We start from the raw sequence: 56,361 nt of genomic DNA, 5'->3' as shown, positions 1-56,361 counted from the left end.
TGTAGAGCGCTGGCCTGCGCCGTCGTGCCTCGACGAGCAGCCCACCCGGGCATCGACAGCACCTCGATGAACCAGCGCTCGCCCCGACACGGTGACAGCTCCCGTCACCGCATCGCACCCTCCGGCCCCCGAGGTCCGGGCACAGACCCTTGCGCGGCCCACCGCGCTCGACCCAAAGAGGAACACATGGCACGCATCTACGACGACGTCACAGCTCTCGTCGGCAACACCCCGCTCGTCAAGCTCAACCGACTCGCCGAGGGCGTCGGTGCGACCGTCGTCGCCAAGCTTGAGTTCTACAACCCCGCGAACTCCGTCAAGGACCGCATCGGCGTCGCGATCATCGACGCGGCAGAGGCGTCCGGAGACCTCACCGCCGGCGGCACGGTCGTCGAGGCAACGTCGGGCAACACCGGGATCGCGCTCGCGATGGTCGGTGCCGCGCGCGGCTACAACGTCGTCCTGACGATGCCCGAGACGATGTCGAAGGAGCGCCGCGCGCTCCTGCGCGCCTTCGGCGCCGAGCTCGTCCTCACACCCGGCTCCGAGGGCATGAAGGGCGCCGTCGAGAAGGCCAACGAGATCGCGGCAGCCCGGCCCGGTGCCGTGCTCGCGCGCCAGTTCGCCAACGCGGCAAACCCCGAGGTCCACCGTCGTACGACTGCCGAGGAGATCTGGGCCGACACCGACGGCGCGGTCGACATCGTCGTCGCGGGCATCGGGACCGGCGGCACGATCACGGGCGTCGGACAGGTGCTCAAGGAGCGCAAGCCCGACGTGCAGATCGTCGCGGTCGAGCCCGAGGAGTCCGCGATCCTCAACGGCGGCCAGCCGGGTCCGCACAAGATCCAGGGTCTCGGCGCGAACTTCGTCCCCGAGATTCTCGACACCGACGTCTACGACGAGGTGTTCGACGTCAACGCAGACCAGGCGATCGTGACGGCGCGGCGCGCCGCGACCGACGACGGTCTCCTCGTCGGCATCTCCTCGGGAGCCGCGATCTACGCCGCGCTCGAGATCGGCAAGCGCCCCGAGAATGCCGGCAAGCTCATCGTCGTCATCGTGCCCTCGTTCGGCGAGCGCTACCTGTCGACGGTGCTCTACGCCGACCTGCAGGACTGACACCTTCCCCGGCGGCGCGCACGCGCGCCGCCGGGGTCCGCACCACCACTCCGGAAGGAGCGCCGTGGCCCTGCCACGCCGCGCCTGGTCGATCCTCCGTGAGGATCTCCAGGTCGCCCGCGACCGAGACCCCGCTGCCCGCACGCGGCTCGAGGTTGCACTCGCCTACCCTGGCCTCCACGCACTGTGGGTGCACCGGGTGAGCCACCGCATGTGGCGCAACCCCCTGCTCCGCCTGCCCGCCAGGCTCATCTCGCAGATGAGCCGATCCGTGACGGGCGTCGAGATCCATCCGGGTGCGCAGCTGGGGCGACGCCTCTTCATCGACCACGGCATGGGCATCGTCATCGGCCAGACAGCCGTCGTGGGCGACGACGTCCTGCTGTTCCACAACGTCACGCTCGGCGGCCGGACCATGACGCACGGCAAGCGTCACCCGACGGTCGGCAATCGCGTCGTCGTCGGCGCGGGCGCGAAGATCCTCGGCCCAGTGTGGATCGGTGACGATGCGCAGATCGGCGCGAACGCGGTCGTCGTCAAGGACGTCCCCGCGGGGGCCGTCGCCGTCGGCGTCCCCGCCCAGATCCGGCTCGCGACGCCGAGCGAGGCCGCCGAGCGCAACCGTCGCGTGCTCGAGGACCCGTCGCAGGCTATCGAGTACATGATCTGAGCGGGCCGTAGCGCGCACCACCAATACCTGAGACCCTGGGTCCTGGACAACTTCGGGCGACGGCGCCCGAACCACGCCCCGGGGAGACCCCATGCGTCTCGGCATGCACCTTGGCTACTGGCCCGCACGACCGCCCGCAGGAGCCGCCGACGCCGTGCGCGCGGCCGACGCAGCCGGCCTCGACTCCGTCTGGACCGCAGAAGCCTACGGCTCCGACGCCCTCACCCCCCTCGCATGGTGGGGCTCGGCGACGCACAACGTCCGCCTCGGAACCGCGATCGCCCAGATGTACGCCCGCACCCCCGCGGCCACGGCGATGGCCGCCCTCACACTCGACCACCTCTCAGGCGGACGCTTCGTCCTCGGCCTCGGCGCCTCAGGACCCCAGGTCGTCGAGGGCTGGTACGGCCAGCCCTACCGCAGGCCTCTCGCCCACACCCGCGAGTACATCCAGGTCGTCCGCGACGTCCTGCGCCGCGAGGCCCCCGTCACCGCCGACGGCGACTTCATCCGCCTGCCGCTGCCCGCACCCGCCGAACCTCTTGGCCGTGACGCTCCCCGGCGCGCGCGCGACGCCGAACCCACCGGCCTTGGCAAGGCCCTGCGCTCGACGGTGCGCCCCCTGCGCGCCGACCTGCCGATCCACCTCGCAGCCGAGGGGCCGCGCAACGTCGCGCTCGCAGGCGAGATCGCCGACGGGTGGCTGCCCGCGTTCTACGCGCCCCGGCTCGACGCCGAGCTGCGCGCCCCGCTCGAGGAGGGACTCGCGCGACGCTCCGGATCGCTGCGGCCGCGTGAGAAGTTCGAGGTCTGCGCGTCCGTTCCCGCCGTCGTCCGCGACTCGATCGACGAGGCCGCCGACGTCGTGCGTCCCCACCTCGCCCTCTACGTCGGCGGCATGGGGGCCCAAGGCGCGAACTTCCACCTCGACGCTGTCGCACGCCTCGGGTACCGCGAGGTGTGCGAGGAGATCCAGAGCCTCTACCTCGCGGGCCGCACCGACGAGGCGGCGGCAGCCGTTCCTCTTGAGCTCGTGCAGGACGTCGCTCTGGTCGGCACGGTCGACGATGTCGCCGCGCGCCTGCGCGACTGGGAGGCGACCGCGGTCACGACCATGCTCCTCCAGAGCGACCCGACGACGTGGCAGGCCCTCCTCTCCCCGACCTCCCCCCTCCTGCCCGCGCGGCCCGCCGAGTGACCGCGAGGTGCCCGGAGGCGGATGGAGCACTGGGGCGCAGGGGCCCGGGACAGATGACGCGCGATGAGGATGGGGCGGGGTGAGGCTGCGGGGAAACACCTCGGGCGCCCGGCCCCTGGGGGTCGGGCGCCCGAGCGCTCTTGCGTCGCGTCACGGTGCCCGGACCGGCGGTTGTCATCATCCCGGTCGTTGAACCGTCCCGAGCTGTTCGGGACCGTCACCATGCTGCACTCGGACCGTGGGCTGGTCCGGGCCATCCGACCCGGGCAACCACACGCCGATGCGTCCCGAACCTCCCGTGCGACGCTGACGGAGGAACTGACGCCCAGCGCGGCAAGCGCACCGCGGCCTTCCCGTGAGGGCGGCACACGTGCGACTCGTCGCTGTCACCCTGTCCAACAGGGCGACCCACGAAACTATTCCCCAACCCGCCCGGTGACGTCCATCTCTTTTCTGAGAGGCGTGCCAGCCCCGGCCGCATGGCTCGCGCCACCAGCCAGTTCGCGCCCCGACTCGGCAGCAGCGACGAGCGCCCTGAGGTCCGCGCGCGCCCGAGCAAGATCGACGCGCCCGCCCCCACGGATGGGGCAGCCCTCCTCACGCAGGAGGGCGAGCGCCTCCGCACGCTTGTGCGCGGGCGGGTCACCGTCGGCCCTCACGACGCGCCACCACGCAACCGCGCCCCCGCCCTCCCGCAGCGCCGTCCCGACGAGCCGCGGCCCGCCACGGCCCAGCATCGAGACGACGACCGCCGCGACGTCGCCGTACGTCGTCGCACACCCGGGCGGGACAAGGTCGACGACGTCGAGCACCGCGTCAACGTACTCCGTGTCCACGGGGCGAGGGTACCGCGCACAGCGTTATTCCCTCGCGGGCGCTGCATGCCGGTGACAAGGTGAACCCATGAGCCTCCCCGACGGTTACCGCTTCCAGCCGCTCGACGATTCCTTCCGCGCGGCCGCGTTCGAGCTCGACCTCTGGTCCTTCCCGTCGGGAACAACTCCCGAGCAGTGGGCGCAGACGGAGTTCCCCATGGACTGGACACGGTTCACGGGAATCGTGCCCGACGCCCCCGACCCCGCCGCCGTCCCGATCGACGGGGCCGCACCCGCAAGCAACGAGCTCGTCGCGCTCCACGGCTCCTACGCGTTCGACCGCTTCCCCGTTCCCGGCGCCGAGACGCCCGTCGGAGGCCTCACGTGGGTCGGCGTGCACCCGCAGCACCGCCGCCGCGGGCTCCTGCGCGCCATGATCCTTGCGCACCTCAACGACTGCGCCGAGCGCGGCGAGACCATCTCCGCGCTCTTCGCCGCCGAGGCCGGGATCTACGGCCGGTTCGGATACGGGCTCGCGGCCTACGACGTGCGACTGACGATCCCCCGCGGCTCGCGGTTGCACCCCGTCGCCGGCGCAGGCACGCACTCCGTCCGGATCGAGATCGCCGACCCCGATCGCCACGGAACCCTCGTCGAGTCGGTTCACCGTGAGGCCGGACGGCACCCGCTCGGCGTCACCGGGCCCCACGGCGCCCTGCTCAACCGTCCAGGCTGGGTGGGTCGCGACGACCCGCACCTCGCGCGCAGGCTCCTGCTCGACGACCCGCTGGGACGCAACGGCAAGGAAGCCCGCCGCATCGTCGTCGTCGAACGTGACGGTGAGCCGCGCGGCTACGCGACCCTGCGCCGCGACGTCACGTGGGCCGACGAGGGACCCCGCGGGAACGTCCAGCTCGGTGAGGTCGTGGCGCTCGACGCCGCCGCAGCGCACGACCTGTGGACCGTTCTGCTCGACCTTGACCTCATGGCCACGACGACAAGCTTCCTCCTGCCGCCTGACGACGCGATCCTCGGGCTCCTCGTCGACCCCCGCGTAGCCGCCACGAAGCGAGCGGACAACGTGTGGGTGCGGCTCGTCGACGTCGCCGGCGCGCTCGCAGCGCGCCGCTACCAGGCGGACGTCGACGTCGTGCTCGCGGTGAGCGACACCGTACGGCCGCAGAACACGGGGTCCTACCGGGTGCGGGCCACGGCGTTTGCCGAGCCCGAGGTGACACGGACAGACGACGTGGCCGACCTGCGGCTCGATGTCGGGACGCTGGGCGCTGCCTACCTCGGCGGCCAGACCCTCGCGGCCCTCGGCCTCGCGGGGCTCGTCACCGAGGTGCGCGCGGGCGCCCTCGCGTCGGCGTCAGCTGCGTTCGGCTGGCCCGTCGCACCCTCGGCGTCGCACGTGTTCTGAGGCTGCGTCGGCAACGGACGCGGGGGTCGCGCCGCACGTCACAGGCGACGGGAGACGGGTGACGAGCGCTCAGCGCTGGAGCTGGGGTGCCTCAGGCCTGGCAGGACGGGCACCAGAAGAGCGTGCGCCCCGCCGCGTCGCGCACGAGGACGACCGCCCCGCAGACCCGGCACGCCAACCCTTCGCGGTGGTAGACGTAGAACGACTCCTCACGCGGGACGACGCCTGGATCGTCGTCGGTGTTCTGCCGGACTCGACGCGGGTCCATACGCCCGAGCTCATGGCCCAGGCCGCGGTGCTCGGGGCGCGTCGTGACGATGCGGCCCGTGGCCACACCGTCGTTCATGAGGACGACGAGGTCGTCCCAGATCGCGCGCAGCATCTCGCGCGGGACCGCGCTGCCCCGCGTCGCCGGGTTGAGCCCGGCCCGGAAGAGCACCTCGGCCCGGTAGATGTTGCCGACACCGGCGACGACGGACTGGTCCATGAGGAGGAGGCCCACCTCGGAGCGAGACCGCACGACCCGGTCGACCCATCGTTCGGGGTCCGCGTCAGGCCGCAACGGGTCAGGCCCGAGGCGGCGCAGGACCGCGGCGACGCCGTCAGCGTCGAGAACCTCGCACGCCGAAGGGCCCGTGAGGTCCGCGACGGCGTGGTCGCCGAGGACTCGCACCCGCACCTGACCGCGCGGCGCAGGCGGGACGAAGCCGTCGCCGTCGGGCGCGTCTGCGCGCGCAACCGTCGAGATCGGGACGGGCGTAGCCAGCGCGGGCAGCGCGTGCTCACGCTCCCCGACCCGGCGCCGCGGTGCGCCGATCGCATGCACGACCGACGTCGAGGAGTCGCCCGCAAACGTCCACGACCCGTACAGGCCCAGGTGGACGCGGAGCCACGTGAGCTCGTCCATCGGCACGCGTGCGCGTGCGTCGGCCGTGGCCGGAGCCACACGAGCGAAGCCCGCGAACATGTGCTTGCCCCACGCCTCGGACCGGACGAGCGTGAGGCCGTCGAGCCGCTCCGCGCCTGCGGCAAACCGCCCCTGCGGGCTGCTCACACGCAACGCCTGCCCGGAGAAGAGCGCGTCGAACGTCCGCGCGAGGCGGTGGACGGTGTGCCCCTCAGGCATGACTCAGCGCGCGGACTCGTACGCCGCGAGCTGGTCGATACGACGCTGGTGACGCTCCGCACCTGAGAACGGCTCCGCGAGGAAGGCCTCGACGAACGTCGTCGCCTCCTCGATCGTGTGCTGACGCTCGCCGATCGCGATGACATTCGCGTCATTGTGCTGGCGGCCGAGCCTCGCGGTCTCGACACTCCACGCGAGCGCGGCGCGCACGCCGTCGACCTTGTTCGCGGCGATCTGCTCGCCGTTGCCCGAGCCGCCAATGACGACGCCGAGCGAGCCGGGCTCCGCGACGACTGCCTCGCCCGCGGCGATGCAGAAGGCCGGGTAGTCGTCCTCGGCGTCGTACTCGAACGCTCCGTGGTCGACGACGTCGTGACCCTGGGCAGCGAGGTACGTGAGGAGGTGGGACTTCAGGCCGAAGCCCGCATGGTCGGAGGCGAGGTGGACGCGCATGGGTCCATCTTGCCGTATCGGCGCTTGCGACGGGGCCACACCGCGCAGCCGTGCGAACCTCTCGGGACGCACAAAGTTGCCTCATCGTGACGCTGTAGTCATGGACCGCCCGTCGCAGGTCTGCTTCGCTGGTCACAGCCCTATCGGGGGCATCTTCTCTCGTCACCTGAACCGCCGGAGCCCACGATGGAACCACTCAAGGTCGCAGCGCTCGCCCTCGCCGTCCTCGCGGCGATCGCCGCAGCCGCGCTCGCCCCCCGGGCCTTCCGGCAGCGGACGTCGCTCGGGATGGCCACGGTCGTGGCCGCCGTCGCGCTCCTCGGCGGCGTCGGCTACGTCGTCGGCTCAGGCCTCGGCCTCTGGGAGAAGCACACGTCCGTCTTCGTCACGGCGCTCGACGACACGGCCGCCGACTTCTCCTTCGACGTCACGCACCGCCGCGTGTACGCCGGCGGCGACACGTACACGTTCCAGCCGGACGCGAGCGCAACCGAGCTGCTCGCGATCCTCAAGACCGCCTACCCGAGCGGCTCGACCGTCGACGGCGGCTCGCGGTTCACCGTCATCCACGCGGGCACGCGGTTCGACGTCAACGCCACGGACGACCGCACGTGGGCCGCGACCCGGGAGACGGTCCTGCTTGTCGACGGGAACACCACCTCGTTGCTCGCCTTCCCCCGCGACGCCGTCACGGGAGACACGTTGCAGGTCGGCGTCGCGACGTCTCTGCTCCTGCCCGCCGAGGCCGTCCGCACCGAGCTTGAGGCGCTCGGCGCCGAACGCGGTTCTGACGGCACGTTCACGGTCAGTGACACGTCCGGGAGTCGCATCAGGCTCACACTCACCGAGAGCAGCGTGACCGCTGCGTTCGCCAGCCGCGTCACCTCGGAGGCCGGGGCCGAGGAGGACACCGGGCACTGACGACAACGGCGTGGTTGTCCGTGGCCCGGCATAGGGTGAGCGTATGACGACCGACAACACCGCTGCGTTGCGCTCCGGGATCGACGCGTCGACGTTCGACGCCGACGTCCGCCCGCAGGACGACCTCTTCCGCCACGTCAATGGCCGCTGGCTCACGACGTACGAGATCCCCGCCGACCGTGCTCGCGACGGCGCATTCCGCGAGCTCGCCGACCGCGCGGAGGAGCAGGTCCGCGACATCATCCTCGAGGCTGGCGAGCGCGCCGGCGCCGAGGGCGTCGACGAGACCACGACAAAGATCGGTGCGCTCTTCGCGTCGTTCATGGACACCGAGCGCATCGCGACGCTCGGCACCGCGCCCCTCGCCGCCGACCTCGCACTCCTCGACGACGCCACGGACAAGCCCTCGCTCGCCCGTGCCCTCGGCGAGCTCCAGCGCACCGGCGCCGCCGGCGCGCTCGGCCTCTACGTCGACAACGACGCGCTCGACCCCGAGAAGTACGTCGTCTACCTCCTCCAGGCTGGCCTCGGCCTGCCCGACGAGGCCTACTACCGCGAGGAGCAGCATGCCGAGGCCCTCGCCGCCTACACCCCGCACGTCGCACGCATGCTCACGCTCGGCGGCATCGTCCCGGCCACCGACGCCGACGCGGCTGCCGCGCGCGTCGTCGCGCTCGAGACCGCCCTCGCCGGCCACCACTGGGACGTCGTCCGCGACCGCGACGCCGAGCTCACCTACAACCCCATGACGTTCGCCGAGCTCGCCGCGTCCGCACCCGGCCTTGACTGGAACGCCTGGGCCCAGGGGCTCGGCGCACCTGCCGGCGCCCTCGACGACGTCGTCATGCGCGAACCCTCGTTCGCGACCGGCCTCGCCGCCCTCTGGGAGCAGACCGACATCACCGACCTGCGCCTGTGGCTCGCCGCCCAGGTCGTCTCGTCGCGTGCCGCTTACCTCACCGACGAGCTCGTCGAGGCGAACTTCGACTTCTACGGCCGCACCCTCACCGGCGCCGAGCAGATCCGCGAGCGGTGGAAGCGTGGCGTCTCGCTCGTCGAGGGCGCCCTCGGCGAAGCCGTCGGCCAGGTGTACGTCGAGCGCCACTTCCCCGCGGGCAACAAGGCCCACATGGACCGGCTCGTCGCCAACCTCGTCGAGGCGTACCGCGAGTCCATCACCGGCCTCGACTGGATGGGTGAAGAGACGAAGGTCAAGGCCCTCGCCAAGCTCGACGCATTCACCCCGAAGATCGGCTACCCCGACCGCTGGCTCGACTACTCATCCCTCGAGATCGACGCGACCGACCTCGTCGGCAACGTCCGGCGCGCGAACGCATTCGAGACCGACCGCGAGCTCGGCAAGATCGGCAAGCCCCTCGACCGCGACGAGTGGTTCATGACCCCGCAGACGGTCAACGCCTACTACAACTCCGGCATGAACGAGATCGTCTTCCCCGCGGCGATCCTCCAGCCGCCGTTCTTCGACCCCGAGGCCGAGGACGCCGTCAACTACGGCGGGATCGGTGGAGTCATCGGCCACGAGATCGGCCACGGCTTCGACGACCAGGGGTCAAAGTACGACGGGGCCGGCCGCCTCGAGGACTGGTGGACCGAAGCCGACAGGACGAAGTTCGAGGAACGCACCAAGGCGCTCATCGAGCAGTACGACGCGTTCTCGCCTGCGCAGCTCGGCGACGAGCACCGCGTCAACGGGGCACTCACCATCGGCGAGAACATCGGCGACCTCGGCGGCCTCTCGATCGCGCTCACCGCCTACCGCATCGCGCTCGGCGGCGACCTCGCCTCGGCGCCCGTCATCGACGGGCTCACCGGCCTCCAGCGCGTGTTCCTCGGCTGGGGCCAAGTGTGGCGCACCAAGGCGCGTGACGCCGAGGCGATCCGCCTGCTGGCGATCGACCCGCACTCGCCCGCCGAGTTCCGCTGCAACGGCATCGTGAGCAACGTCGACGAGTTCTACGAGGCATTCGACGTCGCTGAGAACGACGCTCTCTACCTCGCACCCAGCGCGCGCGTCCGCATCTGGTGACGACACGACGGAGGGCTCGGCACCATCCGGTGCCGAGCCCTCCGTCGTCCGTCATCGTCGGTCAGACCGAGCGGCCGCCTGCCCGCGCGAGGGCGAAGCCGCGGCCCGTCGCGTCGTCCACGCACGTCATACCGGACTCCTCAGACGTGCACGTGAATCCGTACGCGGTCGAGGACTGTCCGTAACCGAGCACGTTGACGTTCGAGCCGGCCTTCTTCGGCTTGTCCTTCTTGGGGACGCACGGGACGTCGACCTTGCCGGTGACGTCGACGGTATAGACGAAGCCGACCGTGCCGTCGCAGCCGTCGACGGGCGCAGGCTTCTGCGCGAGGGACGCGATGCCGCAGCGCGCGCCCTCCGCCGTGATGTCGCACATGATGTTGCCCGACGGTGCGGCGAAGCGCTGGTCCGTCCCAGCGGGCCGTGCGGCGGTCGTCGCCGGGGCTCCCGGCTGCGAGCTCGTCGCCGACGCCCCGGATGGACCGGCCGCGGGCGACGCCCCGGGACGCTCGGGGCCCCCTCCGCCACCGAGAACGATGATCGCGGCGATCACGACGCCCAGGACCAGCACGACGTCGATGATGATGAACGCGATGAGGCCGGGGCCGAGCGGACGCTTGACGGGCTGGCCTGTCGGGATCGGGATGGTCATGCGGTCGCCCCCTCGCCCTCCTCCGGCCTGAGGATGGGACCGGACGTCCGCGTCCGCTTGAGCTCGTAGAACCCCGGGACCTGCGTCATGAGGACGAGGCCGTCCCACAGGCGCAGCGCATCCTCGCCGCGCGGCGCGGGCGTGACAACGGGCCCGAAGTAGCCGACGCCGCCGATCGCGACGACGGGCGTCCCAACCTCGTCGCCGACAAGGTCGATCGCGCTCTGGTGCGAGGCGCGCAGTGCCTCATCGACGTCGGTCGTGTCCCACACGTCGAGCAGGTCGGGCTCGAGCCCAGCCTCAGCAACCGCGAGAGCGACGACCTCGCGGCGATCGGTGCGCTCCTCGACGTGGAACCGCGTGCCGATCGCGGTGTAGAGGCCGGGGAGAACCGCGTCACCGTGCCGCTGCGCGGCCGCGATGAGCACGCGGACGGGCCCCCACGACGCGTCGAGCATCTCGCGATAGTCAGGCGGCAGGTCCCGGCCCTCATTGAGGACCGAGAGGCTCATGACGTGCCATCGAATCTCGATGCCACGGAGCTCCTCAACCTCGGTGAGCCAGCGCGAAGTCATCCACGCCCACGGGCAGGCGGGATCGAACCACATGTCAGCGACGGTCGTCGCGGTGTCGTCGTGCATGGGCCCATCGTAGGTGCGAGGCCGTGAGAACACACCGTGGACGCCCATCTCATACCGCACGGACGGCGCTGTGCCACCCCATATGCCCTGCGTGGATGTCGGTCGCGCGTGAAAGGATCGGAGCGGGCGCGACGAGCGTCCGGCATCGACGCCCCGATCGGGCGCCACCGCACTACCGAGGAGCATCAGTGCCCGGAGAGAACCTGACCCGCGCCGAGGCGATCGAGCGCGCGAGCATCGTCACGACGCACGCGTACGAGATCACGCTCGACCTCACGACCGGCCCGACGACGTTCGCGTCGACGTCGACAGTTCGGTTCGACGCCACCGCCGGTGCGTCGACGTTCATCGACCTCGTCGCACCCACGGTCCGCTCGATCACGCTCAACGGGCGCTCGCTCGACCCTGCCTCGGTGTTCGCCGACTCACGGATCGCGCTCGACGACCTTGACGCGACGAACGAGCTGACGGTCGTCGCCGACTGCGCGTACACGAACACGGGCGAGGGCATGCACCGGTTCGTCGACCCGGTCGACGGTGAGGTCTACCTCTACACGCAGTTCGAGGTCCCCGACTCCCGCCGCGTCTTCGCGGTCTTCGAGCAGCCCGACCTCAAGGCGACGTTCGCGTTCACCGTGACAGCACCCGAGGCCTGGCAGGTCGTCTCCAACGAGCCGACCCCGGAGCCCGTGCGCGAGGGCGGCACCGCGACGTACGCGTTCGACCCCACGCCCCGCATCTCGTCGTACATCACCGCCCTCGTCGCCGGTCCGTACTCCGTCATGCGTTCCGAGCTCACGAGCAGCGACGGCCGCACGATCCCGCTCGGCGTCTTCTGCCGCGCCTCGCTCGCCGAGCACATGGACGCCGACTACGTCTTCGACACGACCCGCCGCGGCTTCGAGTTCTTCGAGAAGTCCTTCGAGCAGCCCTACCCGTTCACCAAGTACGACCAGCTCTTCGTGCCCGAGTACAACATGGGCGCCATGGAGAACGCGGGCTGCGTGACGTTCACCGAGTCCTACGTCTTCCGGTCCAAGGTCACCGACGCCATCAAGGAGCGTCGCGTCGTGACGATCCTCCACGAGCTCGCGCACATGTGGTTCGGCGATCTCGTCACCATGCGGTGGTGGAACGACCTGTGGCTCAACGAGTCGTTCGCCGAGTGGGCCTCGACCCTCGCCACAGCCGAGGCAACCGAGTGGAAGGGCGCCTGGACGACGTTCGCCGCGATGGAGAAGTCGTGGGCCTACCGTCAGGACCAGCTGCCCTCGACCCACCCGATCGTCGCGGAGATCCGCGACCTCGAGGACGTTCAGGTGAACTTCGACGGCATCACCTACGCCAAGGGCGGCTCGGTTCTCAAGCAGCTCGCCGCGTGGGTCGGGCTCGAGGCGTTCCTCAAGGGCGTCGCCGCGTACTTCCGCAAGCACGCGTGGGGCAACACCGAGCTCAGCGACCTGCTCGTCGAGCTCGAGGCCGCGTCGGGCCGCGACCTCACCACCTGGTCGACGCTGTGGCTCGAGACCGCGGGCGTCAACACGCTCCGCCCCGAGATCGAGGTCGACGCCGACGGTGTCGTCACGAGCTTTGCAATCCTCCAGTCGGCACCCGCCGACTACCCGACGATCCGCCCGCACCGCCTCGCGGTCGGCTACTACACGCTCACCGACGACGGCGTCGTGCGCACGCACCGCGTCGAGCTCGACGTCGACGGCGAGCGCACCGAGGTCCCCGAGCTCGTCGGCACAACGCGCCCCGACCTCGTCCTCCTCAACGACGACGACCTCGCCTACGCGAAGATCCGCCTCGACGAGACCTCGCGGGCAGCCGCCCTCGAGCACCTCGCGCTCATCTCCGACCCGCTCGCACGCTCGCTCGTGTGGGGTTCATTCTGGGACGCGACGCGCGACGGCGAAGTTCCGGCAAGCGAGTTCGTCCGGCTCGTCCTCAACAACATTGCCGCCGAGACCGAGTCGACCACGATTCGCACGACCCTCGGCCAGCTCGTGCTCGCAGCATCGTCGTACGTCGCCCCCGAGCGACGCGAGCAGACCCTGGTCGCCGTCGGCGACGGACTGCTCGCCATGGCGCGCACGGCCGAGGCCGGCTCGGACTCCCAGTTCCAGTTCGTGAAGTTCCTCGCGCAGGTCGCGCGGACCGACGCCCAGCTCGACGCGATCGCCGCGCTGCGTGACGGGAGCGAGACGCTCGAGGGCCTCACGGTCGACACCGACCTGCGCTGGGAGCTGCTCATCGCGCTCGTCGCCGGCGGGCGGGCCACGGCAGCGCAGATCGACCACGCGCTCGCGTCGGACGACACCGCCTCGGGACGCCAGCAGGCCGCGCACGCACGAGCGGCGCTCCCCACGGTCGACGGCAAGGCCGCGGCCTGGGCGTCGATCGTCGACGAGGCCGACAAGCCCAACGCGATCATCCGCGCGACGGCGCTCGGCTTCAACCACGTCCTCGACACCTCGCTCCTCGAGTCGTTCATCGCGACCTACCACGACGCGCTGTTCCCGATCTGGGAGTCGCGGACGTACCACATGGCAGAAGAGCTCATCGAGGGGCTCTACCCGGCACCGCTCGCGAGCGACTCGCTGCGTGACGCGACGCAGGTATGGCTCGACGCGCACGCCGAGGGCACGGAGAAGGTTGCCGCGCCCGCGCTGCGACGCTTCCTCGTCGAGAGCCTCGCCGGAGTCGAGCGGGCGCTCGACGCCCAGAAGGTCGACGCACAGGCCCACGAGGCGCGCGTCTGACTGGCGCGCACGTCGGACTGACGTGCACGTCAGACGGGCGCGCACGTCGGACTGATGTGCACGTCGGACTGGCACGCACGTCAGATTGAGTCGCTGACAGGAGCGGCCTCGCACCCCATGGGTGCGGGGCCGCTCCTGTCTCTACTTCTGTCCCGCCCACACCCTGGGGTCGGATAGCCGATCGAGCCACTTCAGGTGTCTGGATCCTCTATCGACCACCGTGCCACTGCGCTCGATAGCCGATCCGCTCACCTTGCGTGACTCGATCGGCTATCGAGCTACCTCACACGGCTACAGGAGCGGCCTCGCACCCCATGGGTGCGAGGCCGCTCCTGTCTCGCCTTCTGCCCCTCCCACACCCTGGGGTCGGATAGCCGATCGAGCCACTTCAGGTGTCTGGATCCTCTATCGACAACCGTGCCACTGCGCTCGATAGCCGATCCGCTCACCTTGCGTGACTCGATCGGCTATCGAGCTACCTAACACGGCGTGAGGCGTGAGGCGTGGGACGTGGGACGTGGGGCGTGGGGCGTGGAGCGCGAGGCGTGGGAGGATCGTGCGCGTGGACGACGGCGCAGCCAGAGAGCAGAGCGACCCGCTGAGCACCCCCGTGCCCCGACGCATCCGCATCCACGGGACGTCCGGTTCGGGCAAGACGACACTCGCCCGGCAGGTCGCCGCCCGCACCGGGCTCGTGCGGATCGAGCTCGACGAGGTCTTCTGGGACACCGGCTGGCAACAGAAGGACCCAGTCGACGGGCGGTCGCTGCTACGCACACGACTCGCCGCCGCCGAGAACGGGCCCGGATGGGTCGCAGACGGCAACTGGCGGTCACGGGTGCTCGACCTGCTCAACGCCGCCGACACGATCGTCTGCCTCGACCTGCCGCGCCGGACGATCATGCGGCGCATCGTCGGGCGGACGCTCGCGCGTGGAATCACGCGTCGACCGCTATGGCACGGCAACCGCGAGCACTTGACCAACCTCGTGCGTCGGGACCCCGAGCACAACATCGTCCTCTGGTCATGGCGGACGTGGGCCGAGAACCGGGCGCGCTGGGACGAGCTCGAGGTGTCGGGCGCCCCCGTCGTCCGTCTCTGCACGCCGCGCGAGGTCCGCACATGGCTCAACTCGCTCCCCCACGACCCCCATCGAGCGACCCGCTCCCCTTGACAGGGCGGACAGCGTGCATCCGCCAGGTCGTGAGAGTCACGGCTAGTGGTCCGATAGCCGATCGAGCCGCTCCACGTGCGTGAATCGGCTATCGAGCGCTGGGAGCCTTTGCTCGATAGCCGATCCGTGCGTCTCATGGGTTCCGATCGGCTATCGAGCTCCGTGGTGGGGGGTGTCCGGGTGTCTAGGTGTCCGGGTGTCCCGGTGTCCCGGTGTCCGGGTGTTCTGGGGTGCGGGTGTTCTGGGGTGCGGGTGTTCTGGGGTGCGGGTGTTCTGGGGTGCGGGTGTCCCGGTGTCCCGGTGTCCCGGTGTTCTGGGGTGCGGGTGTTCTGGGTGCGGGTGTTCTGGGGTGCGGGTGTTCTGGGTGCGGGTGTTCCGGGGTGCGGGTGTTCTGGGGTGTCTAGGTGTCCGGGTGTCTAGGTGTCCCGGTGTCTAGGGGTGCGGAACGGCCCGCCTCCCCCGGAGGGGAAGCGGGCCGGACGCCAACGCTGCGATGGGGTCAGCGCTGGTTCATCGCCGCCGCCAAAGACTGCAGCCGCGGGTTGGTCATGAGGTCGTCGAGCAGGACCGTGACGCCATTGGGGTCGCCCAACGGAATCTTCCAGTTCGGGTACTCCTGGTCCGTGCCCGGCTGGTTCTGCGCCCGACGCTCACCGACCGCGTCCGCGAGCGAGACACCCAACAGCTTCGACGGAGTGAGCTTGATGAGGCGGTGCAGAGCCTCGACGAGCTCACGCTCCGAAGGATCGTCGCCGATGAGGCCACGCGCGGCAAGCAGTCGCACCATGTCCTCGCGCTCAGCCCGGGCCTCAGCACGCACCTCGTGCACCGGAGCCTGCAAGAGACCGAGGCTCTCACGCAGCTCGACGTGCTCACCCGCAAGGTAGCCAGCGGTCGGCGGCAGGTCGTGCGTCGTCACCGACGTCAGACCCATCGCCCGGTAGTGCTCAGGAGCGAGCGGACGACCCTCGTGATCCTTCTCGAACCAGAGGATCGACGTGCCGAGGATGCCACGATCCGTGAGGTAATCGCGCACCCAGCCCTCGAACGTCCCGAGGTCCTCGCCGATGACGACCGCACCCGCACGCTGCGCCTCGAGGCACAGGATGCCGATGATCGCGTCATGGTCGTAACGGACGTAAGCGCCCTCCTTGGCACCCGACCCCGCCGGGATCCACCAGAGACGGAACAGGCCGATGACATGGTCGATCCGGATCGCGCCAGCGTGCCGGAGCACAGTGCGGAGCATCTCGCGGTACGGCTGGTAACCCACGCGGGCGAGGCCCTTGGGGTGCCACGGGGGCTGCGACCAGTCCTGACCCTGCTGGTTGTACATGTCCGGAGGCGCACCGACCGAGGCACCCGTCGCAAGCGCATGCCGGAGCGACCACGCGTCCGAACCCTCGGGGTGAACACCGACGGCGAGGTCATGCATGATGCCGAGCGACATGCCGCCCGCCTTGGCCGCCGCCTGGGCGCCCGCAAGCTGTTCGTCCGCGATCCACTGCAGCCAGACGAAGAAGTCGACACGGTCGACAAGCTCGACGCGCAGCTCTGCGACCTCGGGGCTCGTGTGGTCCTTGAGCTCAACCGGCCACTCACCCGTCGGGTGCAGCTCCTTGATCGCGCACCACAGCGCGAAGTCCTCGAGGCCAGCGCCCTCGCGCTCACGGAACGCCGCGAGCTGCGCCTCACGCACCGCGGATCGTTCGACCGCGAAGACGACCTCGAGCGCTGAACGCTTGTGCGTCCAGGCCATGTCACGGTCGATCGGCCCCGCCGACGCATTGAGGGTCTGAGCCTCTTCGGCAGCCCACTCGACGAGCGAGCGGTCCGCAGCCGTGAGGTACGCAGCCTCCTCGACGGCCTCGGGCCGCACGTAGATCGGGTTGACGAAGCGTCGCGTCACCGGCAGGTACGGCGACGGCGTCATCGGAGCGGCGGGCTCGCCCGCGTGCACCGGGTTGATGAGCATGAAGTCGGCACCGAGCTCGTGGCCCGCGAACCAGGAGGTCTCCGCGAGGTCAGCGAAATCCCCCACTCCCCAAGAACGCGCCGAACGCACCGAGTACATCTGCGACATGAGTCCCCAGACGCGACCGTGCTCGAGGTTCTCAGGCAGGTGCAGCCGCTGCGGGGTGACGATGAACGTCGCGACGTGCTCACCGTCGGTCGACCGTGAGCGCAGCGTGTGCCAGCCGAGCGGCAGGTCGCCGGGGAGCTCGAACGCCGCGCGGCCGATCATGCGACCGTCGACCCGTCGGGGCGCGTCCCAGTTGTCGACCTGTCGCGCCTCGCGACGGCCGCCGCCGGCCTCCGGGTCAAGGTCGATCCACACGTCGACGGAGGCGCCGTCCGGCACGTGGACGGGAATCGTCACGGCCTGGCCCGCACGTGCGACGACCGTCGGCGGAAGGGGCTCTCGCCACGCGTCGTCGTCGACGTGCAGGAGCGCGAGCTCGACCCGCGTCGGGGTCGACGCGTCGACACCGAGCGCTCCGAGGACCTTGATGAGGGTCCCGGCGGCAACATGCCGCTCGGTGCCGTCGAAGGCCCAGTACTCGGTCCCGACCCCGCACGCACGCGCGAGGCGGAGGAGGGACTCTGATCGTTCAGCGTTGTCCACGGGTCAATCCTTGCAGATGAGTACGCGCTCTTGGCGGCCAGACGGCCCATCCCGGCTGGAAGTTTCTGTAATCTTACGTCGAGTCCGCGCCCAGGCCTACCACCACCTGCGACGACGAGCCGCAACTAGGCTGGGCGGCATGCACGACATCCTGCTCCGCTTCGCGACCGCGCCCGCCCCCTCGCCCACGAAGCCGTCGGTCGGTGACGAGCTCAGCGATGCCCTCACGACTCCCCCTGATCAGCGCAGCGGCTGGGTCGACTGGCTCGTCGGCACGCCACTACGCATCATCGTCATCGTCGCCATCGGCGTCATCACACTCGTGGTCCTTCGCCGCGTCATCACGACGTTCACCGAGCGCATCGCCCGCGAGCCCCGGACCGACCTCGGCGGCGCGCTGCGACGCGCCACGAGCGCGGTCGAGTCCGCGCGCCGCATCGGGCGCGCACGGACCCTCGGGTCTGTCCTGCGGTCAACGAGCTCGATCGTCGTCGGGTCGATCGTCGCCATGATGGTCCTCAACGAGCTCGGCGTGAACCTCGCACCCCTCCTCGCCTCGGCCGGCGTCGCGGGCGTCGCTCTCGGCTTCGGCGCCCAGAGCCTCGTCAAGGACTTCCTCTCGGGCATCTTCATGCTCTTCGAGGACCAGTACGGCGTCGGCGACACCGTCGACTTCGGCACGGTCGTCGGAACGGTCGAAGAGGTAGCCCTGCGCGTCACCAAGGTGCGCGACGCCGACGGAACCCTCTGGTACCTCCGCAACGGGGAGATCCTGCGCACCGGCAACCTCTCCCAGGGGTGGACGCGCGCCATGGCGGACTTCCGCGTCCCCTACGACGTCGACACCGACCTCGTGCGGACGCTGCTTACGCAGGCCGCAGAGGAGGCCGCGGCCGACGCCGACGTCAACTCCCTGCTCCTCGCACCACCCGAGGTCCTCGTCGTCGAGCTCACCGACGACTACCTGCTCTTCCGCGTGCAGACACGCACGTCCCTGGGCGACCGAGCGGTCGTCGTGCGCGCGCTGCAGTCGCGGGGGCTGGCCGCCCTCACCGGCGGCGGCATTCGCCTCATCACCGCGAACAGGCTCGTCGTCCAGCCTCCGGCCGCCTCCTGAACCGCACGAGCACCTGAACCGCGCGGGCCCAGACGGTGGTCGCGGACGCGTGCGGCGCCCGTCCCGGACGGGCGCGCGCCGCACGCGGGACGGCGCCGCGTCAGCGCCGCACGCCAGACGGCGCCACGTCAGCGCCGCACGCGGGACGGCGCCGCGTCAGCGCAGAGTCTCGAGCTCCTCGGCCAGGTCATCGGCCTCAGGGCCCACGATGACCTGGATGATGCGACCCGACCGGACGACACCGAACGCGCCCGTCTCCTTGAGGCCCGCCTCGTCGACGAGCGACGGGTCCGTCACCTCGACGCGCAGACGCGTGATGCACGGTTCAAGGTCGACGACGTTCGACCCGCCGCCGAGCGCGCTGAGGATCTGCTCCGCCTTGCTCATGGTGTTGTGCTCCTGATCGCTGGGTGGGGTGCGGACGCCCTCGTCCGGTCCCCTCAGCCTAACCCGCGCACCCCTCGTGCGACCGCGTAGCGAGCACACGGGACGTGCGCTTCACCACGCTCCTCGGCCACCCTCCCCCGCCGTCCTTCATGGCAAGATCGGACGGTGACCGAGCAGAGCTTCTACGACGCAGTGGGCGGGCACGACACCTTCCAGGGGATCGTCGACCGCTTCTATGCCGGCGTCATCGCCGACGACGTCCTGGCCCCCATGTACCCGCCCGAGGACCTGCCCGGCGCCAACCGCCGCATGGTGACGTTCCTCGAGCAGTACTGGGGCGGACCGGCAACGTACTCCGAGGAGCGCGGCCACCCGCGCCTGCGCATGCGCCACCAGCCTTACAAGGTCAACCCGCTCGCCCGCGACAGGTGGATCACCCACATGACGAGCGCCGTCAAGGACGCCCGCCTCTCACCGATGCACGAGTCCCAACTGCTCGACTACCTCGAGCGCGCTGCTCACTCGATGCTCAACACCTTCGAGGACTGACTCATGGCCGACGCCGCCCCTTTCACCGCGCTGCGCGCCGTCCTCGCCCTCGAGCAGCAGGACGAGAACACGTTCGTCGGGCGCAGCCTGCCCCAGCTCAACGGACGCGTCTACGGCGGCCAGGTGCTCGCACAAGCGCTCCTTGCGGCCGGCGCCACGATCCCCAGCGGACGGCTGCCGCACTCCCTCCACGGCTACTTCTTGCGGCCGGGAGCGCTCGACGAGCCGATCCGCTTCGAGGTCGAACGACTGCGTGACGGCCGCTCCTTCTCGGCCCGCCGCGTCCACGCGCTGCAGGGCGGTAAGCCCATCCTGTCGATGACGACGTCGGCGCAGGAGGATCAGCCCGGGATCGACCAGCAGCAGCGCATGCCCGACGCACCCGACCCCGAGTCGCTCTCCTCCGCCGTGACGACGCTCGCCTCGATCGAGCACCCCGTCGCGAAGTTCTGGACGAGCACCGCCGCGTTCGACGTCCGCCACGTCGGCGCTTCCCTCTACCTCAGCCCCGACCGCGACGGTGACGACCGCCAGATGGTGTGGCTGCGCGCCCGTGGGACGCTCGGCGACGACCAGCTCATGCACCGCGCGATGATGATCTACGCGTGCGACCAGCTCATGCTCGAGCCCGTCATGCGACGCGCCGACCTCGACTGGGGCACGCGCGGACTCTCGATCGCGAGCCTCGACCACGCGATGTGGTGGCACCGCGACGCGCGTGCGGACGAGTGGCTGCTCTACGTGCAGTCCTCACCGTCTGCGCAGGGCGGCCGCGGGCTCGGCTCGGCACGGGTCTTCGCGCAGGACGGGACGCTCGTCGCCTCGATCGCCCAGGAGGGCATGGTGCGCGTCCCGGACGTGGACTGACCCGCGCACGACCATGCCCGACGGGCCCCGGGCGCCCGACGAGACCCGACGACGCCCGACCGCTACGTGAGCGACGCAAGCTCCCCCGCGAGGTTCGCACGCGCCGGAGCCTCCCACCGCCTCGTGCCGAACGGCGTCGAGAACAGCCGCTCGAGCGCGAGCAGACTGCGCAGCACGTCGGCTCGGCCCACGCGCCACGCCTCATCGGTGACGTGCGCGTACTCGCGCCGTACCTGGCGCACGTAGCGCGCGTACTTCTCGGGTGAGCCCGCAAGGACCGCCAGGTCGGCATCGGAGACGAGCGCGCCCGGAAGGTCCCCCGGCTCAGGATCATGGTGGGCGGTCACGAGCACGAGCCGCACGACCTCCTCGACGTCGACCGACGTGAGCGCCGCGCGATCCTGCGCCACGAGCGGGCCGAGCAGCGTCCGCGCGAGGTCCGCCGAGCGGCGCTCGTCCTCGAGCGCCTCGCCGTCGTGCACGGCGTCGTGGAACCACAGCGCGAGAAGGACGGTGCGCGGCACCTCTCCGTGAGCCTCACCTGCCACCTCGACCGAACGCAGGCACGCAGCCAGGTGCTCGAGCCCGTGATACGCCCGGTGCGGCTGCGACCAACGACCGAGAAGGTCACCGCCGATCGCCTCCGCGCCCGGCACGAGCACCCGCCAGCGCTGCGCCAGGTCGTCACGCCGTGCCCGCGCGCGCTCGCGCGCCGTGACCCGCAGACCCGACGCCGTCAGCCGCTCAACCATCACCCGCGCGGACACCGAGCGAGCGCCGAGCGCCACGAGCTCGTCATGGCGCTCGGCGGGAACGTCGTAATGATCAAGGTCGAACGCTCGACGTGGCACGTGCGCGCGCTCCGCGAACGCGTGCAGCTCTGCGAGCGAGACGTCTGAGACGAGATGCGCCCACGTCGTGCCGTGCGCGGCCCAGCGCGGTGCGTCGAGGAGGATCGCCACGCGCTCAGCGCACCCGGCGTCGCATCGCTACCGGTTCGTCGACGAACGGCTCCCACGCCGCACGCTCGGACGCGTCGATCCGGCGAGGAACGCCCGAGGCCGCCTCGACGAGCACCATTGTCGTGATGGCCCGCGCGTACACGGTCCCGCTCGCGTCGGTCACCTCGTAGTGGATCTCGAGGCTCGCACCTCCGAGGCGTCCGAGCCACAGTCGCACGATGACGGGCTGACGCTGGTAGCGCAGCGGCGCAAGGTACTCGATCTCTTGGTGGGCGACGAGCGTCGCCGTCGCGGCCCCCGGGCTCGCGTCAAGGATCGCGGTCGGTCGGCTCACGACGCCGTCGGCCTCCGGGTGGCGCCAGAACGCCTCGATGCGGGCCTCTTCTAGAAGGCGCAGCATCTCGACGTTGTTGACGTGCGCGTAAGCGTCCATGTCGGACCAGCGCAGCTGGACCGGAATCTCGATCGTCGTCACAGGCCGAGGCTACGCGGTCAGCGCGACGAACGCTGCGGCACGCCTCGGACGGCCCGTCCTCACCATGACGGAGCGCACGACGAGCCCCATCGCTAGCGGCGGCCGGCCGCTCTCGACGCGTGCTCGCGCACGCGCTCGAGCGCATCGAGCCGCTCCCGCACGGGACCAAGAACCGTGCCGTGCGCAACGACCGAGACCGCGGCCTCGAGTCGGAGCCGCGCACGCCGGGCGCGGCGCGCCGCCGTCACGCGCCCGCACACGCTTGCGACGAACGCGACGAGCAGCCCGACGACGACCCCGCCGGCCACCGCTGCCGCGGGCCACGCGACCCGCACCTGCCCCGCCGAGCTCTCCAGCACCAGCTCGGGAAGCGGAAGCGTCACGCCCAGCAGCCCGAGCCCGCCCACCCCGAGCACCCACGCAAGACCCGCAACGACGACGACGAGCGCGACCGTCTGCACGATGCCGAGCGCACGCGCCCACGCGGGGGCACGCTCAACGCCCAACCGCACGCCGACGACGGCCATGTCGAGCTCGTCGGCGAGGCGCGCACCGTCGACACGACCCGCCGCGGGCGGCCGCCACACGTCAGGCAGCGCGTCGAGACTCGCCGCGACGTGCTCCCGCACAGCCTGCGCCGCCCGCGCACGCACCGCCCCCGTCGGCTGGGGCACCGAGGACCGCTCGACCTCAGGACGGTTCGCCGCGCCCCGCCCCGCTCCCCCGCGCCCGAGCCCGAGCCGCCCGAGCGGATCCGCGCGGAAGCCCGCGACCCAGCGCGTCACAGGCCACCCCGCGGCCCGGTGCACCTGACGCCGCGTCGACGCCGCCACGGCGTCGACAACCTGCGCCGTGCCGGCCGCCTCGCTCAGCGCGCGGACGAGCGCGCCCTCGACGGGAGCCGCACCGCCCTCGCGCCGGGATGCCCCGCCCGACGCGTCGAGGAGACGCTCGGCCGCGCTGCGCACGTCGACGAGCAACCGTTGCGCCGCCTCGGCACGCCTGTCCGCAGCCGCCTCGAGCACGTCACGCAGCTCATCAAGGCCAAGCCCCGTCGTCGCCGACGCCGCAAGCACCACCGCACCCTCGAGCCCGTCGCGCGCGACGAGCTGACGCAGGTCGCCGAGCACCCGCTCACGATCGGCAGGCTCGAGCTTGTCCGCATGGTTGAGCACGACGACCGCCACGCCACCGTAGGCGGCGAGCGGCCGCAGGTAGCCGTCGTGCAGGGCGGCATCGGCGTACTTCTGGGGGTCCGTGAGCCACACCATGACGTCCGCGCGCTCCAGGAGCCGGTCGGCACGCAGCCGGTGCGCAACCTCGACCGAATCATGGTCAGGAAGGTCGAGCAGCACGACGCCGTCGGGCACCCGCGAACCCTCCGGGACGAGCGTGCGCTCACGGACGTCGAGCCAGTCGAGCAGCGCCGTCGGGTCCGAGCCCGGCGCGCACACGGCGACAGGCTGCGACGTCGTCGGACGCAGGATGCCCGGCCGGGCCACCTCAGCCTCGGCAAGCGCGTTGAGCATGCTCGACTTGCCCGAGCCCGTCGACCCCGCAAGGGCGACGACAGTCCGGTCCGCGCCAACCCCCAGGCGTTGACGCACTCGCGCGATCACGTCGGGAACGTCCCCGAGACCCGTGGCTTCACCGACCGCGTCGTCGGGCAGCCAGCTCGATGCCACCTGCCACGCCGCGCCGAGCGCGTCGAGACGCTCCGTCAGACCCGCCTTGCGCGCCTTCACGCACGCCCCCGCCGCCACCATGGCCGACGGCCAGGCTCACCCTCGGCCGAGGACGCCTCACGTGCGGGCGCGGCGGCGCCCACCGCGCGCCCACCCTCAGGCCCGGGCGGCGGCGGCACCGCGAGGGCCGGTCGCGCCCGGCGCTCCGCGGCCGCCGCCTCACGCACGCGCACCGCCGCAGCGTCGAGCCGACCCGGCGCATCGTGCGCGGGCGCGACCGCATGCACGCGCTCGCGGAAGCGCGCCGCGTCGGCAGCGCAGACCGCCGCGACCCGTGCGGTCAGACGCTCACGCGCCGTGACCGCGAGACGCCGCACCGCGTCATCGCCGAAGACCGCCTCGAGAAGACGCTGCGCGACGAGGGCGGTGCCCCCGGCGATGCCGAGCTCGGCACCCGTGAGCCCACCCGTCGAGGCAAAGACGACGACCATGAGCGCAAGCCCCATGCCGTTGACCCCGAACGACAAGGCGCGCGCCGCACCACGCTTCGAGGCACCGGTCGTGCGCACGAGGTCAAGGACGTCGTCCTGCCAGCCGCGCACGGCCGCGGCAGCGTCCTCGCGCAGACCCGGTCCACCGCGCACCAAGCCCTCGGCAAGGACCCGACCCGCGGGATCCGCGCGCCACGCGTCCGAGGCCCGCTCCGCCGCAGCGTGCACCGCGTCGACGACGACGGCCTCGAGATCATGCCCGACGGCCCGCACGGCAGCGGGCGCATCAGCCGCACGACCACGCACGAACGCGCCGATGCGATCACGCACCCGCCCGACCCCGCGCTCGACGCGCCGCACCAGATCGCCCGTCCCCACGAGGTCCTGCCAGCGCGCGAGCACCTCACCGCGCAGCATCGTGCCGTCCGCAGTCGCCGCGTCGACGTCGCCCAGCGCGCGCCCGTACGCGTGCGCAACCGCGTCCTCGAGTCGCACAGCGGCCCCCGCCTGCGCGGCCGCAGCCGTCGCAAGCTCGCCCAGCACCGTGACGAGGTCGTCGAGGCCGCCGTCGAACGTCTCGCGGACCACGCGCGCACGCCCCGCGGGCGTCGCGACGTCCGTAAGCCACGCACGCACCGCACCGAGCGCCTCCTCGCCGAGCAGGCCGTCCACGAGCCGAGCCTCAGGAACCTCCAGAACCGGCGTGCCACCCAGCCCGCGCTCCGCGAGCATCGAGCTCACGTGCTCGGCAACCGCGCCCGCACCCGCGCCCTCGACCCGGTCAAGGACGAGCGCGAGTCGCGTCCGGCGGCGCGCCGCCGCACCGAGCAGCTCCCACGGAACAGCGTCGGCATAGCGCGCGGACGTCGTGACGAACAGCCAGAGGTCCGCAGCGCCCAAGAGCTCTGCGGCGAGCTCCCGGTTCGCGGCGACGACCGAGTCGACGTCGGGCGCGTCGAGCAAGGCGAGACCGGGGCCGACCGCCTCGGTCGCAACGAGCCGGACCGTCCGGTGCACCGCACCGGCCGCAACGGGCTCGCCCGCGCCCGCCCGGACGAGTCGCGGCAAGATCCGGTCGGACGCGAACCACTCCGCGTCGTCCGGGTGGTGCACGAGCACGGGCGCGAGCGTCGTCGGACGCAAAACCCCGGCCGCGCTCACCGGAGCCCCCACGATCGAGCTCACGAGCGTCGACTTGCCGGCCCCCGTCGATCCCCCGACCACGACGAGCACGGGCGCATCCTGGGCCCGCGCCCGCGGCAGCAGATGATCCTCAAGACGCGCAAGCGTCGACCCGCGCAGGGCCTCGGCCACCGCACGCTCCGGCGCCGCCAGCGGGAGCGCAAGCTCCCGGACCGTGTCACGGGCCGCCTCGAGCGCGCTCGCGAGCGCAGCCCTCTCGGGCCGCGGGGCCTCGCTGCCACCCGACGGCTCCCGCACCTCGACGGAGTCCATGGCTCCATCATGACCGAACCTGGCCCCCGCACACGTCGAGAGCCGCCCCCGCACGTGCGGGAACGGCTCTCGACGGACGCGAGGTCAGTCGCGCGTGAGCTTGCGGTACGTCACGCGGTGCGGACGCGCCGCGTCGGCGCCCAGACGCTCGACCTTGTTCTTCTCGTAGGAGTCGAAGTTGCCCTCGAACCAGTACCAGCGCGCGGGGTCCTCGGCCGTGCCCTCGTACGCGAGGATGTGCGTCGCGACCCGGTCGAGGAACCAGCGGTCGTGCGAGACGACGACGGCACAGCCGGGGAACTCGAGAAGTGCGTTCTCGAGCGACCCGAGAGTCTCGACGTCGAGGTCGTTCGTCGGCTCGTCAAGGAGCAGCAGGTTGCCGCCCTGCTTGAGCGTGAGCGCGAGGTTGAGACGGTTGCGCTCACCACCCGAGAGCACACCGGCAGGCTTCTGCTGGTCCGGACCCTTGAACCCGAACGAGGCGACGTACGCGCGCGACGGGATCTCGACGTGACCGACCTTGATGAAGTCCAGGCCGTCAGAGACCACCTCGAACAGCGTCTTCTTGGGGTCGATCCCGCCACGGGACTGGTCGACGTAGGAGACCGAGACGGTCTCGCCGATCTTCAGCTCGCCCGCGTCAAGCGGCTCAAGGCCGACGATCGTCTTGAACAGGGTCGTCTTACCGACACCGTTCGGACCGATGACACCGACGATGCCGTTCCGCGGGAGCGTGAACGACAGACCATCGATGAGCGTGCGTCCGTCGAAGCCCTTGTTGAGGTCGGTGGCCTCGAGGACGAGCGAACCGAGGCGCGGGCCCGGCGGGATCTGGATCTCTTCGAAGTCAAGCTTGCGGGTCCGGTCGGCCTCCGCCGCCATCTCTTCGTAGCGCGCAAGACGCGCCTTCGACTTGGCCTGGCGCCCCTTGGCGTTCGACCGCACCCACTCGAGCTCTTCCTTGAGGCGCTTGGCAAGCTTGAGGTCCTTCTTGCCCTGGACCGCGAGGCGCTCCTGCTTCTTCTCGAGGTAGGTCGAGTAGTTGCCCTCGTACGGGTAGAGGCGACCACGGTCGACCTCACAGATCCACTCGGCAACGTGGTCGAGGAAGTAGCGGTCGTGGGTCACCGCGAGCACAGCGCCCGGGTAGGACGCGAGGTGCTGCTCAAGCCAGAGGACGGACTCGGCGTCGAGGTGGTTGGTGGGCTCGTCGAGGAGGAGCAGGTCAGGCTTCTCCAGGAGGAGCTTGCACAGCGCGACGCGTCGGCGCTCACCACCCGACAAGACCGTGACGTCGGCGTCCGGCGGCGGGCACCTCAGGGCGTCCATCGCCTGCTCGAGCTGGGAATCGAGGTCCCACGCGTCCGCGGCGTCGATGGCCTCCTGGAGCTTGCCCATCTCTTCCATGAGCTCGTCGGAGTAGTCCGTCGCCATGAGCTCGGCGATCTCGTTGAAGCGGTCGATCTTGCCCTTGATCTCAGCAACCGCCTCCTCGACGTTGCCGAGGACCGTCTTGTCCTCGTTGAGAGGCGGCTCCTGCAAGAGGATCCCGACCGTGTAGCCCGGCGCGAGGCGCGCCTCACCGTTGGAGGGCTGGTCGATGCCCGCCATAATCTTGAGGATCGTCGACTTTCCGGCGCCGTTGGGGCCCACGACACCGATCTTCGCTCCGGGGAGGAAGTTCAGAGAGACGTCGTCGAGGATCACCTTGTCGCCGTGCGCCTTACGCGCCTTGTACATGGAGTAGATGAACTCAGCCACGGGTAGTTGGACCGCCTTGTTCTGGGAGCCGGGGATCTCTGGAGTGCTGGGGTGCTCTCGCGGCGGATGCAGCGCGGCCAGCCCTCACGGCACGGCCGCGCAGCGACGACGCGACGCACGATCCCACCCAGCCTACGCGGTTCCCGCCGCCGACGTTCCCCGGCGCGGCCTTGCCGACACCCCGGACGCATGACAGCATGCCGGGCGTGACGGACGTGACGACGACTGGGCCTGACGCGGCCGCCCTCACTGCGGCGGTCCCCCGCACGTTCGAGGGCTACACGGTCGTGTCATTGTTCGCGCCCACGCTGATCGCCGGCCTGCTCGTCGCCTTCGACAACCCGGTCGCCTCGATCGTCACGTTCGGGGTCTGGCTCACGGTCGCAGCCCTCTGGCTCCAACAGCTCGCGCTCCTCGTTCGCGCGGGCCTCCTGCCACGACGGTGGTGGGCTGCTGGCTGGCTGCCCCGCTGGACCACGCACCCCGCGGCCATCGTCGCCGGAGGGGGCCTCGGCCTCGGGCTCCTGTGGCACGGGATCGACACCGCCCGTCCCGCGTGGCTGTGGTCGCTCCCCGTCGCCGTGACGATCGCCAACGCCACCGTCACCGCGATCGTGCGCTCGCCCGACGGTTCTCCGCCCCGGCTCGCGCGCCGTCACACAGCGGTTCTCGTCGCCGCGGTCGCGGCGCCGTCCGTGCTCGCAACCGCGCTCACCCGGTCCGGTGAGGGGCTCGCGCCGCTCGCGGTCACTCTCGCCGCGCTCGTCGTCCAGGTCGGGCAGGTGTGGTGGCTCGACGTCGTCGTGACGCTCGAACGCTCGCGCACCACGTCGATGGCTCTCGTGCGGACCGAGGAACGCCTGCGGTTCGCAGCCGAGCTGCACGATGTGCAGGGCTCTGAGCTGCAGAACGTCCTCACGCGCGCCGACCTGGCCCGCACCCTTCTGCGGCGCGGTTCCGAGGGCGACGCGGCGCGAGCAGCCGAGATCGTCGACGACATCTACGCGGCGACCGCCGACGCGCTGCGCCAGACGCGTGAGATCGCGCACGGGTACCGCGCCGTCGAGCTCCCCGCCGAGGTCACAGGTGCCGCGGACGTGCTCGCTGCTGCGGGCATCACCCTGCGCGTGGCCGGCCCGCTCGACGCCGTGCCGCCCGCGGCCCGCCGGCTCGTCGCACTCCTCGTCCGCGAGGGGACGACGAACGTGCTGCGGCACTCGGGGACCTCCGTCGTCGACCTCGTCGTCACGCAAGTCGGTTCCGAGGTACGAGTGACCTTCGAAGACCCTGGCCCGCCACGGACGAGCGAGCTCGGCCTCACCCCCGGAGGTGGCCTTGCGAGCCTTGCGGAACGTGCGCACGCCGCAGGGATGCGGCTCGAGCACGGCCCCGTCGACGACGGATGGCGCCTCACGCTCACCCTCACCGGATCGGACACCCCATGACGACGACGCCAGCCCCCCGCACCGCCGAGCCGCAGGTCACCGTCCTCGTGGCGGACGACGAACAGCTGCTGCGCTCGGCGCTCGCCCAGGTGCTCGACCTCCAGCCCGGCATCCGGGTCGTCGCCCAGGCCGCTGACGGCCTCGAAGCCGTCACGCGGGCACGGGAGGTGCGCCCCCACGTCGCGCTCCTCGACCTCGACATGCCCGTGCTCGACGGCCTCGCTGCGACCGCCCAGCTGCGCGCCGAGGGCATCGCCGTCGTCGTCATGACGCGCCACGCGCGCCCGACCTTCCTGCGGCGGGCTCTCGAGGCCGGCGCGGCGGGGTTCGTCCTCAAGACGACCCCGGCCGACCGCCTCGGCACCATCGTGCTCGATGTCCATGCCGGGCACCGCTATGTCGACCCCGAGGTTGCGGCGCTCGCGCTCACCGCCCGGACGAGCCCGCTGAGCGAACGCGAGCTCGAGGTCCTCGCGCTCGTGCGCGATGGACGCAGCGCTCGGGACATCGCCGCGACGCTCTCGCTCGCGCAGGGGACGGTCCGCAACTATGTCTCGGGTGCCATCAGCCGCCTCGGGGTGACGACGGGCCGGGAGGCCGCGGACATCGCGTGGGACGAAGGGTGGATCTGACTCCTCACGCGGGGTCACGGCGCTGCACGACGACGAGCGTCACCGCGACGAGCACGAGCGTGTAGCCGAGCGAGATGGCGAGCGCCTGACCCGTCGGGACCTGGTCGACGTGGTCGCGCACCGCGCTGAGCGCGTGCCCGGGCAGCCACATCCGGACGTCTCGTGGGAGCAGGGTCGCGACGAGCGGCTCGAGGACGAGGATCCAGCCGAGGACGCCCCCGATCGCGCCCGCGGCGTTCCGGACGAGGAACGCCGCACACGTCGCGACGATCGCAAGGGTCACCGCCGCGAGCAGCGCACCCGCGAGCGCCCACGTGCCGTGGTCGGAATGCCACCACGCCGGCTCGACAGCGGCGGGAAGGGTCCCGTGCAGGGTGAGGATCTTCGCGCCCGCGGTGAGGATCGCGGCGCATGCACCGACGAGCGACGCGACGAGGACGGCCGAGGCGGCCACGCGCCAGCGGCGAGTGTCAGCGAGGTAGTGCCAGAGGATCTCCCCGTCGCGGTGCGCCGCACCCCACAACGCCGCGAGCACGACGGCGAGGAGCAGCCCCGTAATCGGGTCGACGAGCGTCTCGGCCTGTCCCCAGGGCATCCGTACGTCGACCGCCGCGTTGCCGGTGCCCGAGGTCGTGACGAGCCCTGCGGTGACGAGCGCTGCGAGCAGGGTGAGCGCGGGAAGGGCGATGCGGAGGGTGCGGGTCGTCGCAGCGGATCTCACGTCGGCGCGCACGTGGCGGGTGAGGCTCATGGGCGGACCTCCAGGGGGTCGGTGAGGCGGAAGAAGAAGTCCTCGAGCCGCTGGCCGTCCGGCAGGAGGTGGTTCCGCGGGCCTTGTGCGGCCACGCGCCCACGGTCGAGGACGACAATGTCGTCAACGATGTGCTCCGCCTCGTTGAGCAGGTGGGAGCTGACGAGGACTGCGGTGCCGCGGTCGGCCTCGGCCCGCATGACGCCACGCAGCCACCTGATGCCCTGGGGGTCGAGCCCGTTGAGCGGTTCGTCGAGGACGAGCAGCTCGGGCTGGCCGAGCAGGGCCATCGCGACGCGCAGCCGCTGCGTCATACCGAGGGACAGTGTGGAGACGCGCTGGCGCGGGTCTGGCAGGCCCACTCGCTCAAGGAGGCCGGTGACATCGACAGTGAGCCCGCGACGGGTGGCCGCGGCCGCAAGCACCGCCCCGAGGCGCGACTCGCGACGGAAGCCCGCGACCTCGAGCGCCGATCCCACCGCGGCTGGCTCGACGGGTCTTCTCACCTGCCCCGAGTCGGGGGTCGTGAGCCCGAGGACAATCTTGAGGAGCGTCGTCTTGCCCGCGCCGTTGGGGCCGAGCAGACCCGTCACGGCACCCGGGCGGGCCTCGAGGCTTGCGGCGTCGAGGACGCGACGGCCACGGTAGGTCTTCGTCAGCTCATGACAAGACAGCATGGGGGCCTCCGGGGTGGGAAGGGAGCGAACCCGTTGCGGGAGCGAGGGCGGCCTCAGGAACGGCCCGCTCGCGGGCGACGGACCGTCGCAGTGCGGCGAGCCGGGCGAGCCCGCGGCGCCACTCGGCGTCCGTGAAGAGCAGGACGTCGGCGGCGATCATGAAGGCCGAGAACACGGGGAGTCCCATGAGTAGCCCGATCCCGGCATGCATGCCGAGGAGACCCACGAAGACGAGGTGGCGTGCGCGACGGCTGGTGAGGCAGAAGACGAACGCCACCTGCAGCAGGACCGAGCCGTAGGTGAGCACGGTGATGGTCAACGGGGAGCGGACGAGGAGGGCCGTGAGCTCGGGCCACGCGTTGTACTCGGCGACACGCGTGATGTAGTACACGGCGGTCCCCTCCTGCCACATGCGCCCCTGCGCCTTGAAGAGGCCCGAGCTGAGGTAGAGGACGCACACCTGCGCGACGCACGCGACGAGCGCGAGGTTGTGCACGAGCGTGCGTGGGCCCGCAGCGCGCTGGAGCTGCTCGTGCCCGAGGTCACGCGTGCGCCGCCGGCGGCGCGCACTCAGCGACCAGTGCGCGTCAAGCTGCGCAAAGATCATGTAGACGAGCAGGATCCGGACGAGGTTGTCACCGCCGTTGGTGACGTACGGATTGCGCTCGTGCAGACCCCACAGCAGCACCCAGAGCGCCGGGGTGACGAAGGCGGTACGCCAGCCCACGACGAGCAGCGCGGCCGCGGCCGCGAGCGCGAGCAGCCCGAGGTCAACGGCGAGGTAGGAGTTGCCGAGCCCAAGGAGCGAGAGGCCGAGGCGCTCGTCGCGCTCCATCTTCTCGACGGTGTACCAGGAGTCGGGGCCCCACAGGGCGTAGCGGACTGGGACGTGGATCGCGAGATCGACGAGGATGATCGACCCGACGAGGATCCGCAGCGCGGACATCCCGTAGAGGCCGTGACGCGTGCTCGTCAACACCTCGACGAGGTGGTCGACCGGGCGCCGCACTGCGGTCGCAAGCGCGTTCATGAGATCGCTCCGTGCGCGTCGAGCCACTCGGAGGTCGAGTGCGAGATCTCTCCCATGCCCGTGTCGGCGCGGTCGGAGTATCTCGGGAAGACATGCTGGACCAGGCGCAGCTGCACCTGTGCGGCCTCGCGTGCACCCGCGTGGTGGCGCGCCGTGTCCCGAAGGTCGCGCAGCGCCTCGCGGTAGGTGGCCGTGTCCTCCGGGCTCGCGCCCGCCAGATCCTCGGGTGTGAGGAAGACACCGACTTCCGACGCGTCTGCGTCGGTTGCGTCGAGGAGTGTCTGACGTGCGTCGATGAAGCGCGTGATGACCCCGGAGACCTGATACCCCGCACGCGTGGGCAGAAGGTTGTGGTGCTTGTCCTCGAGGAAGGGCGTCGTCACATCGACGAACGAGCCTTCCACGCCCGCCACGTCACGGGTACGCACGAGGAGGCCCTGGTCGATCGCGATCGGGTCCGGCGCGAAGAGCTTCCAGTTCTGCTCGAACACGGGGCCGATCCACGCCGTCACGAGTCGTTCATGTTCGACCTTGAGCGGGTTGACCGGGGTGACGTGGAGCGCGGTCATGGCGAAGTGGGTGGCGAGGAGGGTCAGTCCTGCACCAGTGGCGAGCGTCGCCTTGAGAGTGGGCATCGTCGTCGTCCTTGTCTGAGAGTGCCACGGGGCAGGGCGTGCCCTGCCCCGTGGCGGCGGTCAGTCGAGCATTCCTGCGGACAGCGCGGGGGCCGTGTCCCAGATGCCGATGACCTTCTTCGCCGCCCAACCGGCGACGACCTTGCCCGCACCGGCGGCGGCCCCGGCGATGAATGCGGTGGCGACGACCGCGGGAACTGCCGCAGGTGTCGCGTTGCCCGCGACGACATCGTCATGGGCTGCGACGGAGTACGCGGCCGAGGCGGCGTACGTCGGGGCGGTCGCCACGTCGTCGACGACCGCGGCCGAGGCCGGAGACGTCGTCGCGAGGATGAGAGCGCCCGAGGTGGCGAGCGCGAGCATGGAGCGGTGCTTCTTCACGGTCTTCCTTTCGAGGGGTGGCAGTGTCGCCGCGGGCAGGGCTGGGTCAGCTGACGGCGCACGTCGCCGGACCGGGGAGACGGTGACGGTTCTGTGCAATCCAGCGGTAGACCCAGCGTGCAACCTCGCGTGACGGCTGCTCGAGGATGAGCCGACCTAGGAGGCGGGTGTCCCGTGCCGGTGACCGGCGCAGGCACTCCCCGATGGCCAGGTGGCCGTCGAGACGACGCCCCTCGGCAGTGACGAGGACGGCCTGCCTCTCGAGCTCCTCCGGCGTGAGGCCGAGAGCCGTGACATCGGTGCGCTGCCACGGAACGAAGTCGACGGAACCGTCGCCTCGCTCCGCCAACCACGCGACCGAGCGGGCGCAGAACCCGCAGTCGCCGTCATAGAGGAAGATGTCCCCGTCATGTGCCATGTCGGCCTCCTAGGTCGGTGTCGAACACGACCAGAGTGCCGCTGCGCTGCAGGTCAGCGTCAGTGTCGGCACGTCAGGACTCCATGTGACACACCGTCACACCCGCTCGCTCGACGACGCCCCGCTCGCCTCGTCGTCCGCCGGTGTCAGAGCGCCCGCGCGAGCTCGCCAGCGACGACGTCGTCGCTCGCGGACAACGCCTCCTCGTCCTGCCGGGCGCCCGTGCTCGCGGCCTCGGTCTCGAGCACGTCGAACGGGTCGCGTCCGCTCTCGTCATCGGGACCGATCCGCGTGAACGCGCCCTCGGGGGCGCCGTCGGACGCGCCCTCGACGGGGGCCTGCGTCCGGATGACCCGCGTGAACTGTGCCTGCCCCCGGGTGAGGTCGTGACCGATCGTCGCGCCCCGCAGCGCGAGCTCGGCCCGGGGCCCGTCCGTTCCGTCCCAGCGGTCGAGGACGAGGCGTCCCGTGAGGATGACGGGATCACCGATGTGCACCGAGACCGCGACCGAGGCGGCAGCGTCGTCCCAGAACGTCGCCGAGTACCACGTCGTCTCGCCGTCCGTCCACGTCCCGTGCTCGTCGCGGAAGCGGTGCGTCGTGGCGACGCGCACCGTGGTGCGGCGTCGCTCATTGGCCGTGACGGTGATCGCGGGCTTGTTGCCCACCCACCCGATGATTGTGACCGGAGCGCTCATGCGTCCTCCCAAGAACTGGGGCGACCTCATGCCGCCCAGGAGGTCTCACGGTGCACGTGCCCCGGCGCTGCCGCAGCAGCCTGCCGACGAACTGTGGACCCGGGCTGCGCCCGGGTCGCTGTGGTCAGCGCCTAGGAGGCAGCGCCCTCATCGCCCGCCAGGGCATCGCGCCGACCCGTGGCCCGCGAGCGTGCCTCCCGTGACACAGCCGCGAGCGCGAGCGTCCGCGCCTCAGCGTGCGCAGCCAGAACCTCGTCGGCCGGGGCCTCGAGCAGTTCCTGGACGACACGCTCCAGGCCGGACCGCACGGCAGATCCGAAGCGCTGCGCACGCGAGCGCGAGAGCGCTCGGCTCGCACCCCGCCACGCGAGCGCGCCGACGACGACGAGCACAGCCGCGACCGCCGCAACCCCCGCGACGAGCATCCGCATGCTCGCCTCCCCGCGGTCGGACACCGTGAGCACGAGCCACGCGGCGAGCGCCACGACCGCGAGCGCACCGCACACGAACGTGAGCCCGCGCCAGCCCCGCACGCGAGCACCCTGACCTGCGGGCAGCCGCACCGCGCGCACCGCGGCCGTCGCACGTCGAGCAATGTCCTCGTCCCCCGGGGTCCCCTCGACGAGCGACTCGCGCCACGCCGGGCCCAGGTGCGCGCCCGCCTGGTCGAGCCACGCCTCACGCAACGGCGTCACCGACGCCGCCGTGAGCGCACCGTCCGCGCCGGCCCGAGTGCCGTCGTCGCGCGTGTGGGCTGCCGTCACCATTCGCTCGGGCAGGCCCGCCACGTCGGCAAGCGCGTCGACCGTCGCCTCGACCCCGGGCGCCGAGCGCCGCGCGACCTCGCCGGGAAGCACCTCGATGAGCGACTCCGCGGCGCGCGAGAGCTCGGAGGCCACGCGCGCAGCAGCCCGTGACCGCTGCCCGACGATCGTCGCCAGCCGCGAGCGGATCTGCGCGACACCATCGCCCGTGAGCGCAGAGGCGCCAAGCACCTCGACCGCGCCGAGCCCATCGATCGTCAGCAGGTTCTGAACGTCCGCAAGAATCTCCTCGCGCTGCCCCTCGGGGACCGTGTCGAGCTGATTGAGGACGACGAGCATCGAGCCCTCGACACCGGCCATCGTCTGCAGGTAGCCCGCGTGCAGCGCATGGTCGGCGTACTTCTGAGGGTCGACGACCCACACGATGAGGTCGGCCATCGGCACGACCCGGTCGACCGTCTCACGGTGCACGGTCGCCACCGAGTCGTGGTCGGGCAGGTCGAGCAGCACGAGGCCAGACAGGTGCGCCTCCTGGTCACCGTCGAGCGAGGAGAAGCGGTTGATCCGTCGGTCGCGGTCGACGCCGATCCAGTCGAGCAAGGCGTCAGCGCGCTCCGACCACGCGCAGGCCGTCATGAGCGAGGTCGTCGGACGGCGCACGCCCACGTCCGCGAAGGTCATGCGGGCAATCGCGTTGAAGAGCGACGACTTGCCCGAGCCCGTCCCGCCGACGAGCGCGACGATCGTGTGCTCGACGCCCAGGTCCAGACGCCCCTCGGCCGTGCCCAAGGCCTCCGAGACAGTTCCGCGCACCGCTGCGGGAACCCGCTCGCCCACGATCTCGAGCGCCGCTCGAAGATCAGCGACGCGCCCACGCAGATCGGCCTCGTCCGCTCGTGCTCCCATGCGTCCTCCCTCGTCAGCGCTCAGTCCATCCTGCCCCACGGAACAGCCGAGGACCTGATCGACCACGCGACACGACGCCGCGTCGTCCGCACATCGCTCAGTGCTCAGCGTGCGCGGACCTGCCGCCGGAGCTCGGCGAGACGCAGGCGCAGGCCCGTGACGGCCTCCCGGGCGAGCCCGGGAACATCGAGTCGCTCGACGTACGGCCCAGCCTCGTCTTCGACAATCTTGCGGCCCACCGCGACGACGTTCGCCCGTGCGGCGTCGACGAGGTCGCCCGCGGCCGAGCCCGCAACGCCCGCGAGCACGCGCTCGGCTCCCGCCACCCCGACGGACGCAGCCGTCGCCACAGCGACGAGCCCCTCCCGCGTGAGACCGCGATCAGCCGCCCGGAGAACCGCCGGCTCGAGCATCGCCACCGCGTCCGCTACGCCCCCGAGCCAGGCATCGACCTCGGACCGAACCATCTCGTCGCGCCACTGCGCGAGCTCACCGTCGGACTGCACCGCGTCAAAGAGCGCAGCGCCTCCCGCGAGCCGGTCGCTCTGCTCGCCGAGCCGTTCCCCGATCGTCTCCGAGCTCGTCCGCGCTGCGGCCAGCACCTGGGTGACGAGCGTCTCGCGCACCCGCGTCGTCACGACCTCGAGAGCCGCCGCGCGTCGCGCAAGAGCAGCCTGTCGCGGGCGCCGGAAGCGTCCCGCGACGGGACGCACGATGCCAGGCTCCGCGTCGATCGCCGCCAGCCACGCTGCTTCAACAGCGCCCGTCGACAAGGTCCCGTCGACCGTCGCCTCCGCCAGGTCACCCAGGCCCGAGGGCACCGCGTCGGCCACTGCGGCCCGCAGCGCGACCGCGGCGTCTGCCTGGTCCTCAACCGCCTCGACGAGCGCGCCAACCTGGTCGACGAGCGCGTCGAGCGCGCCGCGCAGCGTACGGACGATGACCGTGCGCGCCTGATCAGCGCCCGCCACCGTGCGCAACCACCGCGCGATCGGCGCGACCGAGGCCGTCGGCAGCATGCCCTCGTGCGCACCCTCGTCGCGCACGACGAAGAGCGCAGACGACGCAAGCCCGTGCTCGCGCAGCCGCGCGACGAGGTCCGTCCGCACCTCCCCGACCTTCACGTCCGAGACGCGGTTGAGGACCATCGCGACCGACGCACCCCGTTCCTTCGCGTCCGCGAGCACCTGCCACGGCAGCGCGTCACCGTACCGGGCGGCCGTCGTGACGAAGAGCCCGAGATCGGCTGCAGCCAGGAGGCGCACCGCAGTCTCGCGGTTGGACGACATGAGCGAGTCGAGGTCGGGAGCGTCCAGAAGAGCGATGCCGCGCGGTACCCGCTCGTGCTCGACGCGCAACGCGACGCCCACGTCGAGGCGGGCAGCCAGCTCGGCGTCGTCCGGGTGCGTGACAAGCACCGGCTCGCGCGTCGTCGGACGCAAGACCGAGGCCTTCGAGACCTCGTCGCCCAGGAGCGAGTTGACGATCGTCGACTTGCCCGCGCCGGTCGAACCGGCCACCACAACGACCGCGGGCCGCGACAGCTCGCGCAGACGAGGCAACAGATGGTCGTCGAGACGCTCGAGAATCGTGCGCTTGAGCGTGCGCGCCTGCCGCGTGCCCGGCGTGTCAAGGACGAACGAGGCGTCAACGACCTCACGGCGCAGACCGACGACGACATCGAGCAGCGTCGCGTCGGGCACATGCTCGGGAGTCAGCTCGTCAAGGGTCACCCGTTGATTATCTCGTGTGTCATGAAGGCCCACCAAGCGAGCGCGCCGCAACGCGCGACACACATGTGCTGGACCCCCCGGCACCGCAGACCTGCGGCCCGACCAGTACGGTCGCGCGCGCGCGGTCAACGGTAGGGTCGCGGGGGTCCCCCGTGACCCCACCGGCCCCGACCCTCCTGGAGTGAGCATGAGCGCGCCCACCGGCGACCCGCAGCGCTACCGTCCCCGCCCCACCGTCGCCGACGTCCTCCGCTCGCCCCGCCTCCTCACCACGGAGCTCCTCGCCGGGCTCGTCGTCGGGCTCGCACTCATCCCGGAGGCGATCGCGTTCGCCCTCGCAGCCGGCGTCCCCGCCGAGGTCGGGCTGTTCTCCTCGATCGTCATGGCGATCTCGATCTCGTTCCTCGGCGGCCGTCCCGCGATGATCACCGCGGCGACCGCGGCCGTCGCCCTCGTCATCCGCCCCGTCGCCGACCAGTACGGACTCGACTACCTCATCGCGACCGTCATCCTCGCGGGCGTCATCCAGATCGCGCTCGGCGCGCTCGGCGTCGGGACCCTCATGCGGTTCCTGCCCCGCAGCGTGATGATCGGCTTCGTCAACGCGCTCGCGATCCTCATCGCGGTCGCCCAGCTCGAGCACTTCAACGGCGCGACGTGGCTCACGTACGCGATGATCGCCGGAAGCCTGCTCATCCTGTGGCTCTTCCCCAAGATCACGACGGCCGTTCCCGCGCCGCTCGTCGTCGTCATCGTCATGACGCTCGCAGTGTGGCTGCTCGACCTCAACACGATGACGGTCGGCGGGCTCGGCGAGCTCCCCGGCGGCCCGCCCACGCCGTTCCTCCCCGACGTCCCCCTCACGGTCGAGACGCTGAAGATCATCGCGCCCTACGCGCTCGGCATGGCCGCCGTCGGACTCATGGAGTCCCTCATGACCGCCAAGCTCGTCGACGACATCACCGACACGCGCTCGAGCAAGACGCGCGAGGCCATGGGCCAGGGAGGCGCCAACATCCTCTCGGGCTTCTTCGGCGGGATGGGCGGCTGCGCGATGATCGGCCAGACGATGATCAACGTGCGCGCCTCAGGCGCCCGCACACGCGTCTCGACCTTCGCAGCCGGCATCTTCCTGCTCGTCCTCGTGTCGTTCCTCGGACCGCTCATCAACCTCATCCCGGTCGCAGCCCTCGTCGCGATCATGTTCATGGTCGCGTTCCTCACCTTCGACTGGCACTCGGTGGCGCCGTCGACGCTCAGGCGCATGCCGCGGAGCGAGACGATCGTCATGCTCGTCACCGTCATCCCCGTGCTGGTCACGCGCAACCTCTCGGTCGGCGTCATCATCGGGGTGCTCGCTGCCGCCATCTTGTTCGTCCGCCGCGTCGCGCACTTCACGACCGTGACGCGCACCGTCAGCGAGGACGGCACACGCGCCGACTACGCCGTCGACGGAGAACTGTTCTTCGCGTCGTCGAACGACCTCACGACCCAGTTCCAGTACGCCGACGACCCCGGCCACGTCGTCATTGACCTGTCACGCTCGCACGTGTGGGACGCGTCGACCGTCGCGGCGCTCGACGCGATCGAGCAGAAGTACCGCGCCCACGGGGCCGAAGTGAAGATCGTCGGTCTCAACCGCACGAGCGGCGAGTTCCACGGTCGACTCACGGGGCAGCTGCCGGCGCAGTAACGGCCGAGCCGGCCGTGCGGCCGAGCCAGCCGTGCGACAGGCCGCGCACGGCAGAGAGCGCCCCCGACAGGACTCGAACCTGCAACCTACGGATTAGAAGGCCGTTGCTCTATCCATTGAGCTACGGAGGCCCCTCGATCTTACCGGGGCTCCGACCTGCGTCGGTGCGCCGCTCCGCCAGTGCAGGCAGGCCCACGTCGACAAGGACGACGACGCCCAGCACCGCGACGGCGAGCGCGGCGCCAGCGAGCACGTCCGTCGTGAAGTGGTAGCCCAAGTACAGGCGCGAGCCCCCGACGAGCACGATGAGCACGACCGACACGACCACCCAGGTGACAAGCGCGCCAGCCCCGCCCCGGCGCGACCACACGAGGTACCCGAGAACGAGCACGAGAGTTGCGGCGCCGATCGTGTGGCCCGACGGGAACGAGAACGTGGACTCGACGCCAGGGACTGTCATCGCCGTCTCGTCAGGGCGCGGCCGCCCGACGATCGCCTTGACGACGCTCGAGACGCCGACCGCGAGGAGCATGGCCCCCACGAGCAGCGCCGGGTCGCGCCACCGGTGCGTGCGCCACCACCACAGGCCGCAGCCCACCGCGACGATGATCGGCAGGAGCGTCGGCCCGAACGCGTTCGTCACACCGGTGAGCGCGATCGTCAGCCAGGCCGTCCGGTGCGCGACGAGCCACTCGAGGACCGGGTGGTCGACCGTCGCGAGATCGTCGTTCTCGAGGACGCCGTCGAGCAACGCGCCGAACATGACCGATCCGAGCACGAACAAGGCCAGCCCGACCGCGACGCCGAGCGGGGTCGGGAACGCGAGGGACGCCGGGCCCCTCGGCGGGGCTGGCTCAGGTGCTCGCGGTGGCGCAGCATCAGATGGGGTGAAGGCGTGCGACATGGTTCGACGCTAGCCGCGGACCACCCCGTGCGCCCCCGGGTGCGTCGCCCGCGTACCCTGGAGGACGTGTCACGAACCCTCAACAACGACCGCATCGTCTGGATCGACTGCGAGATGACGGGCCTGGACCTCGGCGCCGACGCGCTCATCGAGGTCGCCGCCGTCGTCACTGACTCTGAGCTCAACGTCCTGGGCGACGGCGTCGACGTCATCGTCCGGCCCGAGCCTGCGGCGGTCGAGCAGATGAACGACTTCGTCCGCTCGATGCACACGACCTCGGGCCTGCTTGCCGAGCTCGATGCGGGCCTCACGATGACCGAGGCGGAGGAGATCGTGCTCGCCTACGTGCGCGAGCACGCGCCCGACGCGGGCCGGGCACCGCTCGCTGGCAACTCCGTCTCGACCGACCGTGCGTTCCTCGACCGCGACATGCCCGCGCTCGCCGGGCACCTGCACTACCGGACGATCGACGTCTCGTCGATCAAGGAGCTCGCACGCCGCTGGTACCCGCGCGTGTACTTCCGTTCGCCCCAGAAGAACGGCGGACACCGCGCCCTCGCCGACATCCTCGAGTCGATCGACGAGCTGCGCTACTACCGCGAGGCTCTCTTCGTGCCGCAGCCTGGCCCCGATTCTGACGCCGCCAAGGCGATCGCGGCGCGGATCGTCGAGACGTCCGTCACGCGGCGACCCGACGTGGTCCCGGAGGCCTGAGAAAGACTGTATGCTTCTTGTCGGCCCGATGAGTCTTGGCTCGTCGGACTTGCTGCGTCAGCAGCAATGGTGGGTATAGCTCAGATGGTAGAGCACCTGGTTGTGGTCCAGGGGGTCGCGGGTTCAAGTCCCGTTACTCACCCCAGCACGAAGGCCCGGTCCTTGCGGACCGGGCCTTCGTCGTTCGCGACGGGCCGAGGCCGCTCTCGTCACGCCCGCGCACGTTCCCGATCGGACGGGGGTGACACCGCCGGCGTGGCAGGATCGCGGCATGTCCTCGCCGCTCGACGCCCAGGTCCCGACGGGCCCCGTCTCCGTCCCGGCGCAGGTCGCGCGCCTGGCCCACGCGGCCGAGGACGTCCGCGCGGTGTGGGTCAACGGCGCCGGAGGGACCACCTTTCGTCTCTGCGGTCCGACCGGGGTGCGCTTCGTCAAGTGGCACCCGGGCCCGGCTGCCACGCCCGGTGCTCGCACGGTCGACGGGCGTACGGGACCGCCCGGCGAGGGCGCGCTCACCGAGGAGGCTGCGCGCCTCGTGTGGGCACGTGAGCACGGGGCACGCGTTCCCGTCGTCCTTGACCTCGGAGCCGACGCTGAGGGCACCTGGCTCCTCACGCAGGGGATTGCCGGGCTCTCAGCCGTCGCCGAGCCGTGGCTGGCCCGGCCCGTCGTCGCGGCCCGCGCGATTGGCGTGGGCCTGCGTGCCCTGCACGACGCGCTGCCCGTCGCGGACTGCCCGTGGACGTGGGGAACGGACGTCCGGCGTGCACGCGCCCGCGCCCGCGCGGCGTCCTCGGGCCCGGACGGGTGGACGCCTGAGAGTCTCAGTCCCGAGCACCACGGCCTCGGCGCCGAGCAGGCGCGTGCGCTGCTCGAGGACGTCCCGAGCGTCGACCGGCTCGTCGTCGCCCACGGCGACGCGTGCGCACCCAACACGCTCCTCGCGGACGACGGCTCCTACCTCGCAACCGTCGACCTTGGCTCGCTCGGCGTCGCCGACCGGTGGGCCGACCTCGCTGTCGCGTCGTGGAGCACGACGTGGAACTACGGGCGCGACCTCACGGCTGAGCTGTGCGCGGCCTACGGGGTCGAGCCCGACGCGCGCCGTCTCGCGTACTACCGGCTCCTGTGGGACCTCGCGTAGCACCGCCGGTAGGCGGACGTCGAGGCCGCGGGTAGCCTCGCCGCATGACCGACTACTTCGCGGGCGACACCCGCACCAACCGCGAACGCATGCTTGCAGGCGACCTCTACATCGCCGACGATCCCGACTCGGGTCGCATCGCCCGTGAGGCGTTCCGCCTCACGACCGAGTACCACCGTGCCGAGGCCGCGGGCGAGGAAGGTCGCCCCCTTCTTGAGCGGGCACTCGGCACGCTCGGCGAAGGCGCCTACATCAAGCCACCGCTCTACGTCGACTACGGCGAGAACATCCACGTCGGCCCGCGCACCTTCATCAACTACAACCTCACGGCGCTCGACGTCGCGACGATCACGATCGGCGCCGACTGCCAGATCGGCCCGAACGTTCAGCTCCTCACCCCGACTCACCCGGTCGAGCCCGCTCCGCGCCGCGACAAGCTCGAAGCGGCGCTGCCGATCACGATCGGCGACAACGTGTGGCTCGGCGGCGGCGTCATCGTGTGCCCAGGCGTGACGATCGGCGAGAACACGGTGGTGGGCGCTGGGTCCGTCGTGACGAAGGACCTGCCGGCGAACGTCGTCGCCGTCGGCAGCCCGGCCCGCGTCATCCGCGAGATCTGACCCGTGGTCCCCGTCGGGCGGGTCTGACCCGCCCGACGGAGACGCTCAGTGAGCGGGGGCGTCTAGACGTAGCTCGCGTAGGACGGCAGGTCGAGGACGCCGTTGCCCGAGAGGCCGATGACGATGACCTCGTCCGTCGTCGCGGCACGCGCGTGCGCGATCGCGCCCGCGACACCGTGGGTCGACTCGGGTGCCGGGATGATGCCCTCGGTCCGCGCGAACAGCAGACCCGCCGCGAACGCGTCGTCCTGCTCGATCGCGATCGCGTCCATGAGGCCGAGGTTGACCGCGTGCGAGACCATCGGGCTCATGCCGTGGTAGCGCAGTCCGCCGGCGTGGATCGCAGGCGGGACGAAGTCCTTGCCGAGGGTGTGCATCTTCATGAGCGGCGTGAGCCCCGCGACGTCACCGAAGTCGTAGCGGTACTCCCCCTGCGTGAGCGAGGGGCACGCGGCCGGCTCGCACGCGACGAGCCGCGTCTCGGTGCCCTCGCGCAGGTTCTTGCCGAGGAACGGGAAGGTCAGCCCCGCCAGGTTCGAGCCGCCACCCGCGCAGCCGAAGACGATGTCGACCCGATCCTCGACCTCGGCAATCTGCTCGAGCGCCTCCTGGCCGATGACCGACTGGTGGAGCATGACGTGGTTGAGGACCGAGCCGAGCGCGTAGTGCGCGCCCGGGTCCTTGACCGCTGCCTCGACGGCCTCGGAGATCGCCATGCCGAGCGAGCCCGTCGTGTCCGGCATCTCCGCGAGGATCGCGCGACCCGCCTCGGTGAGCTCCGACGGCGAGGAGTGGCAGACAGATCCGTAGACCTCCATCTGGGCGCGGCGGTAGGGCTTGGAGTCGTAGGACGCGCGCACCTGCCAGACCTCGCACGTGAGGCCGAGCAGCGCGGCCGCGAACGACAGCGACGCACCCCACTGGCCGGCACCCGTCTCGGTCGTCAGCCGCGTGATGCCCTCGAGCGCGTTGTAGTACGCCTGCGGGACCGCCGTGTTCGGCTTGTGCGAGCCGACGGGCGAGACGCCCTCGTACTTGTAGTAGATGCGGGCGGGCGTCCCGAGCTCTTTCTCGAGCGCACGTGCCCTGATGAGCGGCGAGGGACGCCACAGCGCGTAGATCTCACGCACCTTCTGCGGGATCTCGACGTACCGCTCGGTCGTGACCTCTTGCTCGATGAGCGCCATGGGGAACAGCGGCGCCAGGTCGGGCGGGGTGAGCGGCTCGCGCGTGCCCGGGTGCAGGTGCGGGGGCACGGGCTCGGGGAGGTCCGCGGCGAGGTTGTACCAGTGCGTCGGGACGCTCGAGGGGACGACGGTTCCGAGCGGCTCAAGCCGCGGGCTCGGTGCGGGCTGCGTGGTCATGGTTCTCCTTTGACGTCGACCTTGCACGCAGGGTAGCCCGGCGGTGACCTGCGTCACGCTGAAAACGGAAGAAGACGCACCACGTCTCACCTGTGGAGACGTCCCCGAGACGCGAAAGCCGATCCGTGCACCAGAGGTGTCCGGATCGGCTTTCGACGAGAGTGGCGGATCAGGCGATACGCGCGAGGATCGCCCGCGCGAACTCCTCTGCCGCGCCCTCACGGAACGCGAGGAACAGCGTGGGCTCGACGATCTCGAGCTCGAGGACGAGCGGCGTGCCGTCATCACCCTCGACAAGGTCGACGCGTGCGTAGAGCAGCTCCTCGCCCGGGTGGTCCGCCTGCAGCCGCTCGCGTGCAAACGCAACAGCGCGGTCGGCGAGGTCACGCTCGGCCTCCGACACCTCGCGCAGCGCCATCGACTCCTGCTTGTAGAGGCCTGCGGCACCGCGGAACTGGCCCTGGAGCATCGCACCCTTGCGCACCGCGTGCGAGAACGTGCCGTCGATGTAGACGAGCGCAGCCTCACCCGCCGTGTCGACGCTCGTGAGATAGCGCTGGATCATCACCTCGCGGCCGTCTGCGAGCAGCTGCACCGTGCGCTTGATCGCCACCCCGCGGCTCGTCGCCTCACCCGCCTGGTAGCGGCCCGTGTCACGGGCGCCGCGGGAGATCGTCGGCTTGATGACGAAGTCGCCGTGCGCGGGCATACGCGTGTGCACCGCGCGCGACGAGAGCTTCTGCTCGGGCGTCAACCAGATGGTCGGGATCGTCGGCATGCCAGCCGCGTCCAGCTCGCGCAGATATGCCTTGTCGGTGTTCCACGCGAGGACCTCGGACCTGTTGAGCAAGTTCGGCACGCTGCGTGCCCATGCCACGAACTCGTCGCGTCGCTGCGACCAGTCCCACACGGACCGCACGACGACGAGATCGAACGACGTCCAGTCGACCTCAGGGTCGTCCCAGACCGCTGCGACCGCCTCGACGCCCAGGCCCGTCAGGGCCCGCTGGAGGTGCTGGTCGTCCTCGGCGAGGTCGGGGTGGAAGTTGCAGGTGGCCAGGGCGATGCGCGTCGTCGTCACACCCGCTAGTTTAGCGACCGAACGCGCACGGTCGCCGCTGCACCACCCGTGACGAGGGCGACCCTCGCCCGGCGCGCAGGGACCCGGTCACGGGGCCGATGCGAAGACCTCCGCGGTGGCCGTGCAGTCTCAGGCGCGCACGTACGCGAGATCCGTCACCGCGCGTCCCGCACGCAGGCCCTTGGCCTCGAACGTCGTGAGGACGCGGCCCTCATCACGGTCGACGACTCCGTCCGACCCCGCGACGAGCGGCACGAGATCGCTCCGCCCGCGCAGCACCTCTCGGACGTGGTCCGCATACGGCTCCCAGTCCGTCGCAACCCGCCACACGCCCCCGGGGCGCAGCACACGCGCGACCGCGTCGCAGAACGAGGGCTGGACGAGCCTGCGCTTGTGGTGACGCGTCTTGTGCCACGGGTCCGGGAAGAACACCCACACCTCGTCGACCGTGCCCGGCTCGATCGCGGTCGCGAAGAGCTCCGGCGCATTGACCTGCGCGAGACGCAGGTTCGTCACGCCGTCACGCTCAGCGCCGAGGATCGTCTGGGCGAGCCCAGGAAGGTAGACCTCGAGCGCGAGCACGTCACGCGAGGGGTCAGTCGCGGCCGCAGCGACCGCGTTCTCCCCCATTCCCGAGCCGACCTCGACGACGAGGGGCGCGGAGCGCCCGTAGACCGCGGCGGCGTCGAACCGCCACGCCGGATCGACCGACGTCCGCGCGACGTCACGCGGAAGGTCGAGAAGGTAGTGGGCACCTGCGCGCTCGAGCGCCTTCGCCTGGCCGTCGGTCAGGCGTCCCGAGCGGCGGACGAACGACACCGGGTGGGCGCGGAACGTGCCGCGCTCCGTGACAACACCCTCGCCGTCGCCTGCGTGAGGAGCATCAGCGAGGAGCCCGTCGGGTACGAGGTCATCGGCGGCGTCGGGCGTCGTGCTCATCATGCCTCCCAGCGTAGGCGAGGCCGTGCGCGTCGCCGACGCACGCGAGCGCGACGCCCCGAGGGGCGCCGCGCTCGCGTGCTGGGCGTCGGACTGCTCAGAGCGCCTTGACGATGTCCTCGACACGCTCCTTGGCGTCCCCGAAGAGCATCTGGGTGTTGTCCTTGAAGAACAGCGGGTTCTGCACACCCGCGTAGCCGACCGCCATCGAGCGCTTGAACACGACGACCTTCTCGGCGTTCCACACCTGCAGCACGGGCATGCCCGCGATGGGCGACCCCGGGTCGTCCTCGGCCGCGGGGTTGACCGTGTCGTTCGCACCGATGACGAGCACGACGTCGGTGCGCGGCAGCTTCGCGTTGACCTCCTCGAGCTCCTCGACGATGTCGTAAGGAACCTTGGCCTCGGCGAGCAGCACGTTCATGTGGCCCGGCAGACGTCCCGCGACAGGGTGCACGCCGAAGCGCACGTCGATCCCCTGCGCACGCAGACGCGAGGTGAGCTCCGCGACGGGGTACTGGGCCTTGGCGACGGCCATGCCGTAGCCCGGTGTGATGAGCACCCGCTTGGCACCCTTGAGCAGCGCGGCAACGTCCGACGCGCTCGTCTCGTGGTGCTCGCCCTCGATGACCGCGCCCTGCGGCGAACCGCCCTCGGCCGCTCCGAAGCCGCCCAGGATCACCGAGACGAACGAGCGGTTCATGGCCTTGCACATGATGTACGAGAGGATCGCACCCGAGGAGCCCACGAGCGCGCCCGTGATGATGAGCAGATCGTTGCCGAGCATGAAGCCGGCGGCGGCTGCGGCCCAGCCCGAGTACGAGTTGAGCATCGAGACGACGACGGGCATGTCGCCGCCGCCGATCGCGACGACCAGGTGCCAGCCCACAGCGAGAGCGATGACCGTCATGACGGCGAGCGGCCAGATGGACGGCGACGCGATGAACCACGCCATGAGCCCGAGCGAGACGAGGATCGCGCCGAGGTTGAGCAGGTTGCGCCCGGGCAGCGTGAGCGGCGAGGACTTCATGCGGGCCGAGAGCTTGCCGAAGGCGACGAGCGAGCCGGTCAAGGTGATCGCGCCGATGAAGACGCCGAGGAAGACCTCGACGAGGTGGACGGCTCCCCCGTGGGTGTCCGTGAGGTAGGAGTTGAAGCCGACGAGGACCGCAGCAAGACCGACGAACGAGTGCAGGAGCGCGATCATCTCTGGCATCTGCGTCATCTCGACCTTGCGCGCCTGCCACGTGCCGACGAGCGCACCGACGCCGAGCGCGAGCGCGATGAGGCCTGCCGTGACGGCAGCGTTGCGCTCGGAGTCGATGAGGGCGAGCGTGACGGTCGCGACGAGCGCGAGCGCCATGCCGACCTTGCCCGCGAGGTTGCCGCCGCGCGAGGTCTCCTGCTTCGAAAGTCCCGCGAGCGAGAGGACGAAGAGAATGCCGGCGACGAGGTAGACGCCGTACACGAGCTGAGTGAGGTTCTCCACGGCTCAGGCCTCCTTCTGGAACATGGCGAGCATGCGGCTCGCGACGGAGAACCCGCCGAAGATGTTGATCGACGCGAACGTGGCAGCCACGACCGCGAGGATCGTCACGACGAGGTTGTCGGACCCGATTTGCAGGATCGAACCGACGAGGATGATGCCGCTGATCGCGTTGGTCTGCGCCATGAGCGGGGTGTGCAACGAGTGCGTCACGCCGGTGACGACGTAGAAGCCGACGACGACCGCGAGCGCGAAGACCGTGAGGTGAGAGGCGAACGTCGCCGTCGAGAACGCGACGGCCGCGACGACGAGCGCCGCGGCGATCACACCTGCGAGGACCGTTCCCGCGCCCTTCTTCGTCCTCGGCGCGCTGGGCGCAGCCGGGACGTCGGCGACGACCGCCGCGGCGGGAGCGGCGGGAGCGGCGGGGGCCTGGGCGGCTGCGGGCGCGGCCGACACCTGGACGGGCGGCGGCGGCCAGAGGATGTCGCCGGCCTGCGTCACCGTGATGCCACGCTGCACGACGTCATCGAGGTCGAGGACCAGCTGACCGTTCTTGCCCGGCGTGAGCAGCTTCATGAGGTTGACGATGTTCGTCCCGTACAGCTGCGAGGTGTGCTTGGGCATGCGGCCCGGCAGGTCGGTGTAGCCGATGATCGTCACGCCGTTGTCGGTGACGATCTTCTCGCCCGGGACCGTGAGCTCGCAGTTGCCGCCGCCCGAGGCCGCAAGGTCGACGATGACCGACCCGGGCTTCATCGCAGCAACCATCTGCGCCGTCAGCGTCGTCGGAGCCTTGCCGCGGATGAGCGCGGTCGTCACGACGACGTCGGCAGCCGCCGACTCAGCCGCGTACACCGCCGCCGTCGCAGCCTCCTGATCAGCCGTGAGCTCCTTGGCGTAGCCGTCCGCGCTCTCCTGCGCCTCGGCCGCAACCCGCACGAACGTCGCGCCCATCGACTCGATCTGCTCAGCAACGTCCGCACGCACGTCGTACGCGCGAACCTCCGCGCCGAGCGAACCCGCAGCACCGAGCGCCGCCAGGCCCGCCACACCCGCACCGATGACGAAGACGCGCGCAGGCGGCGTCGAACCCGCTGCGGTCACCTGACCACCGAACATGCCCGCGTAGGCCTCGGCGGCCTCGATGATCCCGCGGTAGCCCGAGACGTTCGACATGGTCGAGAGGACATCGAGCGCCTGCGCACGAGAGATGCGCGGAACCGACATGAGGTTGAGCGCAGTCACACCGCGTGCCCGCAGCGCCTCGACCAGCTCAGGGGTGTCGTCGGGTGCCAGGCGCCCGACGAGCGTCGCACCCTCGACGAGCCTCTCGACATCGCCGAGGCCCGGGCCGTCGACCGTCACGACGACGTCGGCACCCCAGGCGCCGGCCGTGTCGACGATCGACGCACCCGCTGCCTCGAAGAGGGCGTCGGGGATGCTTGCACCGAGCCCGGCGCCCTCCTCGACGACGACCTCGTAGCCGAGGTCGACAAGCTTGCCGACGGTCTGCGGCGTGGCCGCGACCAGCCGCTGATCAGCTGCGGACTCCTTGGGGACTCCGATACGCACGTGGTTCTCCGCTCGGTGGGTCCGCACCCAGCACGTCCCCGGCGGGCCCGTGCCGGACCGCGGACGGTGGCGACGATGCGGGTCACGCCGTCCCGGACGGTGAGTCCGGCCCGGTGAGCCCGTCAGCTCGTCCCGGTCGGGGTCGAGCACTACGTCATGGATATCAGCGGAAGAGCCGTGGAAATCGGGACCTCGGACCCGTCAGTCACTCGCTGTTGACTCCGGAAACGACGAACGGCACCCCGCGGGGTGCCGTTCGATCTGTGCGCCATCAGGGACTCGAACCCCGAACCCGCTGATTAAGAGTCAGCTGCTCTGCCAATTGAGCTAATGGCGCATGTTCCTGCGGTTTCCCGTGGCAACGAGATGAAACACTAGCACCCAGGAAGCCCGGTGACGAAATCGAGATCGGCCTCCGCGGACGTGATGCTGACCACGCCTCTCAGGCGTCGCGCTCGTCGCGCGCGATGCGCTCGCTGTCCGGCCCGAACGGGCTCACCAGGTCAACGATGAGCGTCAACGGGACGCGCTCGGCCAGGAGCTCGTCGAGCGCAGGCATCGACCCCAGGACGACGCGTGCACGCGCGTCCAGCTCGTCATCGGTGGGCTCTGCCGCGGGCGCCACGCCGGGTGCCGAAGGCCGCACCACCGCGGAGTCCTCTGGGACGGCGGTGTCGATTGCGCCGCAGTCGCCCTCGCCCTGCGGCACGCCCGCCGGAAGACCCACGGCTGAGACCGCGTGGTGGCCACGAGGCTTGTGCACGCGGGACGTCGTCCTGCTCTGCGCAGATGCACGTCCGGTTGCCATTGTCGCCTCCTCAGCCTGGTGACGGGCGGTCACGACGACAGCCCCGTCACCAGTCGAACATCGTCCGACGTCTCTCACAACAGGAGCGGAGGTGAGGCGACGGGTGAATGCGACGGACACTTTGAGGCGGCGCGGGGTGGGATCCGTGAAGTGCGCAGGTCAGCGCGATACGGCCAGCGAGGGGATGCAGACGGTCGAACGGCTGGCATCGGCGCGACCAGACAAAGATCGGCCTCCGAACCTGTCGCTCAGAGATACATGCCCGTCGGGCCGGAGGCCGCAGCGGACTGGGAGACCGCATGCACGTCACGTTCGCGCAGCAGCACGAAGAACTCGCCCCCGAGCTCGACCTCAGGCTTGTCCTCGGGGTCATAGAGCACGCGGTCATCGACCGTGACCTGCCGCACGTGCTCCCCCGCCGCGACGACGACACCCCACGACAGACGCTTGGGACCGACAGCCGTCACCGGGATGACGAGGCCCGCGGCCGTGCGCGACTCAGCGCCGTCCTTCTCAGGACGCACGAGGACGCGGTCGTGCAACATGCGGATGGGCAAGGTCGAGGACGTGGTGGTACTCACGGTCACACGGTACCCGCGCACGTCCTGACGACCGCGCCGGAGCACTAGGCTCGCGGGGACGCCCCCACCTCGTAAGGGAGAACCGTGCCCGTCCTCACCCCCGGCCAGAGCGCCCCCGACTTCACCCTGCCCGCTGCGGACGGCACGACCGTCACCCTCTCGGACCTGCGCGGCCACAAGGTGATCGTCTACTTCTACTCCGAGGCCGGGACGCTCGGCTGCACCCGACAGGCGTGCGACTTCCGCGACTCGCTCGCATCGCTCGAGGGTGCAGGCTTCCGCGTCCTCGGCATCTCACCCGACAAGGTCGACAAGCTCGCACGGTTCACCGAGAGCGAGAACCTCGGGTTCACGCTGCTGGCGGACCCCGAGCACACCGTCATGGAGCCGTGGGGCGCCTGGGGCGCCAAGAAGCTCTACGGCCGCGACGTCACAGGGACGATCCGCGGAACCGTCGTGCTCGACGAGGAGGGCGTCGTCACGCACGCGCTCACGAACATCAAGGCGACCGGGCACGTCGGGCGGCTGCGCCGCCTGCTCGGGATCGACTCCTAGGGCCTGCGCACCCGTAAGATGGGCGCGCCACGCGCGAGTGGCGGAACTGGTAGACGCGCAGGATTTAGGTTCCTGTGCCCTCGGGCGTGCGGGTTCGACCCCCGTCTCGCGCACGGACACCACGAGCCCCGGACCTCACGGTCCGGGGCTCGTGCACGTGGTGGGACAGGCGGGGCTCAGGCCTCCGGCGTGGCGTCCTGCTCGGCAATCTGCTTGCGCACGTCGTCCATGTCGAGCGCCTTGACGGCGTCGACGACCTGCTGCAGCTGCTTGCCCTGGAGCGCTCCGGGCTGGTTGAAGACGAGCACACCCTCACGGAACGCCATGAGCGTCGGGATCGACTGGATGCCCGCGACCGCGGCGAGGGCCTGCTCGGCCTCCGTGTCGATCTTGGCGTGGACGATGTCCGGGTTCGCTTCCGACGACTTCTCGAACGTCGGGCCGAACATCCGGCACGGACCGCACCACTCGGCCCAGAAGTCGAGCAGCACGATGTCGTTGCTCTTGATGGTCTCCTCGAAGGTGGCTTCGGTCAGTGCCACGGTCGCCATGGTCGTCCTCTCGCTGGGGATCGTCTGTTCTCGGGTGTTCTGACCGTGCTAACGAGCGTCCGCCGTCCCGTATTCCCGGCATTGATCGCACGCGGCCCTCCCGGCAGGGTAGAACAGGACCGTGACCGAGACCTTCGAGTACCCGTCAGATGACCCACGCCCCTCAGGCTGGCTCGACGCCGACGCCATCGCCCGCGTGCGCTCCGCCGTGCCCGTGCTCTATGTCGACGCTGTTCCCGTCCGCGTCGACGACTCGGGCGACGTCGTGGCCGTCGGGCTCCTCCTGCGCGTCACCCCCGAGGGGGTGATGACGCGCGCACTCGTCTCGGGCCGCGTCATGTATCACGAGCGGGTGCGTGACGCGCTCGTGCGTCACATCGAGAAGGACCTCGGCCCCGTCGCACTGCCCATCATCCCGGCGACGCCGCAGCCCTTCACCGTCGCGGAGTACTTCCCGACGCCAGGCATCACGCCCTACTACGACGCACGCCAGCACGCGGTGTCGCTCGCGTACGTCGTGCCGGTCACCGGGGACTGCTCACCGCAGCACGACGCGATCGACCTCGCCTGGGTGACGCCCGAGGAGGCCGTGGGCGAGGCCGTCCAGGTCGAGATGCACGGCGGCTCAGGCTTCCTGCTCCGACAGGCCATGGCACACGTCGGACGGACCGTCTAGCGAGCCTCGCGGACGCTGTCGAGCGCAATCGTCGGCCAGTCCGCGAGGTCCTCGCGCATCCGGCGGTCGTGCGTTGCGACGACGACGGCCGCGGCCGTCCGCCGCAGCGCCCGAGTGAGCTCGTCGACGAGGTCGATCGAGAGGTGGTTCGTCGGCTCGTCGAGAATGAGCACGTGGGGTGCCGCGACGAGCGCGCACGCAAGGTCGAAACGACGACGCTGCCCGAGCGAGAGGTCCCGCAACGGCCGGTCGAGGTCGTCCTCGCTCAGCAAGCCGAGGAACGCGACCGGCACGACGTGGTCGGGGTCGAGCACGCCCGAGGACAGCAGGCGCAGCGCGACCCGGCCCGCGACGTCGAAGCCCGTCGCACCGCTCGCGGCGTCGGCGAGGATGTCGTCGAGGTCCACTCCGGCCTGCACGCCGAGCCCTTCCTGCCCGACGACGCCGATGCGCACGCCCTCATGAATCGATCGCGCACCGCGGTCGAGCGCGAGCGTCCCGGCGAGCGCGCGCAGCAACGTCGACTTGCCCGTGCCGTTGCCACCCGTGATGAGCAGGCGCCCCGACGCCGGCACCGTGAGCCGCGTCCCGGGCAGGTCAAGCCGCCCCTCGACCCTAGGGCTGCGCAGGGCGATGAGCTCGGCGCCGGCTGACGCGTGCCACTGTGGCGCGAGCGCCGCAAGCTCGGGGAATCTCAGCTCGAGCGGCGGGACTGGAATGTCGACGGCCTCGGCCTCCAGCTTCTGCACGAGCCGGTCTGCGGCCTTGACGTGGGTGCGGGCGCGCGTCGCGCGACGGTGCGCCTGGGAGCCCTTCGGGGGCCGCCACTCGTCCGAGAGTCCCTCGTAGGACGTGTCGAGGCGTGCGAGAAGCTCGGCCCGCTTCTTCTGCTCGGCCCGGAAACGCTGCCGCCACCGGTGCAGCGCCTGATTCTTCGAGAAACGGAACGACACGTACCCCGGCTGCCCGTAGAAGACGGGCCGGCCCTCCATCGACGGATCCAGGTCGAGGATCCCGGTCGCGATGTCATCGAGCAGCCGACGGTCGTGCGTGACGAGCACGACGACGCCACGCCACGCGACAAGCTCACGCGTGAGGTGGTCGAGAGCGACGTCATCGAGATGGTTCGTCGGCTCGTCGAGCAGCAGGATGTCAGCGCGGGCCGCGAGCCTGCAGGCGAGACGCACGCGGTGGCGCTCCCCCACCGACATGTGGGCGAGATCGCGATCCAGGTCGGTGCACGCTCCCATCCGGTCGAGCTGCTCGCGCACACGGCGTTCGGCATCCCATGCGGCGAGCCGCTCGGATCGCTCGAGGAGCTCGGTGAGCTCACCGAGCGAACCCTGCTCGTGGTCGAACGCCGCGGTCGCAGCCTCGATCTCGGAGGCCAGCGCCGTCACCTCGGCGAGGGCGTCGGCGACCTCGTCACCGACCGTGCGCCCGGGAACGAGCGGCATGTCCTGCCCGACGAGATCGATGACGCCCTGGTGGCGCACCTGGCCGGCGGACGGCTCGAGCTGTCCCGCGAGGACGCGCAGCAACGTCGACTTGCCCGAGCCGTTCTCACCGACGATCGCGACACGCGTGCCGGCCGCCGCACGCAGGGTCACGCGGTCGAGCACGGGCCGTCCGGGATAGCCGAACGCGATCGTCTCGGCGACGACGTGGACCATGGGCATGCCGTTCGGGCTCCTCGGGGCAGACAGCGGCGGTGGGTTCAGCCTACGTGGCGGGACGTCGGTCGCTGGACGCAGGGCAGCCTCGGTCGGGACGACGCAGAGCACCCCACCCCGCCCGCAGCCGAGGAGGTCAGCCGCTCAGGAGGTCACCGCCTCAGCTCAACGAGCGAGCGCTGCGGCGAGGTGCGGGACGAGGGCGCGGAACGCCTCGCCCCGGTGCGAGATCGTGTTCTTCTCGGAGGCGCTCAGCTCAGCTGTCGATCGCTCGGACCCCGTCGGCAAGAGGATCGGGTCGTACCCGAAGCCGCCCGTGCCGCGCCGCTCGGTGAGCAGGGTGCCGCGCAAGAATCCGTGCTCAACATGCTCGTGCCCGTCAGGAGTCACGAGAGCGGCCGCGCACACGAACTGCGCGCCACGATGCTCGGGCGCGATGTCGGCAAGCTGCGCAAGCAGGAGGTCAAGGTTCGCGGCGTCGTCACCGTGCGCTCCCGCCCACCGGGCGGAGAAGATGCCCGGCGCACCCCCGAGCACATCGACCGCGAGACCCGAGTCGTCGGCGACGGCGACGAGACCCGTCGCCCGCGCGAGGGAACGCGCCTTGATGAGGGCGTTAGCCGCGAACGTCACGCCGTCCTCGACCGGCTCGGGTGCGCCGAGTCCTGCAGCCGAGACGACGTCGTCGGCAACGAGGCCGGGCACGCCCGACCCGTCGCTCGAGACGAGGATCGCACGCAGCTCAGCAAGCTTGTGCGCATTGTGGGTTGCGAGGACGAGTCGAGCCTGCGACATGATGCTCCCGGGGTCAGACGGAGTGAATCTCGCGCGGTCGCGCGAGGTCGACGGGGCCTGCGAAGGTCACCATCGCCTCGGCGAGGACCACCGCAGGGTCATTCCACGGCTGCAGGTGCGTGAGCAGGACGCTGCGTGCCCGCGCACGGGTCGCGACGCGCCCTGCGCGAAGCCCCGTGAGATGGATACCCCGTGGCTCGTCGCGAAGCTCGACGAACGCGGCCTCGATGAGCAGCAGATCGGCGTCACGCGCCGCCTCGACGATGCCGTCACACTCGTCGGTGTCGCCCGAGTACACGAACGTCACCTCGCGCGACGGGTCGCAGTCGGAGGGGCCGGTGACGCGGAGCGCGTACGCCTCAACGGGGTGCTCGACGCGAAAAGCTTCGATCCGCAGCGGACCCACCCGCCATGAGGCGTCGTCCCACTCCGTGAACGCGAGACCGGCAAGGCTCTCGTCGTCGGCGAGACCGAACGTCTCAGCCACCTTCTGCTCGGCGCCCGCCGGCGCACGCACCTCGAGCGGCTTGCCGCCCACGCGCGCCACCGAGCCGAGAGTCGGGTGGTAGCGCAGGTAGACGTAAAGACCACAGAGGTCGGCGTAGTGATCCGGGTGCAGGTGGGTGATGCCGACCGCGTCGATCGTCGTGGGGTCAACAAGTGTTTGCAGCGGCCCGAACGCGCCCGAGCCGCAGTCGAGCAAGACGCGCCACGTGCGACCGTCCGCGTCGTCAGCCTCGACGAGATAGCTCGACGCCGCGGACGTCGGGCCCGCCATCGATCCCGTGCACCCCACGATCGTCACTCTCATCGGGCAGCCTCCGCACCGGCGACCTCAGCGACGTGACCGACCTCGGGGCCGAGGAACCGCCGCGCGAGCCGGTGGAACACGTCGGGGTCACCCGTCGTACGGAACCGGTGCTCGGGCGCAGCCGAGTGAAGCGACCTCTCGAGGCCGTGCGCGACGAGCGTGCGATAGACGTCCTTCGCGGTCTCCTCGGCGCTCGAGACGAGCGTGACGTCCTCGCCCATGATGTAGCTGATCGCGCCCGTGAGGAGCGGGTAGTGCGTGCACCCCAGGACGAGCGTGTCGACGCCCGCGGCCTTGAGCGGCTCGAGATAGCCCCGCGCGACGTCGAGGACCTCGGGACCCGACGTACGGCCCTCCTCGACGAGCGAGACGAAGTCGGGGCAGGCTCGTGACGTCACCTCGATCCCGGCGGCGACGCTCAGCGCGTCGTCATAGGCGCGCGAGTCGACCGTCGCGCGCGTCCCGATGACGCCGATGCGGCCCGAACGCGTCGCCGCCAGGGCTCGCCTGGCCGCCGGGTAGATGACCTCGACGACCGGGAGCCCGAGGGCGATCGTGTAGCGCTCGCGCGCGTCGCGAAGGACGGCGGCTGACGCGCTGTTGCAGGCGATGACGAGCATCTTGACGCCGTCGTCGACGAGCTTGTCCATGACGTCGAGCGCGAGCGCACGCACGTCGGCGATCGGCCGCGGCCCGTAGGGGCTGTGGGCGGTGTCGCCGATGTAGCTCAGCGACTCGTTCGGCAGCTGGTCGATGATCGACCTGGCGACCGTGAGGCCGCCGACTCCCGAGTCAAAGATCCCGATAGGCGCATCATTCACGTGACACAGGCTAACCGGGGGCACGGACACGCGTACGTTCGGCACCTCACGATGAGCGCAATGTCACAGACGTCCGGCCCCACACATGCGAGGAGCGGGGCACCCCGAGGGGGTGCCG

Annotated in this window: 53 protein-coding genes and 4 tRNA genes; 21 read left to right on the top strand and 36 right to left on the bottom strand. The window is 70.9% G+C overall.

The features are described from left to right. Positions 1-186: 186 nt before the first annotated feature. The 3 genes from cysK to ACTVCO_RS07620 all read left to right on the top strand — a co-directional run bounded on the left by cysK (position 187) and on the right by ACTVCO_RS07620 (position 2,990). Positions 187-1,122, top strand: a complete 936-nt coding sequence (gene cysK, locus ACTVCO_RS07630; protein WP_443727795.1) for a cysteine synthase A — start codon at positions 187-189, stop codon at positions 1,120-1,122. 64 nt (positions 1,123-1,186) lie between these two features. Beyond that, complete coding sequence (gene epsC, locus ACTVCO_RS07625) at positions 1,187-1,792, top strand: serine O-acetyltransferase EpsC (RefSeq protein WP_443727794.1); 606 nt, start codon at positions 1,187-1,189, stop codon at positions 1,790-1,792. Positions 1,793-1,883: 91 nt separating this feature from the next. Continuing rightward, the gene (locus ACTVCO_RS07620) at positions 1,884-2,990 is read left to right on the top strand and encodes an LLM class F420-dependent oxidoreductase (RefSeq protein WP_443727793.1); all 1,107 of its coding nucleotides are present in this window, start codon (positions 1,884-1,886) and stop codon (positions 2,988-2,990) included. Between the two features lie 416 nt (positions 2,991-3,406). On the opposite strand, the gene ACTVCO_RS07615 is transcribed toward ACTVCO_RS07620, so the two are convergent. After that, complete coding sequence (locus ACTVCO_RS07615; RefSeq protein ID WP_443727792.1) at positions 3,407-3,826, bottom strand: MGMT family protein; 420 nt, start codon at positions 3,824-3,826, stop codon at positions 3,407-3,409. A 67-nt stretch (positions 3,827-3,893) separates the two neighbouring features. Here ACTVCO_RS07615 and ACTVCO_RS07610 point away from each other — a divergent pair, with 67 nt between their 5' ends. Beyond that, on the top strand, positions 3,894-5,228 hold the full coding sequence (locus ACTVCO_RS07610; RefSeq protein WP_443727791.1) for a GNAT family N-acetyltransferase: 1,335 nt from the start codon (positions 3,894-3,896) through the stop codon (positions 5,226-5,228). 91 nt (positions 5,229-5,319) lie between these two features. Here ACTVCO_RS07610 and ACTVCO_RS07605 read toward each other — a convergent pair whose 3' ends face one another. Continuing rightward, positions 5,320-6,354: an Fpg/Nei family DNA glycosylase gene (locus ACTVCO_RS07605; RefSeq protein WP_443727790.1), complete on the bottom strand. Its 1,035-nt coding sequence runs from the start codon at positions 6,352-6,354 to the stop codon at positions 5,320-5,322. Positions 6,355-6,357: 3 nt separating this feature from the next. After that, the gene (locus ACTVCO_RS07600; protein ID WP_443727789.1) at positions 6,358-6,807 is read right to left on the bottom strand and encodes a ribose-5-phosphate isomerase; all 450 of its coding nucleotides are present in this window, start codon (positions 6,805-6,807) and stop codon (positions 6,358-6,360) included. A gap of 186 nt (positions 6,808-6,993) precedes the next feature. Between ACTVCO_RS07600 and ACTVCO_RS07595 the strand changes: the two genes are divergently transcribed. Continuing rightward, positions 6,994-7,728 (top strand): hypothetical protein, encoded by a 735-nt coding sequence (locus ACTVCO_RS07595; protein WP_443727788.1) that lies wholly within the window; start codon positions 6,994-6,996, stop codon positions 7,726-7,728. 43 nt (positions 7,729-7,771) lie between these two features. Then, a complete protein-coding gene (locus tag ACTVCO_RS07590; RefSeq protein WP_443727787.1) occupies positions 7,772-9,775 on the top strand; it encodes a M13 family metallopeptidase in 2,004 nt (667 codons plus the stop codon). A 61-nt stretch (positions 9,776-9,836) separates the two neighbouring features. Here the strand turns inward: ACTVCO_RS07590 and ACTVCO_RS07585 are convergent, their stop codons facing one another. Both ACTVCO_RS07585 and ACTVCO_RS07580 read right to left on the bottom strand, forming a co-directional pair. After that, positions 9,837-10,427 (bottom strand): hypothetical protein, encoded by a 591-nt coding sequence (locus ACTVCO_RS07585; protein ID WP_443727786.1) that lies wholly within the window; start codon positions 10,425-10,427, stop codon positions 9,837-9,839. Further along, positions 10,424-11,068, bottom strand: a complete 645-nt coding sequence (locus ACTVCO_RS07580) for a mycothiol-dependent nitroreductase Rv2466c family protein (protein ID WP_443727785.1) — start codon at positions 11,066-11,068, stop codon at positions 10,424-10,426. The genes ACTVCO_RS07585 and ACTVCO_RS07580 overlap by 4 nt, the downstream gene beginning before the upstream one ends. Positions 11,069-11,256: 188 nt before the next feature. On the opposite strand from ACTVCO_RS07580, the gene pepN reads away from it, so the two are divergent. Next, a complete protein-coding gene (gene pepN, locus ACTVCO_RS07575) occupies positions 11,257-13,833 on the top strand; it encodes an aminopeptidase N (RefSeq protein ID WP_443727784.1) in 2,577 nt (858 codons plus the stop codon). A 562-nt stretch (positions 13,834-14,395) separates the two neighbouring features. Beyond that, a complete protein-coding gene (locus ACTVCO_RS07570; RefSeq protein ID WP_443727783.1) occupies positions 14,396-15,007 on the top strand; it encodes an AAA family ATPase in 612 nt (203 codons plus the stop codon). A 499-nt stretch (positions 15,008-15,506) separates the two neighbouring features. On the opposite strand, the gene malQ is transcribed toward ACTVCO_RS07570, so the two are convergent. Then, positions 15,507-17,633, bottom strand: coding sequence for a 4-alpha-glucanotransferase (malQ, locus tag ACTVCO_RS07565; RefSeq protein WP_443727782.1), 2,127 nt, complete (start codon positions 17,631-17,633; stop codon positions 15,507-15,509). A gap of 139 nt (positions 17,634-17,772) precedes the next feature. Between malQ and ACTVCO_RS07560 the strand changes: the two genes are divergently transcribed. Then, the gene (locus ACTVCO_RS07560) at positions 17,773-18,750 is read left to right on the top strand and encodes a mechanosensitive ion channel family protein (protein ID WP_443727781.1); all 978 of its coding nucleotides are present in this window, start codon (positions 17,773-17,775) and stop codon (positions 18,748-18,750) included. Between the two features lie 156 nt (positions 18,751-18,906). On the opposite strand, the gene ACTVCO_RS07555 is transcribed toward ACTVCO_RS07560, so the two are convergent. After that, entirely contained in the window at positions 18,907-19,137 is a 231-nt protein-coding gene (locus ACTVCO_RS07555) for a glucose PTS transporter subunit EIIB (protein ID WP_443727780.1), read from the bottom strand. 165 nt (positions 19,138-19,302) lie between these two features. On the opposite strand from ACTVCO_RS07555, the gene ACTVCO_RS07550 reads away from it, so the two are divergent. Both ACTVCO_RS07550 and ACTVCO_RS07545 read left to right on the top strand, forming a co-directional pair. Continuing rightward, a complete protein-coding gene (locus tag ACTVCO_RS07550; protein WP_443727779.1) occupies positions 19,303-19,686 on the top strand; it encodes a globin in 384 nt (127 codons plus the stop codon). Between the two features lie 3 nt (positions 19,687-19,689). Then, a complete protein-coding gene (locus ACTVCO_RS07545; RefSeq protein ID WP_443727778.1) occupies positions 19,690-20,553 on the top strand; it encodes an acyl-CoA thioesterase in 864 nt (287 codons plus the stop codon). A gap of 62 nt (positions 20,554-20,615) precedes the next feature. On the opposite strand, the gene ACTVCO_RS07540 is transcribed toward ACTVCO_RS07545, so the two are convergent. The 5 genes from ACTVCO_RS07540 to ettA form a co-directional block, all read right to left on the bottom strand. Continuing rightward, positions 20,616-21,515, bottom strand: coding sequence for a DUF4031 domain-containing protein (locus ACTVCO_RS07540; protein WP_443727777.1), 900 nt, complete (start codon positions 21,513-21,515; stop codon positions 20,616-20,618). A gap of 4 nt (positions 21,516-21,519) precedes the next feature. Continuing rightward, entirely contained in the window at positions 21,520-21,990 is a 471-nt protein-coding gene (locus ACTVCO_RS07535; protein ID WP_443727776.1) for an acyl-CoA thioesterase, read from the bottom strand. Positions 21,991-22,082: 92 nt separating this feature from the next. Beyond that, positions 22,083-23,735 carry a GTP-binding protein HSR1 gene (locus ACTVCO_RS07530; protein WP_443727775.1) on the bottom strand — a complete coding sequence of 551 codons (1,653 nt, stop codon included), beginning with the start codon at positions 23,733-23,735 and terminating at the stop codon, positions 22,083-22,085. Then, positions 23,732-25,621, bottom strand: a complete 1,890-nt coding sequence (locus ACTVCO_RS07525; protein ID WP_443727774.1) for an ABC transporter — start codon at positions 25,619-25,621, stop codon at positions 23,732-23,734. Before ACTVCO_RS07525 ends, ACTVCO_RS07530 begins: the two co-directional genes overlap by 4 nt. An 84-nt stretch (positions 25,622-25,705) precedes the next feature. Beyond that, positions 25,706-27,382 (bottom strand): energy-dependent translational throttle protein EttA, encoded by a 1,677-nt coding sequence (gene ettA / locus ACTVCO_RS07520; RefSeq protein ID WP_443727773.1) that lies wholly within the window; start codon positions 27,380-27,382, stop codon positions 25,706-25,708. 206 nt (positions 27,383-27,588) lie between these two features. Between ettA and ACTVCO_RS07515 the strand changes: the two genes are divergently transcribed. After that, entirely contained in the window at positions 27,589-28,827 is a 1,239-nt protein-coding gene (locus ACTVCO_RS07515; protein ID WP_443727772.1) for a sensor histidine kinase, read from the top strand. Continuing rightward, entirely contained in the window at positions 28,824-29,459 is a 636-nt protein-coding gene (locus ACTVCO_RS07510) for a response regulator transcription factor (RefSeq protein ID WP_443727771.1), read from the top strand. The genes ACTVCO_RS07515 and ACTVCO_RS07510 overlap by 4 nt, the downstream gene beginning before the upstream one ends. A 4-nt stretch (positions 29,460-29,463) precedes the next feature. Here ACTVCO_RS07510 and ACTVCO_RS07505 read toward each other — a convergent pair whose 3' ends face one another. From ACTVCO_RS07505 to ACTVCO_RS07465, 9 genes are all read right to left on the bottom strand, one after another. After that, positions 29,464-30,210 carry a hypothetical protein gene (locus ACTVCO_RS07505; protein ID WP_443727770.1) on the bottom strand — a complete coding sequence of 249 codons (747 nt, stop codon included), beginning with the start codon at positions 30,208-30,210 and terminating at the stop codon, positions 29,464-29,466. Further along, entirely contained in the window at positions 30,207-30,887 is a 681-nt protein-coding gene (locus ACTVCO_RS07500; protein WP_443727769.1) for an ABC transporter ATP-binding protein, read from the bottom strand. Before ACTVCO_RS07500 ends, ACTVCO_RS07505 begins: the two co-directional genes overlap by 4 nt. Next, positions 30,871-31,917, bottom strand: a complete 1,047-nt coding sequence (locus ACTVCO_RS07495) for an HTTM domain-containing protein (protein WP_443727768.1) — start codon at positions 31,915-31,917, stop codon at positions 30,871-30,873. The genes ACTVCO_RS07500 and ACTVCO_RS07495 overlap by 17 nt, the downstream gene beginning before the upstream one ends. Beyond that, the gene (locus ACTVCO_RS07490; protein ID WP_443727767.1) at positions 31,914-32,552 is read right to left on the bottom strand and encodes a DUF5819 family protein; all 639 of its coding nucleotides are present in this window, start codon (positions 32,550-32,552) and stop codon (positions 31,914-31,916) included. The genes ACTVCO_RS07495 and ACTVCO_RS07490 overlap by 4 nt, the downstream gene beginning before the upstream one ends. A 60-nt stretch (positions 32,553-32,612) precedes the next feature. Continuing rightward, entirely contained in the window at positions 32,613-32,933 is a 321-nt protein-coding gene (locus tag ACTVCO_RS07485; RefSeq protein ID WP_443727766.1) for a hypothetical protein, read from the bottom strand. 46 nt (positions 32,934-32,979) lie between these two features. Next, the gene (locus ACTVCO_RS07480; RefSeq protein ID WP_443727765.1) at positions 32,980-33,351 is read right to left on the bottom strand and encodes a thiol-disulfide oxidoreductase DCC family protein; all 372 of its coding nucleotides are present in this window, start codon (positions 33,349-33,351) and stop codon (positions 32,980-32,982) included. Positions 33,352-33,497: 146 nt separating this feature from the next. Beyond that, positions 33,498-34,049 carry a single-stranded DNA-binding protein gene (locus ACTVCO_RS07475; protein ID WP_443727764.1) on the bottom strand — a complete coding sequence of 184 codons (552 nt, stop codon included), beginning with the start codon at positions 34,047-34,049 and terminating at the stop codon, positions 33,498-33,500. A 131-nt stretch (positions 34,050-34,180) separates the two neighbouring features. Further along, a complete protein-coding gene (locus tag ACTVCO_RS07470; protein ID WP_443727763.1) occupies positions 34,181-35,719 on the bottom strand; it encodes a GTPase in 1,539 nt (512 codons plus the stop codon). 104 nt (positions 35,720-35,823) lie between these two features. After that, entirely contained in the window at positions 35,824-37,452 is a 1,629-nt protein-coding gene (locus ACTVCO_RS07465; protein WP_443727762.1) for a dynamin family protein, read from the bottom strand. A 187-nt stretch (positions 37,453-37,639) separates the two neighbouring features. Here ACTVCO_RS07465 and ACTVCO_RS07460 point away from each other — a divergent pair, with 187 nt between their 5' ends. Next, positions 37,640-39,145, top strand: a complete 1,506-nt coding sequence (locus ACTVCO_RS07460; RefSeq protein ID WP_443727761.1) for a SulP family inorganic anion transporter — start codon at positions 37,640-37,642, stop codon at positions 39,143-39,145. A gap of 58 nt (positions 39,146-39,203) precedes the next feature. Here ACTVCO_RS07460 and ACTVCO_RS07455 read toward each other — a convergent pair. Together ACTVCO_RS07455 and ACTVCO_RS07450 are read right to left on the bottom strand one after the other, a co-directional pair. Then, a tRNA-Arg gene (locus ACTVCO_RS07455) sits at positions 39,204-39,276 on the bottom strand. Next, on the bottom strand, positions 39,267-40,049 hold the full coding sequence (locus ACTVCO_RS07450) for a phosphatase PAP2 family protein (protein ID WP_443727760.1): 783 nt from the start codon (positions 40,047-40,049) through the stop codon (positions 39,267-39,269). Before ACTVCO_RS07450 ends, ACTVCO_RS07455 begins: the two co-directional genes overlap by 10 nt. A 66-nt stretch (positions 40,050-40,115) precedes the next feature. On the opposite strand from ACTVCO_RS07450, the gene orn reads away from it, so the two are divergent. The 4 genes from orn to ACTVCO_RS07430 all read left to right on the top strand — a co-directional run bounded on the left by orn (position 40,116) and on the right by ACTVCO_RS07430 (position 42,527). Continuing rightward, a complete protein-coding gene (orn, locus tag ACTVCO_RS07445) occupies positions 40,116-40,763 on the top strand; it encodes an oligoribonuclease (RefSeq protein ID WP_443727759.1) in 648 nt (215 codons plus the stop codon). A gap of 69 nt (positions 40,764-40,832) precedes the next feature. Next, positions 40,833-40,908 (top strand) — tRNA-His (locus tag ACTVCO_RS07440). Positions 40,909-41,034: 126 nt separating this feature from the next. After that, a complete protein-coding gene (locus ACTVCO_RS07435; RefSeq protein WP_443727758.1) occupies positions 41,035-41,907 on the top strand; it encodes a phosphotransferase in 873 nt (290 codons plus the stop codon). A gap of 44 nt (positions 41,908-41,951) precedes the next feature. Further along, positions 41,952-42,527, top strand: coding sequence for a sugar O-acetyltransferase (locus ACTVCO_RS07430; protein ID WP_443727757.1), 576 nt, complete (start codon positions 41,952-41,954; stop codon positions 42,525-42,527). Between the two features lie 62 nt (positions 42,528-42,589). Here the strand turns inward: ACTVCO_RS07430 and ACTVCO_RS07425 are convergent, their stop codons facing one another. The 8 genes from ACTVCO_RS07425 to ACTVCO_RS07390 all read right to left on the bottom strand — a co-directional run bounded on the left by ACTVCO_RS07425 (position 42,590) and on the right by ACTVCO_RS07390 (position 50,361). Beyond that, a complete protein-coding gene (locus tag ACTVCO_RS07425) occupies positions 42,590-43,891 on the bottom strand; it encodes a TrpB-like pyridoxal phosphate-dependent enzyme (protein ID WP_443727756.1) in 1,302 nt (433 codons plus the stop codon). A 169-nt stretch (positions 43,892-44,060) separates the two neighbouring features. Beyond that, a complete protein-coding gene (locus ACTVCO_RS07420) occupies positions 44,061-44,972 on the bottom strand; it encodes an ATP-grasp domain-containing protein (RefSeq protein ID WP_443727755.1) in 912 nt (303 codons plus the stop codon). 129 nt (positions 44,973-45,101) lie between these two features. Beyond that, on the bottom strand, positions 45,102-45,914 hold the full coding sequence (gene trmB / locus ACTVCO_RS07415) for a tRNA (guanosine(46)-N7)-methyltransferase TrmB (protein WP_443727754.1): 813 nt from the start codon (positions 45,912-45,914) through the stop codon (positions 45,102-45,104). A gap of 94 nt (positions 45,915-46,008) precedes the next feature. Further along, positions 46,009-47,400 carry a Re/Si-specific NAD(P)(+) transhydrogenase subunit beta gene (gene pntB, locus ACTVCO_RS07410; RefSeq protein WP_443727753.1) on the bottom strand — a complete coding sequence of 464 codons (1,392 nt, stop codon included), beginning with the start codon at positions 47,398-47,400 and terminating at the stop codon, positions 46,009-46,011. A 3-nt stretch (positions 47,401-47,403) separates the two neighbouring features. Next, complete coding sequence (locus ACTVCO_RS07405; RefSeq protein WP_443727752.1) at positions 47,404-48,972, bottom strand: Re/Si-specific NAD(P)(+) transhydrogenase subunit alpha; 1,569 nt, start codon at positions 48,970-48,972, stop codon at positions 47,404-47,406. A gap of 264 nt (positions 48,973-49,236) precedes the next feature. Continuing rightward, positions 49,237-49,309 (bottom strand) — tRNA-Lys (locus ACTVCO_RS07400). 105 nt (positions 49,310-49,414) lie between these two features. After that, positions 49,415-49,735, bottom strand: coding sequence for a hypothetical protein (locus ACTVCO_RS07395; protein ID WP_443727751.1), 321 nt, complete (start codon positions 49,733-49,735; stop codon positions 49,415-49,417). Positions 49,736-50,028: 293 nt separating this feature from the next. After that, the gene (locus ACTVCO_RS07390; protein ID WP_443727750.1) at positions 50,029-50,361 is read right to left on the bottom strand and encodes a GroES family chaperonin; all 333 of its coding nucleotides are present in this window, start codon (positions 50,359-50,361) and stop codon (positions 50,029-50,031) included. An 84-nt stretch (positions 50,362-50,445) separates the two neighbouring features. Here ACTVCO_RS07390 and bcp point away from each other — a divergent pair, with 84 nt between their 5' ends. Then, a complete protein-coding gene (gene bcp / locus ACTVCO_RS07385; protein ID WP_443727749.1) occupies positions 50,446-50,916 on the top strand; it encodes a thioredoxin-dependent thiol peroxidase in 471 nt (156 codons plus the stop codon). A gap of 31 nt (positions 50,917-50,947) precedes the next feature. Continuing rightward, positions 50,948-51,029 (top strand) — tRNA-Leu (locus ACTVCO_RS07380). A gap of 63 nt (positions 51,030-51,092) precedes the next feature. Here the strand turns inward: ACTVCO_RS07380 and trxA are convergent. Further along, complete coding sequence (trxA, locus tag ACTVCO_RS07375; protein WP_443727748.1) at positions 51,093-51,467, bottom strand: thioredoxin; 375 nt, start codon at positions 51,465-51,467, stop codon at positions 51,093-51,095. Between the two features lie 121 nt (positions 51,468-51,588). On the opposite strand from trxA, the gene ACTVCO_RS07370 reads away from it, so the two are divergent. Beyond that, a complete protein-coding gene (locus ACTVCO_RS07370; protein WP_443727747.1) occupies positions 51,589-52,143 on the top strand; it encodes an NUDIX hydrolase family protein in 555 nt (184 codons plus the stop codon). On the opposite strand, the gene ACTVCO_RS07365 is transcribed toward ACTVCO_RS07370, so the two are convergent. From ACTVCO_RS07365 to murI, 4 genes are all read right to left on the bottom strand, one after another. Then, positions 52,140-53,822, bottom strand: coding sequence for an ABC-F family ATP-binding cassette domain-containing protein (locus ACTVCO_RS07365; protein ID WP_443727746.1), 1,683 nt, complete (start codon positions 53,820-53,822; stop codon positions 52,140-52,142). The two genes, ACTVCO_RS07370 and ACTVCO_RS07365, sit on opposite strands and share 4 nt — an antisense overlap. Before the next feature lie 159 nt (positions 53,823-53,981). Beyond that, entirely contained in the window at positions 53,982-54,611 is a 630-nt protein-coding gene (gene rdgB / locus ACTVCO_RS07360; protein ID WP_443727745.1) for an RdgB/HAM1 family non-canonical purine NTP pyrophosphatase, read from the bottom strand. A 13-nt stretch (positions 54,612-54,624) separates the two neighbouring features. Further along, positions 54,625-55,422 carry an MBL fold metallo-hydrolase gene (locus ACTVCO_RS07355; protein ID WP_443727744.1) on the bottom strand — a complete coding sequence of 266 codons (798 nt, stop codon included), beginning with the start codon at positions 55,420-55,422 and terminating at the stop codon, positions 54,625-54,627. Continuing rightward, positions 55,419-56,243, bottom strand: coding sequence for a glutamate racemase (murI, locus tag ACTVCO_RS07350; RefSeq protein ID WP_443727743.1), 825 nt, complete (start codon positions 56,241-56,243; stop codon positions 55,419-55,421). Before murI ends, ACTVCO_RS07355 begins: the two co-directional genes overlap by 4 nt. Positions 56,244-56,361 lie beyond the last annotated feature (118 nt).

The organism is Sanguibacter sp. A247, assembly GCF_052324925.1.
Taxonomy (GTDB): domain Bacteria; phylum Actinomycetota; class Actinomycetes; order Actinomycetales; family Cellulomonadaceae; genus Flavimobilis.
Note: the sequence above shows the minus strand (reverse complement) of the source record. Positions and strands in the feature narration are given on the sequence as shown.

What these genes read in the sequence shown, in the direction of transcription:
- ACTVCO_RS07585 (WP_443727786.1), bottom strand. Translation starts at nt 10,427, where the DNA reads ATGACCATCCCGATCCCGACAGGCCAGCCCGTCAAGCGTCCGCTCGGC.
- ACTVCO_RS07475 (WP_443727764.1), bottom strand. Translation starts at nt 34,049, where the DNA reads ATGAGCGCTCCGGTCACAATCATCGGGTGGGTGGGCAACAAGCCCGCG.
- ACTVCO_RS07435 (WP_443727758.1), top strand. Translation starts at nt 41,035, where the DNA reads ATGTCCTCGCCGCTCGACGCCCAGGTCCCGACGGGCCCCGTCTCCGTC.
- trxA (WP_443727748.1), bottom strand. Translation starts at nt 51,467, where the DNA reads ATGGCGACCGTGGCACTGACCGAAGCCACCTTCGAGGAGACCATCAAG.
- ACTVCO_RS07590 (WP_443727787.1), top strand. Translation starts at nt 7,772, where the DNA reads ATGACGACCGACAACACCGCTGCGTTGCGCTCCGGGATCGACGCGTCG.
- ACTVCO_RS07495 (WP_443727768.1), bottom strand. Translation starts at nt 31,917, where the DNA reads ATGAACGCGCTTGCGACCGCAGTGCGGCGCCCGGTCGACCACCTCGTC.
- rdgB (WP_443727745.1), bottom strand. Translation starts at nt 54,611, where the DNA reads ATGTCGCAGGCTCGACTCGTCCTCGCAACCCACAATGCGCACAAGCTT.
- cysK (WP_443727795.1), top strand. Translation starts at nt 187, where the DNA reads ATGGCACGCATCTACGACGACGTCACAGCTCTCGTCGGCAACACCCCG.
- ACTVCO_RS07480 (WP_443727765.1), bottom strand. Translation starts at nt 33,351, where the DNA reads ATGGCACATGACGGGGACATCTTCCTCTATGACGGCGACTGCGGGTTC.
- ACTVCO_RS07450 (WP_443727760.1), bottom strand. Translation starts at nt 40,049, where the DNA reads ATGTCGCACGCCTTCACCCCATCTGATGCTGCGCCACCGCGAGCACCT.
- ACTVCO_RS07355 (WP_443727744.1), bottom strand. Translation starts at nt 55,422, where the DNA reads ATGAGAGTGACGATCGTGGGGTGCACGGGATCGATGGCGGGCCCGACG.
- ACTVCO_RS07560 (WP_443727781.1), top strand. Translation starts at nt 17,773, where the DNA reads ATGCACGACATCCTGCTCCGCTTCGCGACCGCGCCCGCCCCCTCGCCC.
- ACTVCO_RS07620 (WP_443727793.1), top strand. Translation starts at nt 1,884, where the DNA reads ATGCGTCTCGGCATGCACCTTGGCTACTGGCCCGCACGACCGCCCGCA.
- ACTVCO_RS07490 (WP_443727767.1), bottom strand. Translation starts at nt 32,552, where the DNA reads ATGCCCACTCTCAAGGCGACGCTCGCCACTGGTGCAGGACTGACCCTC.
- ACTVCO_RS07610 (WP_443727791.1), top strand. Translation starts at nt 3,894, where the DNA reads ATGAGCCTCCCCGACGGTTACCGCTTCCAGCCGCTCGACGATTCCTTC.
- ACTVCO_RS07470 (WP_443727763.1), bottom strand. Translation starts at nt 35,719, where the DNA reads ATGGGAGCACGAGCGGACGAGGCCGATCTGCGTGGGCGCGTCGCTGAT.
- ACTVCO_RS07430 (WP_443727757.1), top strand. Translation starts at nt 41,952, where the DNA reads ATGACCGACTACTTCGCGGGCGACACCCGCACCAACCGCGAACGCATG.
- trmB (WP_443727754.1), bottom strand. Translation starts at nt 45,914, where the DNA reads ATGATGAGCACGACGCCCGACGCCGCCGATGACCTCGTACCCGACGGG.
- ACTVCO_RS07365 (WP_443727746.1), bottom strand. Translation starts at nt 53,822, where the DNA reads ATGCCCATGGTCCACGTCGTCGCCGAGACGATCGCGTTCGGCTATCCC.
- ACTVCO_RS07595 (WP_443727788.1), top strand. Translation starts at nt 6,994, where the DNA reads ATGGAACCACTCAAGGTCGCAGCGCTCGCCCTCGCCGTCCTCGCGGCG.
- ACTVCO_RS07510 (WP_443727771.1), top strand. Translation starts at nt 28,824, where the DNA reads ATGACGACGACGCCAGCCCCCCGCACCGCCGAGCCGCAGGTCACCGTC.
- ACTVCO_RS07500 (WP_443727769.1), bottom strand. Translation starts at nt 30,887, where the DNA reads ATGCTGTCTTGTCATGAGCTGACGAAGACCTACCGTGGCCGTCGCGTC.
- ACTVCO_RS07460 (WP_443727761.1), top strand. Translation starts at nt 37,640, where the DNA reads ATGAGCGCGCCCACCGGCGACCCGCAGCGCTACCGTCCCCGCCCCACC.
- ACTVCO_RS07600 (WP_443727789.1), bottom strand. Translation starts at nt 6,807, where the DNA reads ATGCGCGTCCACCTCGCCTCCGACCATGCGGGCTTCGGCCTGAAGTCC.
- ACTVCO_RS07580 (WP_443727785.1), bottom strand. Translation starts at nt 11,068, where the DNA reads ATGCACGACGACACCGCGACGACCGTCGCTGACATGTGGTTCGATCCC.
- ACTVCO_RS07605 (WP_443727790.1), bottom strand. Translation starts at nt 6,354, where the DNA reads ATGCCTGAGGGGCACACCGTCCACCGCCTCGCGCGGACGTTCGACGCG.
- ACTVCO_RS07525 (WP_443727774.1), bottom strand. Translation starts at nt 25,621, where the DNA reads ATGGACTCCGTCGAGGTGCGGGAGCCGTCGGGTGGCAGCGAGGCCCCG.
- ACTVCO_RS07555 (WP_443727780.1), bottom strand. Translation starts at nt 19,137, where the DNA reads ATGAGCAAGGCGGAGCAGATCCTCAGCGCGCTCGGCGGCGGGTCGAAC.
- ACTVCO_RS07425 (WP_443727756.1), bottom strand. Translation starts at nt 43,891, where the DNA reads ATGACCACGCAGCCCGCACCGAGCCCGCGGCTTGAGCCGCTCGGAACC.
- ACTVCO_RS07545 (WP_443727778.1), top strand. Translation starts at nt 19,690, where the DNA reads ATGGCCGACGCCGCCCCTTTCACCGCGCTGCGCGCCGTCCTCGCCCTC.
- ACTVCO_RS07505 (WP_443727770.1), bottom strand. Translation starts at nt 30,210, where the DNA reads ATGAGCCTCACCCGCCACGTGCGCGCCGACGTGAGATCCGCTGCGACG.